The sequence below is a fragment of the Streptococcus mobilis genome (assembly GCF_059727625.1).
The window spans coordinates 2,017,882-2,075,552 of the sequence record NZ_AP041823.1 but is presented as its reverse complement, the minus strand read 5'-3'; the positions used below and the strand labels follow the sequence as shown (position 1 = coordinate 2,075,552).

Sequence of the window (57,671 nt, the reverse complement as noted above, 5' to 3'; positions counted from 1 at the left end):
CTTCATGGCTCCAGATGGTATCGAGAAAACACCGCATGACTACCTCTACTTCCAAGCTATGGCAGAAGCAAAAGAGGCCATGTATGATTACTTGATCAAGCGAGACAATGTCACCAAGCAAGACTTGAAAAATAATGAAACCGTCAAGGCTTACCAAGAATTAGCGGAGAGCGAGTTGCGCGAAGGTGGCTACACCATTCAAACCACGATTAACAAACCGGTTCACAATGCGATGCAGGCCGCGGTATCGAATTTTGGAAGTGTCTTGGATGATGGGACGGGTCTTGTAGAAGTTGGGAATGTCCTTATGGACAACCGAACGGGTGCCGTTTTAGGATTTATCGGTGGACGGAATTTTGACGGCAACCAAAACAACCATGCTTTTGATACAGAGCGTTCCCCAGGGTCTACTATCAAACCGCTGTTGGCATATGGGATTGCCATCGACCAAGGCTTGATGGGAAGCAATAGCATCCTTTCTAACTACCCGACTAATTTCTCAAGTGGGGAGCCGATCATGCACGTGGATAGCCGAGGGACAGCCATGATGGATCTTCGTGAGGCCCTCAATACCTCATGGAATATTCCAGCTTACTGGACTTACCGGACCCTTCGTGAAAAGGGTGTGGATGTTCCATCCTACATGAAGAAAATGGGCTATGATATCCCTGAATATGGTATTGAGAGTCTGCCGATGGGGGGAGGAATTGAGGTCACTGTTGCCCAACATACCAATGGTTTCCAAACCATTGCTAACAATGGGAACTACCTCAAACGCTACATGGTAGAGCAAATCATTGATCGAGATGGGGATGTAGTCTACAAGCACGAGGCAGATCCTGTTCGTGTTTACTCTCCAGCAACGGCAACGATTATGCAGGATCTCTTGCGCGGGGTTATTACGTCTGGTGCAACAACGACCTTTAAGTCACGGATTAGCCAAGTCAACCCAACGCTGGCAGGTGCTGACTGGATTGGAAAAACCGGTACCACTAACTCAAATGGGGATATGTGGCTCATGCTGTCCACCCCAAATGTTTCTTTAGGAGGTTGGATCGGCCATGACAACAATGCTTCCATGCAGACCTTGACCGGATACAACAACAATGCCCAATACATGGCGCAGTTGGCGAATGCGATCTACCAAGCAGATCCAAGTCTCTTCGGAATTCAGGATAAATTCACTCTCGATAAGAGTGTGATCCGCTCTGAAGTGCTCAAATCGACTGGTGAAAGACCGGGCCGCGTCAATGTCAATGGTAGGGATATCGATGTGAGCGGTCAAATGGTGACGAGCCTTTGGGCCAAAAACGGAGCGCCAACCACTCAATACCGCTTTGCCATCGGGGGATCGGATAGCGATTATCAAAGTGCTTGGGCAGCGATTCTCGGTAATTCCAGTGGAAATCAGTCGAATAATAAGAACAATTCGACAACCAATAGTTCATCCAGCAATAGTTCAAATCGAAACAGCTCAAATCGTGGCAATCGACGCTAGTCTGATCCAGTAGAAAACCTGGAGAAAGCCTTGATTTTTGTAGCAAAAAACGGTATAATAGTGATAACTAATTTGTCGTGTGCTTTATTTGAAATATTGTCCAAATAAGAGCTTACAGCAGTTAAATCTTACTTGAATAAGTCGATTTAGCTGCTCTTTTTGTGCCTATTTTTCAGAAAAATCCTAGTTTGTTACACAAATTTAATTTTTCTAAAAATTACAAAAAGCGGCGAATGAGGTGAAGAGACAGCTCTTCACGTGATGCAAATCACACAATTGTAGTTAAAACCGGATAGGTGGTGAAAGTCATTTTACCAAGCTATCCTAGTATGGAAAAAGGAGCTAAAAACTTTGGCAGGACATGACGTTCAATACGGGAAACATCGGACCCGTCGTAGTTTTTCAAGAATCAAAGAGGTTCTTGATTTACCAAACTTGATTGAAATCCAGACAGACTCATTCAAAGATTTCTTGGATCATGGCTTGAAGGAAGTATTTGAAGATGTGCTTCCCATCTCAAACTTCACGGATACAATGGAATTGGAATTTGTGGGTTATGAAATCCGCGAACCTAAGTATTCGCTTGAAGAAGCGCGCATCCACGATGCCAGCTACTCAGCACCAATCTTTGTGACCTTCCGTTTGGTCAACAAAGAAACAGGTGAAATCAAGACCCAAGAAGTTTTCTTTGGTGATTTCCCAATCATGACTGAAATGGGAACTTTCATCATCAATGGTGGAGAACGGATTATCGTATCTCAGTTGGTCCGCTCACCAGGTGTCTACTTCAATGATAAGGTGGACAAGAATGGTAAGGTTGGTTATGGATCAACTGTTATCCCTAACCGTGGGGCTTGGTTAGAGCTTGAAACAGACTCAAAAGACATTGCTTACACACGTATCGACCGCACACGTAAAATTCCATTTACAACTCTTGTGCGTGCTCTTGGATTCTCTGGAGATGATGAAATCATCGATATCTTTGGGGACAGCGAATTGGTTCGCAATACCATTGAAAAAGATATCCACAAAAATCCAATGGATTCACGGACAGATGAAGCCCTCAAAGAAATCTACGAGCGTCTTCGTCCAGGTGAACCAAAAACAGCGGAAAGCTCACGTAGCTTGTTGGTAGCTCGTTTCTTTGATCCACGTCGTTATGACTTGGCACCAGTTGGTCGCTACAAGATCAACAAGAAACTCAATATCAAGAACCGCTTGTTGAACCAAACAATCGCAGAACCATTGGTAGATGCTGAAACAGGGGAAATCCTTGTAGAAGCTGGTACTGTCATGACGCGCGATGTGATCGACAGCATCTCTGAACAATTGGATAACGGTTTGAACAAAATTACCTACATTCCAAATGATGCTGCTGTTTTGACAGAACCAGTAGAATTGCAAAAATTCAAAGTTGTCGCTCCAACAGATCCAGACCGCGTTGTTACCATCATCGGGAATGCCAACCCATCTGACAAAGTGCGCATCGTAACTCCAGCTGATATCTTGACAGAAATGAGCTATTTCTTGAACCTTGCAGAAGGTATTGGTCGCGTGGATGATATCGACCACCTTGGAAACCGTCGGATTCGTGCCGTTGGTGAATTGCTTGCCAACCAAGTGCGTCTTGGACTTTCACGGATGGAACGAAACGTTCGCGAACGGATGTCTGTACAAGATAACGATGTCTTGACACCACAACAAATCATCAACATCCGCCCAGTAACTGCAGCAATTAAAGAATTCTTTGGTTCTTCACAGTTGTCACAGTTCATGGACCAACACAACCCACTTTCTGAGTTGTCTCACAAACGTCGTTTATCTGCCTTAGGGCCTGGTGGTTTGACACGTGACCGTGCCGGATATGAAGTGCGTGACGTGCACTATACCCACTATGGTCGTATGTGTCCAATCGAAACACCTGAAGGACCAAACATCGGTTTGATCAACAACTTGTCATCTTATGGACACTTGAACAAATATGGTTTCATCCAAACACCATACCGTAAAGTGGACCGTGAAAAAGGTGTAGTGACCAACGAAATCGTTTGGTTGACAGCCGATGAAGAAGATGAGTACATCGTCGCTCAGGCCAACTCTAAGTTGAACGAAAAAGGTGGCTTTGCTGAGCCAATCGTTATGGGACGTCACCGTGGTAACAACCAAGAATTCCCATCTGATCAAGTCGACTACATGGACGTATCTCCAAAACAAGTAGTTGCCGTTGCGACAGCATGTATTCCTTTCTTGGAAAACGATGACTCCAACCGTGCCCTCATGGGTGCCAACATGCAACGTCAGGCTGTGCCATTGATCGATCCAAAAGCCCCTTACGTGGGTACTGGTATGGAATACCAAGCAGCCCATGACTCAGGAGCTGCAGTCATTGCTCAACACGATGGTAAAGTTACTTATGCAGATGCAGACAAGGTAGAAGTTCGTCGGGAAGATGGATCTCTTGATGTTTACCATATCCAAAAATTCCGTCGTTCAAACTCAGGTACGGCTTACAACCAACGTACTCTTGTAAAAGTTGGCGATGTTGTTGAAAAAGGTGACTTTATCGCTGACGGCCCATCGATGGAAAAAGGGGAAATGGCCCTTGGTCAAAACCCAATCGTCGCTTACATGACTTGGGAAGGGTATAACTTCGAGGATGCCGTTATCATGAGCGAACGCTTGGTGAAAGAAGATGTCTACACATCTGTTCACTTGGAAGAATTTGAATCAGAAACACGCGATACCAAGTTAGGCCCTGAAGAAATTACCCGTGAAATTCCAAACGTTGGGGAAGATGCTCTTCGTGACTTGGATGAAACAGGTATTATCCGTATTGGTGCAGAAGTAAAAGAAGGCGATATCCTTGTCGGTAAGGTAACACCGAAGGGTGAAAAAGACCTTTCTGCTGAAGAACGTCTCCTTCACGCGATCTTTGGAGATAAATCTCGTGAAGTGCGGGATACTTCTCTTCGTGTACCTCACGGTGGAGATGGAGTCGTTCGCGATGTTAAGATCTTTACGCGTGCAAACGGAGATGAATTGCAATCTGGTGTTAACATGTTGGTTCGTGTTTACATCGCACAAAAACGCAAGATCCGCGTCGGAGATAAGATGGCCGGTCGTCACGGAAACAAAGGGGTTGTGTCTCGTATTGTTCCAGTTGAAGATATGCCTTACCTTCCAGACGGTACACCAGTTGATATCATGTTGAACCCTCTTGGGGTGCCATCACGTATGAATATCGGTCAGGTTATGGAACTTCACCTTGGTATGGCGGCGCGTAACTTGGGTATCCACATCGCAACACCAGTCTTTGATGGAGCAAGCTCAGAAGACCTCTGGGATACTGTGAAAGAAGCTGGTATGGATAGCGATGCCAAGACGATTCTTTACGATGGACGTACAGGTGAGCCGTTTGACAACCGTGTTTCTGTCGGTGTCATGTACATGATCAAGCTTCACCACATGGTTGATGATAAACTCCATGCCCGTTCAGTCGGACCTTACTCAATGGTTACCCAACAACCACTCGGAGGAAAAGCTCAGTTTGGTGGACAACGTTTCGGGGAAATGGAAGTGTGGGCCCTTGAGGCTTATGGTGCATCAAATGTCCTTCAAGAAATCTTGACTTACAAGTCAGATGATGTCAACGGACGTTTGAAAGCTTATGAAGCGATTACCAAAGGTAAACCAATTCCAAAACCAGGTGTACCAGAATCCTTCCGCGTTCTTGTCAAAGAATTGCAATCTCTTGGTCTTGACATGCGTGTCTTGGACGAAGATGATCAAGAAGTGGAACTTCGTGACCTCGATGAAGGGGAAGACGATGATGTGATTCATGTGGATGACCTTGAAAAAGCACGTGAAAAAGCAGCCAAGGAAGCAAAAGCAGCCTTTGATGCTGAAGAATCAGAAAAATAATCAGTAAAAATGATTGTCTTGTAAGAAACCAATGCTTCTGACAGGATGATTCGATAACAAGATACAGACACAAGGAGGTGGCAAGAAAGTTTTCTTTCTTTCCCCACCTAAGCTGTATCCAAATGAAACAAGTATGAAAACAAGGAAAGGTAAGAAATAGTGGTTGATGTAAATCGTTTTAAAAGTATGCAAATCACCCTAGCTTCTCCAAGCAAGGTCCGTTCATGGTCTTATGGAGAGGTCAAGAAACCTGAAACAATCAACTACCGTACATTGAAACCAGAACGTGAAGGTCTCTTTGATGAAGTCATCTTTGGACCTACAAAAGACTGGGAATGTGCGTGTGGGAAATACAAACGGATCCGTTACAAAGGGATCGTTTGTGACCGCTGTGGGGTTGAAGTAACACGTGCCAAGGTTCGTCGTGAACGTATGGGACACATCGAGTTGAAAGCGCCTGTATCACACATCTGGTACTTCAAAGGCATCCCTTCTCGTATGGGATTGACCTTGGATATGAGCCCTCGTGCCCTTGAAGAAGTCATTTACTTCGCAGCTTACGTGGTGATCGATCCAAAAGATACACCACTTGAGCACAAATCCATCATGACAGAACGTGAATACCGTGAACGCTTGCGTGAATACGGACCAGGTTCCTTTGTAGCTAAGATGGGTGCAGAAGCGATCCAAGACCTCTTGAAACAAGTAGATTTGGAAGCTGAAATTGCTCTCTTGAAAGAAGAATTGAAGACTGCAACTGGTCAAAAACGTGTGAAGGCTGTTCGTCGTTTGGATGTCTTGGATGCCTTCTACAAATCTGGCAACAAGCCAGAATGGATGGTTCTCAACATCCTTCCAGTTATTCCACCAGATCTTCGTCCGATGGTCCAATTGGATGGTGGCCGTTTTGCTGCCTCTGACTTGAACGACCTCTATCGTCGTGTGATTAACCGGAACAACCGTTTGGCACGTTTGCTTGAGTTGAATGCCCCTGGTATCATCGTGCAAAACGAAAAACGGATGCTCCAGGAAGCCGTTGATGCTTTGATCGATAACGGTCGTCGTGGTCGTCCGATCACAGGACCAGGTAGCCGTCCACTCAAATCATTGAGCCACATGCTCAAAGGGAAACAAGGACGCTTCCGTCAAAACTTGCTCGGTAAACGGGTGGACTTCTCAGGACGTTCCGTTATCGCCGTTGGTCCAACTCTTAAGATGTACCAATGTGGTGTGCCACGTGAAATGGCCATCGAGCTCTTCAAACCATTTGTCATGCGTGAAATCGTTGCGCGTGATATCGTACAAAACGTTAAAGCTGCAAAACGCTTGGTCGAACGTGGAGATGAACGCATCTGGGATATCCTAGAAGAAGTGATCAAAGAACACCCAGTTCTCTTGAACCGCGCACCGACCCTTCACCGTTTGGGAATCCAAGCCTTTGAACCTGTCTTGATTGACGGGAAAGCTCTTCGCTTGCACCCACTTGTCTGTGAAGCCTACAATGCCGACTTTGACGGTGACCAAATGGCCATCCACGTACCGCTTTCAGAAGAAGCTCAAGCAGAAGCTCGTATTTTGATGCTGGCTGCTGAGCACATCTTGAATCCGAAAGACGGGAAACCAGTCGTTACCCCATCTCAGGACATGGTTTTGGGGAACTACTACCTCACTATGGAAGAAGCTGGTCGTGAAGGCGAAGGCATGGTCTTCAAAGACCGTGATGAAGCGGTCATGGCCCTTCGCAATGGCTATGTTCACTTGCATACCCGTGTCGGAATTGCGACAGATAGCTTGAACAAACCATGGACAGAAGCGCAACAACACAAGATTCTCTTGACAACTGTTGGTAAGATCCTCTTTAACGATATCATGCCTGCAGAACTTCCATACCTTCAAGAGCCAAATAATGCTAACTTGACAGAAGGCGTTCCAGCTAAGTACTTCTTGGAACCTGGTCAAGATGTCAAAGCAGCGATTGAGAAATTGGAATTAAACGTTCCATTCAAGAAGAAAAATCTTGGAAATATCATCGCAGAAATCTTCAAACGCTTCCGTACAACTGAAACATCTGCATTCTTGGACCGTTTGAAAGACTTGGGTTACCATCATTCAACCCTTGCTGGTTTGACAGTGGGGATTGCCGATATTCCGGTCGTTGAAGACAAGGCAGAAATCATTGAAGAATCTCACAAACGTGTGGAACAAATCACCAAACAATTCCGTCGTGGTTTGATCACAGATGACGAACGCTACAATGCCGTTACAGCTGAATGGCGTGCAGCCCGTGAAAAATTGGAAAAACGCTTGGTGGATAACCAAGATCCGAAGAACCCAATCGTTATGATGATGGACTCTGGAGCCCGTGGTAACATTTCAAACTTCTCGCAACTTGCCGGTATGCGTGGTTTGATGGCCGCTCCAAACGGACGGATCATGGAATTGCCAATCCTGTCAAACTTCCGCGAAGGTTTGTCAGTACTCGAAATGTTCTTCTCAACTCACGGTGCCCGTAAAGGGATGACCGATACGGCCTTGAAGACAGCCGACTCAGGTTACTTGACTCGTCGTTTGGTTGACGTGGCCCAAGACGTCATTATCCGTGAAGACGACTGTGGAACAGATCGTGGACTTGTGATCCGTGCCATTACTGATGGTAAGGAAATGATCGAGCCACTCGAAGAACGCTTGACTGGTCGTTATACCAAGAAATCTGTTAAACACCCTGAAACAGGTGAAGTCATCGTTGGTCCAGATACTTTGATTTCAGAAGACCTAGCACGTGAAATTGTCAAAGCTGGTGTTGAAGAAGTCACTATCCGCTCTGTCTTTACATGTAACACCCGCCATGGTGTCTGCCGTCACTGTTATGGTATCAACTTGGCGACTGGTGATGCGGTTGAAGTGGGTGAAGCAGTCGGAACTATCGCTGCCCAATCTATCGGGGAACCTGGTACACAGTTGACCATGCGTACCTTCCACACGGGTGGGGTTGCCTCAAATACCGATATCACGCAAGGTCTTCCTCGTGTCCAAGAAATCTTTGAAGCCCGCAATCCAAAAGGGGAAGCGGTCATCACTGAGGTCAAAGGGGAAGTCACAGCGATCGAAGAAGATGCTTCTACACGCACCAAGAAAGTCTTTGTTAGCGGAGCAACTGGTGAGGGCGAATACGTTGTCCCTTACACTGCCCGCATGAAAGTCGAAGTGGGAGATCAAGTCTCTCGTGGTGATGCTCTGACAGAAGGGTCTATCCAACCAAAACGTCTCCTTGCCGTTCGTGATGTCTTGTCTGTTGAAACTTACCTTCTTGCGGAAGTACAAAAAGTATACCGTAGCCAAGGGGTAGAAATCGGCGACAAACACATCGAGGTAATGGTGCGTCAAATGATCCGTAAAGTACGTGTCATGGATCCAGGAGATACAGACCTTCTCATGGGTACTCTGATGGACATTACAGACTTTACAGATGCTAATAAGGATGTCCTTATTTCTGGTGGAGTTCCTGCGACTGCTCGTCCAGTCCTTATGGGAATCACCAAAGCCTCTCTTGAAACCAACAGTTTCTTGTCAGCGGCTTCCTTCCAGGAAACAACTCGTGTCCTTACTGACGCAGCGATCCGTGGTAAGAAAGACCATCTCCTTGGACTTAAGGAAAATGTTATCATTGGTAAGATTATTCCTGCAGGTACAGGTATGGCTCGTTACCGTAACTTGGAACCACAAGCGATTAATGAAGTTGAAATTATCGAAGAAGTGCCATTAACAGATGGAACAGTCGATGAAGTTCAAACAGCTGAAGTCGTAGAAGAATAAGAAAATTAGTCGGAACTACAAGTTCCGGCTTTTTTTTGAAAAAAGGAACCAATAGCAATTAGGCAGTCTATTTTTGAAAAATAATGGTGAAAATCACCTGAAAACTACCTGAAAAATCATGCTCTGAGCAGAAAACTTTTATTCTCAAAGGATTTTCTATATAATAGAGGATACAAAGGATGGAAGAGTTTATGTATCGAGTGATTGAAATGTACGGGGACTGTGAACCCTGGTGGTTTTTAGAAGGTTGGGAAGAAGATATCGTGAGTAGTCGGAAGTTTGAAGACTATTACCAGGCTTTGAAATACTACAAGCAGAAGTGGTTGGAGTTAAATGAGCACTTTCCAAGTTATAAGAGTCGGAGTGACCTCATGACGATCTTTTGGGATACCAAGGAGCAAGAGTGGTGTGAGGACTGCAGTGAAGATGTGCAGTTTTTCCATTCGATTGTCCTCCTAGAAGACGAGCATAAGATCCCTAAAAGCAAGCTCCGCCCAGGCTACGAAAAGGAAAGAGGCAGTCGCAAACACCGTTCTTGTCAATATACACTCGATTCAAAAAAGGGGACGACCCTGTTATAAGAGACATTCGGAAGATTTTCTAGAGCGATCTAGAAAGTCTTCTTTTTTTGTCTTCTTTTTCGAATAGTATAAGTGAGAGGAGGAACTATGGTTCAAGAAATTGCAAAAAAACTGATCCGTATGGGGAAAAAGGAAGAAGCTCAGGATCTTTACTTCATTCCTCGGAAGGAGGAGTACCAAGTTTTTATGAGGGTGGGAGACGAGAGGCGCTTTGTGCAGTCCTTTCCTTTTGAGGAGATGACAGCTATTATCAGCCACTTTAAGTTCGTAGCAGGGATGAATGTGGGAGAAAAAAGGCGCAGCCAGCTAGGATCGTGTGATTACCCTTTGGAGAATGGAGTGGTTTCGATTCGCTTGTCGACTGTGGGAGATTATCGTGGCTATGAAAGCTTGGTTATTCGGCTCTTGCATGATGAGGAACGCGAATTACGGTTTTGGTTTGATCAACTACCTGAGTTGAAGAAGAAATTGGCTGGTCGTGGGCTTTATCTTTTTGCGGGTCCTGTTGGTTCGGGAAAGACCACTCTCATGCATGCTTTAGCGCAAGAGCGCTTTGCAGATCAGCAAGTCATGTCTATTGAAGATCCTGTCGAGATCAAGCAGGATAATATGCTTCAGCTTCAGCTGAATGACCAGATTGGCATGACCTATGACAACCTGATCAAACTCTCCTTGCGCCATCGGCCGGACCTTCTCATTATTGGAGAGATCCGAGATAAGGAAACAGCTCGTGCAGTCGTACGAGCTAGTTTGACAGGAGTCACCGTCTTCTCTACGATTCATGCCAAGAGCGTTCGAGGTGTTTATGAGCGCCTTTTAGAGCTTGGAGTGAGTGAGGAAGAGCTCAAGATTGTTTTACAAGGTATTTGCTACCAACGATTAATTGCAGGAGGAGGTGTGGTCGATTTTGCGACGGAAAACTACCAAGAGCACTCAGCCAGCCACTGGAACCAACAAATGGATCTCTTGGCTCAATCGGGATATATCCAGCTGGCTCAGGCCCAAGCCGAAAAAATTATCTACCGCTAAACAAAAGCAAATCATTGAATTGTTTTTGAATCTTTATTCGAGTGGTTTTCATCTGTCTGAGATTGTCGATTTTCTGGATCGCTCTCACCTAGTGGAGAGTCGTTTGGTTTCCCAGATGCGAGAGGACCTTTCTCGGGGGCGGAGTTTTTCAGAGATGATGGCAGGGATCGGTTTTTCAGATGCGGTGACGACACAGCTGTCTCTCGCTGAGCTTCATGGTAATCTTGCATTGAGCTTGGAGAAAATCAGTGCTTACTTAGAAAACATGCGCAAGGTCAAGAAAAAGCTGATTGAGGTGAGCACCTATCCTCTTATCTTACTTGGATTTTTAGTTTTGATTATGCTTGGCTTGCGTAATTATTTGCTCCCTCAAATGGATGCTCAAAATATTGGGACGCAATTGATCAGTTCCTTCCCCCAACTCTTTTTGGCCTTAGGAGCGGGACTGGTGACCTTCTTCTTACTCGGCTTTCTCTATTATCGAAAGTCAGGCAAGATCAAGGTTTTTAGAAGTTTGTCTCATTTGCCTTTCGGAAAAGGCATGATTCAAGCTTATTTGACAGCCTATTATGCTAGAGAATGGGGCAATCTGATTGGGCAAGGATTGGAATTGACTCAGATTTTTTCCATGATGCAGGAGCAAAAATCCCAGCTTTTTCAAGAAATTGGAAGGGACTTAGCTCTTTCTTTAGATCGTGGCCAGTCCTTCTCAGAGACGGTCAGGGGGTATCCTTTTTTCAAAAAAGAATTGCCCCTTATGATTGAATATGGTGAAGTCAAATCAAAGCTCGGAAGTGAGCTAGAGATCTATGCTGAAAAAACATGGGAAGATTTCTTTCGTCGGGTTCACAAGGCCATGAATGTGATACAACCCTTGGTGTTTGTCTTTGTGGCTCTTGTGATTGTGTTACTCTATGCAGCCATGTTGCTGCCGATTTATCAAAATATGGAGGTTCATTTATGAAAAAATTAAAAACCTATCAGGTTAAGGCCTTTACACTTATTGAAATGTTAGTCGTCTTATTGATCATCAGTGTGCTCTTATTGCTCTTTGTGCCGAATTTGACCAAGCAAAAAGACTCCGTGAAAGAGACAGGAAATGCAGCGGTTGTGAAGGTGGTCGAAAGCCAGGCTGAATTGTATGAGCTCAATCATACCAATGACCAAGCCACTCTATCAAAGCTAATTGCTGATGGAAATATTACCAACAAACAAGCAGAGTCCTACCGTGCCTATTATGCGAAAAATAGTGGAGAAACTCGTGCGGTTGCAGATTAAGGCCTTCACCTTGGTGGAGACCCTTCTGACCTTGATGATCGTTAGTTTTATTTATCTGGGCTTATCGGGATCGATCAAGACGAGCTTTCAGCAGGTGGAAGAAAAAGTATTTTTTGCAGAGTTTGAACACCTCTATCAAGAAAGCCAAAAGATAGCCTTGGCAAGGCAAACGGAATTGGATGTTGAAGTGACTGCAAGGAAGATTCAAACGCCCTACCAGACGGTGGAGATTCCTGATTCTGTCATTTTGCAAGATCCTAAAACTATTCGTTTAGACCGTGCAGGTGGCAATTCATCCCTGGCCAATGTTCACTTTCAGACACAGAGAGGAGTGGTGACCTATCAACTGTCGCTTGGAAATGGGAAAATTAAAAAAAGCATCCGTTCCCGCTAGTATTCTTATAGAATCTTTAGTAGCCTTGGGTTTATTTGCCATGATTACGACCTTATTGTTAGGGGAGATCCGGCGTTCGCGCAAGGAGCGACTAGCGGATTTCAAAGAGGTAGAGGTCTTATCTGTCGCTCAAATGGCGCTTCAGACAGGGCAAAATCATCTAGAGGCCAATGGTATTCAGGTTCAAGTCGAAAAAGATGCCGATCAACTCACGGTCTATCATCAAGGAAAGGTGGTGCTGCATGTGGAATAAAAGGAGGATCAAAGCCTTTACCTTGCTCGAAGCCTTAGTTGCTCTCTTAGTGCTCAGTGGGGGTGTGTTGGTCTTTCAAGGCTTGACCAAGCTCCTGCATGCTGAATTGGACTACCAGGCGCATCAAAAGCAGGAAGAATGGATACTTTTTCAGCAACAATTGCAGGTGGAATTGGACCGGAGTCATTTTGAAAAAGTAGCGGACAATCATATCTACTTGGTTCAGGATCAAAAACCAATTGCCATTGGTCAATCTAAAGGAGATGATATCCGAAAAACAGATGATAAGGGCAGGGGTTATCAGCCTATGATTTCAGGGGTTCGCTCTAGCCAAATTTGGCAGGAGGGAGAGTTGCTTCATCTGCGATTGAATTTCGAAGAAGGTCTAGAAAGGGAGTATGTCTACCATGTGGTACCAGCGATGCAAAATGAAAAAAGTTAAGGCTGGCGTCTTGCTTTACGCTCTCTTGATGGCAGCGATTTTTAGTCTCTTACTTCAGTTTTACCTGCACCGTCAGGTTGCGGAGAGACGGATCTTAAAGACGAGTCAAGAGCGTCTTCGGGCCTATGCGTTGGTGCAATTGGCTCTTGAAAAGAGAAAGAGTGATGAGAAGACATCAGAGATTCATTTAAAGTCTGGAACTGTTCAGCTAAGGCAGGATATTGGTTTTCTTCATGCCCAAGCTGAGATGAATGGCGAAAGCTATGAGTTTGTCCTTCCAGTAAGGGAAGAAAAAGAAAGTAGCAAGAGCCAAAAAGAAAAGAAGAAACAGAAAGATAAGGAGAAGGCAAGGACCGAAACGTCTTCTGAAGAGACGCCAAACGAGGCTAAGGAACCATCGGAAAATAGCGAAAAAGACTAATTTTTGGTATGATAGGGTGCGGAGGAAATCATGAATTTCGAAAAAATTGAACAAGCTTATACCTATCTATTAGAAAACACTCAAAGTATTCAAAATGAATTGTCGACCAACTTTTATGACGCCTTGATTGAACAGAATGCCATGTATTTGGATGGCAAGACAGATCTAGACATTGTTAAAAACAATAGCCAAAAATTAAAAGAACTAGGTTTAAGTAAGGAAGAATGGCGCAGAGCCTACCAATTCCTTTTTATGAAAGCTACTCAGACAGAGCCTTTACAAGCGAATCACCAGTTCACACCAGATGCGATTGGTTTTATCATTACATTTTTGATCGATCAGTTGGCCAAAGGCGACCAACTGGATGTCTTAGAAGTGGGAAGTGGAACCGGAAATCTCGCTGAGACTATTGTCAACAATAGCCGTCTCACGATTGATTACTTAGGATTGGAGGTAGATGATCTCTTGATTGATCTATCTGCTAGTATCGCAGATGTGATGGAGTCCAGTGTTGTCTTTGCACAAGGCGATGCGGTTCGCCCACAAGTTTTGAAAGAAAGTGACTTGATCGTTAGCGACTTACCAATTGGTTATTATCCAGATGATGCGATTGCACAGCGCTATCAGGTGGCGAGCTCCGAAGGCCATACCTATGCCCATCACCTCATGATGGAACAGGCTCTGAAATATCTGAAACCTCAAGGAGTTGCCATCTTTTTAGCTCCAAATAACCTCTTGACAAGCCCTCAGAGTGATCTGTTGAAAGCTTGGCTAACAGACAAGGCCCAAATCCTTGCCATGCTGACCTTGCCAGAATCTCTTTTTTCAAATCCAGCCTATGCTAAGACGATTTTCGTCCTACGAAAACAAGAAGAAGAGTCTGTTCAGCCCTTTGTTTATCCTTTTACCGATCTCCAGGATCAAGACCAGGTGGTTCACTTCACGGAAAGTTTCCAAAACTGGTTAAAGGATAGTGAAATTTGATCAAAGATCTGATATAATAGAGGAAGTGAAAACGCTTAATGAGGTGAATATATGTCGAAAACAATTTCTATTAATGCAGGAAGCTCTAGTTTGAAATGGCAATTGTACCAAATGCCAGAGGAAACTGTTCTTGCAAAAGGGTTGATTGAACGGATCGGTTTGAAAGATTCTATTTCAACTGTTAAATTTGATGGACGCTCTGAAAAACAAGTATTAGATATCCAGGACCATACACAAGCTGTAAAAATTTTGTTGGATGATTTGATTCGCTTTGATATTATCAAATCCTACGATGAGATTACAGGCGTGGGCCACCGCGTCGTTGCTGGTGGAGAATACTTCAAGGATTCTGCCTTGGTAGATGACGAAGTCCTTCGAAAAGTAGAAGAATTGTCTTTGTTAGCACCTCTTCATAATCCTGCAAATGCAGCTGGAATTCGTGCCTTTAGAGAGATTTGTCCAAATATTACTAGTGTTGTGGTATTTGATACTTCTTTCCATACAACCATGCCGGAAAAAGCTTATCGTTACCCTCTTCCAACTAAATATTACACAGAAAATAAGGTCCGTAAATACGGCGCTCATGGAACCAGTCATCAGTATGTAGCGGGTGAAGCTGCTAAACTTCTTGGAAAACCATTAGAAGAATTGAAATTGATCACCTGCCACGTTGGAAATGGTGTATCTGTTACAGCGGTTGACAAGGGAATCTCTGTGGATACCTCAATGGGCTTCACCCCTCTAGGTGGTGTCATGATGGGAACCCGTACAGGGGATCTCGATCCAGCGATTATTCCTTACTTGATGGAACATACAGAGGATTTCAATAAGCCTGAAGATATCAGCCGTATCCTCAATCGTGAATCAGGTCTTCTGGGTGTTTCTGAATCTTCTAGCGACATGCGGGATATTCATACAGCGATGCACAATGGAGACGAAAAAGCCAAATTGGCTTACGATATCTTTATCGATCGTTTGCAAAAATACATCGGTCAATACTTAGCTGTCTTGAATGGTGCAGATGCCATCATCTTTACAGCAGGAATCGGTGAAAATGCAGTAAACGTTCGTTCTTCTATTATCAATGGAATCAGCTGGTTTGGCTGCAAGGTCGACCCTGAAAAGAATGTCTTTGGAGTTGTTGGAGATATTTCCACAGATGATTCCCGTGTGAAGGTATTGGTTATTCCAACGGATGAAGAGTTGGTAATTGCGCGTGACGTTGAACGTTTCAAAAATCAGTAAACTGAAATAAAGTGAGAAGGCTGGAGGCGAAAGCCCCAGTCTTCTTATTTTATACAAGAAAGAGGTTGTCCATTGAAAAATATACAGTCTTTTATTCGAGAGCACCCATTATGTCAGAATACCCTCTGGCTCCTTCTTTTTGTGCCCTTATTCTTTCTCTCACAATTCCCCCTCATCACCATGGTTTATTCCCTTCAAGAAGGAGTAGATGCAAGGTGGGTCACTATCCTCACTCTCTTGGGAACAGTGGCGGTGCTCTTTGTTTTTTATAAGGTCATCAAGATGAGCCCTCTGGAGAACTTAGATGTTCGGGTCATAACCTGGCCGGCTCTGGGGAGAAATTTTCTTTTTCTTCTCTTGTTGATGGCTAATAATCTGCTCGCCTATCCCTTGTTGAAACAAGAGGCAGGTGGTACAACAGCAAACCAAGCGGCTCTGAATGAGCTGCAATCTCATGCTCCTTTTCTTGCTATGGGAATGGTCGTGATCCTTGTCGCTCCGATTCTAGAAGAGCTGCTCTGTCGGGCCATCATCCCTCGTTTGATCTTTCGAGGGGCAGAACCGATCGGTTACCTAGCCGGTGCTCTCTTTTTTACCTACTTGCATGGACCGAGTACCCTAGGGGAGTGGGTAGCTACGGAGGCATGTCCTTGATCTTAACTTGGGTGGCTTATCGCTATAAGCGGATCGAGTATAGCATTTGCCTTCATATGACCTTGAATGCGCTGGCTTATTATTATCCGGTGGTCATACTCCTTTGTTTATTGCCAGTATGGAGAGTTTTCTTCCATGATAAATTATGATAAAATGGTAGGTACCAATGAGTTTTGATGCAGAACCTTCGTACAGAAGGTCAGAAAAATAAGCAATCCGTATGGAGAATGAACTCAGAGGTTTAGAACATTTGTTCTAGCCTCTTTTGTTCGCAATCATGCTGTAGGAAGGGAATCAAAGGAGGACGAAAATGATTGATAATAAATGGCTGAGTGGCCAAGGGACCCTTCTTTGTGGGATCTTAAATGTCACTCCGGATTCATTTTCTGATGGCGGTAAGTATACGAGTGTGGATGCAGCCTTGCAGCAGGCGAGAAAACTGATCCAAGAAGGAGCTCAACTCCTCGATATCGGAGGAGAATCAACCAGACCAGGTAGTCATTATGTGGAGATCCAAGAAGAGATTGACCGCGTGGTTCCGGTGATCGAAGCCATTCGGAAAGAAAGTGATGTCTGGATCTCAGTGGATACCTGGAAGTCACAGGTGGCAGCCGCAGCGCTCGAAGCTGGAGCTGATATTGTCAACGATATTACTGGTTTTCTTGGAGATCCTAAGATGGCTGCTGTGGTTGCGGAGCATGAAGCGAGCGCGGTTCTCATGTTTAATCCAGTGATGGCAAGACCGCATCATCCAAGTTCCACTATCTTTCCACGTTTTGGTTTTGAACCAGTCTTTTCAGAGCAAGAGCTTCAACAGATGGCTCAAGAACCGATTCAAGACTTGATGTGGACCTTCTTTAACCGCTCGCTTGCGGTAGCGAAAGCAGCTGGTGTCCAGACGGATCGTATTATGCTGGATCCTGGGATCGGATTTGGTTTGACCAAGCGAGAGAACTTACTCTTATTACAAGAACTTGGGACGATTCACCAAAAGGGGTATCCGATCTTTCTAGGGGTCTCCCGCAAACGCTTTGTGGTCAATATTATTGAGGAAGCTGGATTTGAGACAGATCCTGCAACGGAGACTGGTTTTTGGAATCGGGACCTGGCTTCGAGCCATTTGACGAGTATTGCAGCCAGTCAAGGAGTCGAAGTGGTGCGGGTGCATGATATTCCCCTTCACAAGATGGCAGCCAGTCTGGGGCAAGCCATTTTCCAAGCCCAAGAGGCAGCAGATACCAATTTAAAACAATACAAGTAAATGAAGACAAAAGAACATCAGTTGGATCTTCGTTGGCTAGAAGCCTATCGTTTCCAAGATCCACATTTCGGTTTGGAGCGCATGGAAGCTCTCTTGGCTTTGAGAGGAAATCCTCACCTAGACTGTCGGGTTATTCATGTTGCGGGGACCAATGGCAAAGGCTCTACCATTGCTACCTTGTCCCAACTTTTGAGGCAGGCAGGTTTACGCGTTGGAGTCTTTATCTCTCCTTATTTGATCCATTACAATGACCAAATCACCATTAATGGCGAAGCCATTTCAGATCAAGACCTGCAAACCTACCTGGATAGTTACCAGCAGCTCCTGGAAGCTGAAGAATCAAGGGCTGTTTTTCAAGGGTTGACTGAATTTGAAGTGATGACGGCGATCGCCTATGATTATTTTGCTCACGAGGAGCTGGATTATGTGATCATGGAAGTCGGTATGGGGGGACGACTAGACAGTACCAATGTCTGCCAGCCCGTTTTGACGGCGATCACTTCGATTGGCTTGGATCATGTCGCCCTTCTTGGGCCAGATCTGGCTTCCATCGCCCGTGAAAAGGCTGGTATCATTAAGCCAGGAATTCCTCTGGTTCTAGGGAAATTAGAAGCAGAAGCCAGCCAAGTCATTGAAGGCATTGCGATTCAGAAGCAGGCACCGATAACAGCCTATGACAGAGATTACCAAGTCGAGCTAGAAGCCTCTTGTATATCGGGTCAATCCTTTTCTTATCACAGTTCCAAAAGAGAAACAGCCTCTTATCAAGTAGCGCTCTTAGGTCATCACCAGGCCAGAAATGCAGCTCTTGCGATTAGTATCTGTGATGTACTTTTTGAAAGAGAAGGGCGTGAACTCTTGTCAAGAGAGCTAGTGGATGAGACCTTGCATCAAGTCGTCTGGCCTGGCCGGATGGAAGTGGTCTCGAAAAATCCCATGATCTTGCTAGATGGGGCCCATAACCCCCACGCCGTTGTGCCTTTAATCGCAAGTCTTCGGGAACTTTTCTCAAGTCAAAAAAAGACCATTCTTTTTACCTGCATCCGGACCAAAGCCTTAGAAGAGATGCTCATTCAGTGGCAGGAACTAGAAAATAGTCGCTTGATCCTTACGACCTTTGAAGATCCAAGAGCTTATTCTCAAGAAGAGATAAGAGCTGCTGCGACAAAGCATCAGCTTGAGGAAGTCAACTGGCAAGAGTTTCTACAAAACTGGCAAGCTGAAGGCGATGAGCTCCTCATTGTAACGGGGTCGCTCTACTTCCTTAGCCAAGTACGACCTTATTTATTAAAAACAGAAAAATCCAACTAGGAGATGATATGGATACAAAGAAAATTGAAGAAGCAGTGAAAATGATCATCGAGGCAGTCGGTGAAGATGAGAACCGTGAGGGACTTCAGGAAACACCTACCCGCATTGCCAAGATGTACCAAGAAATCTTTGCAGGACTGGGGCAGACAGCAGAAGAGCACCTGTCTAAATCATTTGAAATCATTGATAACAATATGGTGGTCGAGAAGGATATCTTCTTCCATTCCATGTGTGAGCATCACTTTTTACCATTTTATGGAAAAGTGCACATTGCCTACATTCCAAATGGCCGTGTGGCTGGGCTTTCAAAACTGGCTCGTACGGTCGAAGTATACGCTAAAAAACCACAGATTCAGGAACGTTTGACGGTAGAAATCGCAGATGCCTTGATGGAATATCTTGGAGCACAAGGAGCACTTGTCTGGGTAGAAGCAGAGCATATGTGTATGAACATGCGTGGTGTCCGTAAACCTGGGACCGCTACAGTAACAACTGCTGCGCGTGGACTGCTTGCGACAGATAAAGACTTAAAAAATGAAGCCTATAAACTCATGGGCCACTAATGGCTGGCTATAAGAGGTGAACAGAGTGGATCAATTACGGATCAAGGACTTAGAGGTATACGCCTATCACGGTGTTTTTCCAGCAGAAAAAGAATTAGGACAACGTTTTGTCCTAGACCTATGGGTAGATTATGAGATGACCCGTGCTGCCCGCACAGGTGATTTGGAAGCTTCGATCCATTACGGGATCTTGGCGGAACAGTTGACCGAGTGGATGCAGGCAGAAAAGATCGATCTGATTGAAACAGTGGCATTTCAGTTGGTACAAAAGATTTTCGAAAGCTATTCCTTTGTAGAAAAAGTTCGTCTGGAGTTGAAAAAACCTTGGGCTCCTGTTCCCTTGCCATTAGAGACTTGTTCGGTGACAATCGAACGAGAGAAAAAACGGGCCTTTATTGGGCTTGGCACCAATATGGGAGATAAACAACTGCAACTAGAGACGGCGCTAGAAAAAATCAAGGATCGAGGCATTCGCCTTCTTCAGACATCCACAAGGATTGAAACAGAACCTTGGGGAGGAGTGGAGCAGGACACCTTTTTGAATCAAGTGGCAGAAGTTGAAACCTGGATGACCCCAGAGGATTTACTAGAGACCTTACTGACCATTGAGCAGGAAATGGGACGTGTTCGTGAGGTTAAGTGGGGGCCACGTGTGATCGATCTAGATCTGCTCTATATGGAGGACACCATTTGTTACAGTCAGAGCTTGATCTTGCCACATCCTTATGTGGCAGAACGTGCCTTTGTCCTAGAGTCTTTGAATGAAATTGCTCCTCATTTTGTGGACCCTGTTCAAAGAAAGCCCATTCGCCAATTATGGGAGGCTGTCAAATAGTCTCTCTTCTTTGCATCATAATAAAAAACAATCCCTGTTCGAGGGATTGTTGAGAGCGTAGAGAAACGAATCTTTAATAAAATTTAATCAATTCTTTAAAAATTATACTCGTTATAGTTATTCAATCATATTCTGAAACTTTCCGCCGTGAGAAAAGTGCCTGAAACGACTCAGTTTCAGGCACTCGGAATTATTGAGACCTTAGGCTCAATAATTAGTCATGGAACTTCATAGAAGTTCGCTGACGTCCGTACTCACCTAAGGAAAGTTTTTTAAGAAGACTTTGTCTTCAATCTGAACAATTCCTAGAGCAGGGATTGTTTTTGTTTGTCTGAGTTTATTTACGATATAAGCGATCGTATTGGTAGACAGGATCCATGGTGACGTTGATACCGAGCTTGCGAAGGACGTTCTTGTCTTCGTCTGTCAGCATCACGGTTGAATGGGCTTCGCTGCCTTTCAACTTGCCTAATTCTTGCATAGCAAGCTTAGCATCTTCGTTGCTCATGGCTGTAATGGCAAGGGCAATGAGGATCTCGTTCGAGTGAAGACGAGGGTTACGGCTACCCAAATGATTGATCTTCAAGCCTTGGATAGGTTGGACGTATTCTGGCTCGATTAATTTGGTTTCTTTATCAATATGCGCCAATTTCTTGATCGCATTGATCAAGAGGGCTGCCGTTGGACCAAAGAGATCAGAGGTTTTTCCGGTTACCATCTCGCCGTTTGGCAATTCAAGGGCCAAGGCTGGCTCACCTGTTTCTTCTTCTTTTTGGCGGGCAAGCACGGTCACTTTCCGATCATTTGGAGTAATGCCCAAATCATTCATCAAGAGCTCAATCTTCTTGACGGCTCCTTCACCGACACGTTCAGCTTTGACATCCAAGATGGTTTGGTAATAGCGATGGATGATTTCTTGTTGGGAAGCTTCAATCGCAGCGTCATTGTCCACAATGGCAAAGCCAACCATGTTGACGCCCATGTCTGTTGGAGAAGCGTAAGGGGAGGTTCCTAAGATGCGTTCCAACATGCGCTTCAAGACAGGGAAGATTTCGATATCGCGGTTGTAGTTGACCGTTGTTTCTCCATAGGTTTGGAGGTGGAAGGGATCGATCATATTGACATCGTCTAGATCTGCAGTCGCTGCTTCATAAGCCAAGTTAACTGGGTGGTGCAAAGGAAGATTCCATACTGGGAAGGTTTCAAACTTGGCATAACCTGATTTGATCCCATTTAATTGGTCATGGTACATATTGGACATACACGTTGCCAGCTTACCAGAACCAGGTCCAGGAGCTGTCACAACGACCAAATTGCGGCTAGTTTTGATGTAGTCATTTTTCCCCATCCCTTCAGGAGAGATGATGTGGTCCATATCGGTCGGATAGCCCTTGATCGGATAGTGGAGATAAGAGGCGATCCCGCTCTTGTCTAGTTGTTTGCGAAAGGCATCTGCTGCAGCTTGTCCAGCATATTGGGTGATGACGACAGAGCCTACAAAGATCCCCAATTCATTGAATTTGTCGATCAAGCGTAGCACTTCTTGGTCATAAGAAATTCCTAGATCCCCACGGGCTTTTGAGTGCTCAATGTTGTTGGCGTTGATGGCAATGACAATTTCCACCTGGTCGCGCAATTCTTGGAGCAGCTTGATCTTATTGTCTGGTTCGTATCCAGGGAGGACACGAGCAGCGTGGAAGTCTTCTAACATCTTACCACCAAATTCAAGGTAGAGCTTGCCATCGAATTGATTGATCCGCTCAATAATGTGGTCACGTTGCAAGTTCAAATACTTTTCAGAACTAAAAGCTTGTTTTTTCATGTAAAACTCCTGTATATAAGGGAAGGGTCTGTCACACAAATCCAAGGATGAGTGTTCCGTTCCCTACCATTTCATTCTTTCATATTATATCAGAAAACAGATGGAAGATAAAATATTCTAAGATACTTTCCTAAGGGGAGGTTAGACATCATAGAATTTGATTGTTCAGGCATATTTTTTACATAAAATGACCTAAGTGATGCTAAACAAATAAAATGAGGTAGTCTATTAAGGTCATAGCAGGGTGCACTTAAACTTTCCGCTGTGAGAAAAGTGCCTGAAACGACTCAGTTTCAGGCACTCGGAATTATTGAGACCTCAGGCTCAATAATTAGTCTTGGAACTTCGGAGAAGTTCGCAGACGTCCGTACTCACCTAAGGAAAGTTTTTAAGTGGATTTTATCCTCGATCTGAAAGACCCTTACGGGGCTTTCAGATCGATGTTGTTTAATAGTGTTTGATCAAATCAACTGTAGAGCGATCCAATTTCTTAACCAATGCTTGTAAGAAGGCTTGCGCTTGCAAGAAATCATCCATGGCATAGAGGGTTTGGTGAGAGTGGATGTAACGTGCACAGACCCCAATGGTTGTTGATGGGACTCCACCATTCTTCAAGTGTGCTGCACCTGCATCGGTACCACCTTTGGCACAATAGTATTGGAATTTGATGCCCGCTTCTTCAGCCGTAGTGAGCAAGAAATCCTTCATATTTGGCAGCATGATGTGACCTGGATCATAGAAACGAAGCAGTGTTCCTTCCCCAATCGCACCTTGGTCTCCAAAGACATCAGCTGCTGGCGAACAGTCTACAGCAAGGAAGATTTCAGGATCAAATTTAGTGGTTGAGGTGTGGGCTCCACGAAGTCCCACTTCTTCTTGAACGTTGGCCCCTACATAGAGTTCGTTGTTTAAGGCTTGTCCAGAAAGGCTCTTGGCCAATTCGCTGACCATCAAGACACCGTAGCGGTTATCCCATGCTTTTGAGATGACGTTTTTACCATTAGCAGTAAGAATCGCAGAGCTATCTGGGACCAAGGTATCTCCAGGACGGACCCCATAGCTTTCAGCTTCGGCTTTAGAGCTAAAGCCTGCATCAAAGACGATGTCGCTAATGGCAGGTACGGTTGGTCCACCTGTTCCACGTGTCAAATGAGGAGGAACAGATCCTGAAATAGCAGGGTATTCACGTCCGTCACGTGTAAAGAGTTTGAAGCGTTGGCTGCTGACGACCATCGGATTCCAACCTCCGATTGGGACAACACGGAAAGTCCCATCAGCTTTGATTTCGCTGATCATGAACCCAACTTCATCCATGTGGGCAGCTACTAAGATACGAGGAGCATCGGCTGCTGTTGAGTGTTTGACCCCAAAGATCCCACCGAGACCATCTGTCACGATTTCGTCCACATGAGGGGTCAATTGTTGGCGCAAATAATCCCGTACAGGGGCTTCATGACCTGAGATAGCAGGGATTTCAGTTACTTCTTTGATTTTAGAAAATAAATCAGTCATAGGTTACCTTCTTTCTGATGTTATTTTATCACTTTTTCTACAAGGATGGTAGCGTTATTATGGAAATCAGTCTCTAAAAGCGGAGGGAGAGATCTAGCCTAGACCGTTGTCCCTCTGCTTATTTTGTGTTACAATAGGCACTATGAAAGCTAAAAAAATTATTTTGTCTAGTCTGGCTGTAGCAAGTGCAGGAGCCCTTGCGGCCGGTGTTTATAAAATTGCCAAAGATCAAAAGCGTCTTCGTACCCAAGAAGAATTGGTAGCAGAAGTACGGGAGCAAATGGAAGCCATGGGAAGGATTGCGACCCTGTATGTGGAACTCTACGAGTCTAGTGAAGAGCGCTTAGTAGGTGGTGTCATTTTTGAAGATGAGCGCCATTACCGCTTTGTCTATGAGGATGGTCTCTTGCATTACGAAGAGGAAAAATTATGATTACACCAAATTCTCTAGAAGAAATTGCTTCATACGTAGAGCAAGATGGCAAGAAAGTGTTTGTCTTTTCAGCAGATTGGTGTGGGGATTGCCGTTACCTCAAACCTTTTTTGCCGGAGATTGAGGCTGAAAATCCCGAATTTACCTTTATCTTGATTGACCGCGATGCCTATATGGATCTGGCGAAAGTCTGGGATGTTTATGGGATCCCAAGTTTGGTGGTTCTGGAAAAGGATAAGGAAATCGGTCGGTTTGTCAATCGGGATCGGAAAACCAAAGCGCAGATTACAGCATTCTTAGCAGGATTAAAATAGGAGAAAAACATGATTGTAACATACAACAAAGAACAAGTCGGCGATGTCTTGATGCTGACCTTGAAAAATAGTGGAGAAGCAAAGCTCGCGGTGGAGAGAAAAGGAAAAGTGGCTCGCGTTTACCGTGAGGACAAGCAAGAAACCGTTGCCTGGAATATCTTTGATGCCTCATCTTTCTTCGCCATCGAAGGCAAGGGCCAAGTCTTTTTGACAGATGAGCAAGTAGCTCGTTTGAACCAAGAATTGGAAAGAGAAGGCTTCGCAGAACGTTTGGTCAACGATCGGGAACCAAAATTTGTGGTTGGAGAAATCCTTGAAATGGTGGCCCATCCAGATAGTGACCACTTGAATATCTGCCAGGTAGCAGTTGGACCAGATAAGACGGTTCAGATCGTAGCTGGAGCTCCAAATGCGCGGGTGGGTCTAAAGACCATTGTCGCTCTTCCAGGTGCCATGATGCCGGATGGTAGCTTGATTTTCCCAGGTGCCCTTCGTGGAGAAAAAAGCTATGGCATGATGTGCAGTCCGCGTGAATTGCACTTGCCAAATGCTCCTCAAAAACGAGGCATTATTGAATTGGATGACGCAGAAGTAGCAGGGACACCTTTTGATCCTGCTCGTCACTGGCATGAATAAAGAGAAGAATCTAGGATGTTTTGAATCCTAGATTTTTTTGATTTTGGTTTGTCACCCCCATTTTTTGAAATTTTTTCGAATAAATAGATAGGAGGTAAATGATGTATAATAAAGTTATTTTAATCGGTCGCCTGGTGGCGGCCCCAGAATTGCATAAAACCAGCACAGACAAATCCGTTGCCCGAGTGACCGTTGCGGTCAATCGTCGCTACAAGGATCAAAACGGGGAGCGAGAGACTGATTTTGTCAATGTCGTTGTCTGGGGGAAATTGGCTGAAACCATGGCTAGTTATGCCAGCAAAGGGAGTTTGATCTCTTTGGATGGAGAGATTCGGACGCGCCGCTACGAGAAAAATGGCATCATGCAGTATGTGACAGAGGTCCTCTGCCAAAGTTTTCAGTTATTAGAGAGCCGCGCTCAGCGAGCGATGCGTGAAAATGGTGGAACGGGAGATTTAGCCGACATCATTTTAGAGGAGGAAGATCTTCCTTTTTAGAAACAAAAAAAGAAAGCTGGTTCGTTTATAGACCAGCTTTTTTTGATACTTGGTAGGGATTTCATTCGGGAACAAGTCTTTTAAAAATAAATCAAAAATATGCATCTGTACAATAAAAGCCAGCACTTTTCTTGAAAAAGTAGTAAAATAAAGTAATATATATTCAAAATTTTAAGAAAAGGAATGGAGTTTGAAGGGGAAAGAAGAAAGAAAAGAACGGTTGAAATGGCTGATAAAACGGGTTTTACTGGTGATTCCAGTGGCTTGCATCCTCTTGTGGATCTATGCCGTTTGTCAAACCAGTAGCATCAAGGATCAGACCAAGATCGGTGTCACCTATATGACCATGAACAATGAGTTCTATAAAAGTATTCATTCGGAAATTAGTCGAATTGCCGATGAGAGAGGTGCTCTTGTATCTGTTCGAGATCCGGAATTGGATGAAAAAAGGCAGAGCCAGCAGATCGATGATTTTTGCGCCCAAAAAGTAAATGTGATTGTGATTAATCCGGTCAAAGGGGATAGTCAGCCCATTTTAAGGGCTCTTAAAAAAGCTAGAAAACAAGGAATTAAGATCATTGCAGTTGATACCCAGCTCAAGCATTTTAAGCCGGATGCCAGCATTGTCTCCGACAACTACCAAGCAGGAGTCTTGATTGCGAAAGAGCTGATGAAACGCTCTTCAAATGCTCAGATCCTTCTCTTGGAGCACAAAGGGACTGTTTCAGCAGATACGCGGATTCAGGGATTTAAGGATACCATCAAAGGACATGGGTCATATGAGATTATCTCGGAACTAGAAACCAAGGGTCAGACGGAGATCGCCATGCCAGCTGTCCGTAAGTTCTTGCAGTCAGGGGGGAATGTCGATACACTAGTTGCCCTAAATGACCGCTCGGCTATAGGAGCTTTAGCAGCGATCAAGGAGCAAGGAATCACCCATCCCATTGCGATTTATGGGATCGATGGCTCACCAGATATGAAAGCCTTGCTGCACTCGACAGATGATGTTGTAGGAACCGTTGCCCAGTCTCCGTTGAAGATGGGAGACCGCGTGATGGAGGTCATCCAAGATATGACGGCTGGGAAAAGCTACCAAAAAGAGATAACCATTCCGGTGCAAATGATGACAAAGGAAAACATCGATCACTTTGATGTGAATGGGTGGCAGTAATGAGAAAATTTAGAGGTGTGAGATACAGTTTGGCCATCCTGATGGTCGTGAATTTTATCGCTGTGATGCTCAACAGTATCATCTATCTTCAAGCAACCAACTATATCATTGCCCAACGGCAAGCTTCTCTATTAGTAGAACGCTTAGAGCGTATTCCTTTTGCGCCCTCTACAACTTTTTGGTTGTCTGCGCTCTTATTTGCTGGAATTGCCTTGATCTCCATGAGTCGTTACCGGTCTCAAACGAGTCGATGGTCCATTTTTGATAAGTGGAACATTCTGGAGATCCTCCTGATGTTGCTCTTGATGTGGGTCCAAAATGTAGCTTATAACGGGCTTATTCTATTGGTTTTTGCGGATATCTTCTATGGTTCCAAAGAGTTGAATACCAAGCGAGACCGCAAGTATTGGTTTGCCTTTATCCTAGTAAGTTTCTTGATGCTCCTTGTGACCAATTCAGACGTCTTTTCGCTTTTCTTTCCGATACCTTCTCTTGATGTCTATATTCATTTTTATCCTGCCTCCATTCGGATTCTGGCCTTTTTCTTGAAGAATTCCCTCTATGCCTTGAATATGGTGCTCTTCATTATTTCGCTTTTGTTCTATATTATGAATGTCCTTGCGGAAAACCACGAAGTGGAAGAAGAGTTGGCCATGGTTTCGAAGGTCAATACGGAGTTGAACAACTATATGGCCTTGTCTGAGAAAATTGCAGAAGATCGGGAACGTAAGCGGATTGCTCGGGAGATTCACGATACCTTGGGGCATGCTCTAACAGGGATCTCGGCAGGGCTGGATGCTGTCGGAGTCTTGATTGATATCGATCCCAATCGGGCAAAAGAGCAGGTAAAAAGCGTATCAGAAGTTGTCCGGGAAGGGATTCAAGATGTGAGAGGTTCTCTTAACCGCCTCCGTCCAGGTGCCCTTGAGGGACGAACCCTCAAAGATGCTTTGGAAAAGATGATCCGCGAGTACCAGACGCTTTCTAACTTGCAGGTTGATTTACACTATGAATGGGTCGATGTCGATATGGACGTCATGATTGAAGATACGATCTTTCGTGTGATCCAAGAGTCTATGACCAATGCGGTTCGCCACGGTCATGCCAGTCAGATGAGCCTTCATTTTTTTGAGAATGAAGAAGATTACCTGATCGAGTTGCAGGACAATGGGGTTGGGTTTGAAACCTTGACCTATGGCTATGGGCTCAAGCAGATGATGGAGCGCATTTCCATCCTAGGAGGACAGCTTCAATTTGAAAGTCGCGATGGATTTTTCACGCGCGTCAGTTTACCGAAATATAAAGAAGGGAGATAGAGATGGTGATAAAAGTAATGGTGGCAGATGACCAGGCCTTGATTCGAGAATCTCTGAAAATTATTTTGTCAGCCCACCCCGATATCGAAGTGGTGGCCACAGTGGAAGATGGGAATCATGTCTTGTCGAGCATTCCACAGACACATCCTGACCTGATCTTAATGGATATTCGGATGCCAGGCATGGATGGGGTTTTGGCGACAAAAGAAGTCAAAGAGCACTATCCGGATATCAAAATTATTATTTTAACGACCTTTGATGATGATGAATTTATCTATAGTGCGCTCAAGTATGGTGCTTCAGGTTATCTTTTAAAGGGAGCCTCGACAGAGGAACTCTATGAAGCGATTAAGGTGGTGCATCAAGGCGGAGCCATGATCAACCCGAATATCGCTAGTAAAGTCTTTCAAATTTTCTCACAAATGGCCAAAACCAACTTCTCTATTGCTGTAGATGAGGACAATGTCAAGGATTTGAGCACGACGGAATGGCGCATTATTCAAGAAGTCGGCTATGGGGAGTCCAATAAAGAAATTGCGGCCAAACTTTTCTTGTCAGAAGGAACCGTGCGCAATTACTTATCAACGATTTTGGCGAAATTAAACCTACGAGATCGAACGCAATTAGCGATCTGGTCAGTCCAAACAGGAGTGACGAGACGTGATTTTTCTAAAGGAAATACAGAATGAAATTGAAGCGAAAGCATCTTTGTTGGGGGATCGGTCTCCTTGTTGTGCTCTGTGCGAGCGCGGGTTTCTATTGGTGGAAACAGCAACCGACCGTCCTCCATATCGGCGTTTATGCAGGTTCTAGCTGGGATGTGCCGACCAGTCAACGTTCCCATGCCTTGGATCGTGCGATTCAAAAATTTGAAAAATCCCATCCTCATGTCCGTGTAGAGTATGAAAACGGGATTCCGCAGTCGGATTATTCAGACTGGCTCTCTGAAAAGATTGTCTCAGGAAAGACGCCGGATGTGTTTATGGTCTCTGAGCAAGATCTTTCTTTATTAGCAGCGCGAGGCGTATTAGAAAAGTTAAACGGCTATATGGATCGAAAAGATCAAGCAACATTTTATCCCGTTGCCTTTGAATCGGGTGTCTATCAGGGGCAAACCTATGCCTTACCTTATGAAAGCAATCCGATTTTGATGTGTGTCAATAAAGATCTCTTGGATAAAGAAGGCATCGCGGTTCCCAAAGAAGGTTGGACCCTTGAAGAGTTCTATACGATTTGCAAGAAACTAACCAAAGATACCAATGGGGATGGGCAATTGGACCAATTTGGGAGTACAGAATACACCTGGAAAGAAGCCTTGGCGGCAAATGGAGGTCATCTCTTCCAAGGAGGCATGCTCAAGCTGACAGCTCCAGAAGTCAAAGAATCTTTGACTTTTCTGCAAAAATTGGAAGATCTAAATAAAAATTACAAGGTGAGCTCTAAAGATTTTGACCAGGGGAAAGTCGCCTTCTATCCCATGACCTTGGCCCAATATCGGACCTATAAACCTTATCCCTACCACGTTTCAAAATATTCAAACTTCACCTGGACCTGTATCCCGATGCCTGCTAAGTCAAAAACGACCAAGGCAACCTTAGTCACGACGACTTCTTTTGCTATGTCAGCTCGGAGTTCTCATTCCAAGTTGGCTTGGGAATTGATGCAACTCTTAACAGAGGATCCCGAAATTCAACAAACCCTCTTTGCCCAATCCCAGGGGATCTCTGTCATGCCACAGGTAGTCAAGAGTCGCTCTAGTAAAGACCTTTTGCAGGTAGATGATTTTGGGACGGATTCCTTGACCAATCAGACCTTGAACCGCATCATGGAACAAGCTGTTGAAAGTAGTCCTAAAAATGTCTCAAAAGAGGTGTTAGAAAAGTTAGATTACTTGATTGGCAATGCCTTGCGCGATCAAGATGTTGAGAACCGCTTGCCTCAAATTCAGAGGGAGATTGAAAGTAGTCTACAGGTAGGAGTTTAGAGTAAAATAAGATGGCATTTTGTCAAGTGACAGATGTCATTTTTTTATTGCTAAATGTCATATTGGGAATGTGACATTTGACAATATAAAAACGCTTTCAAATAGTCTACAATAGAGTCAAATAAAGGAGGCGTAGAAAAATGAAATACCTCGTTTTGGTCAGTCATGGCGGACTGGCAGAAGGTCTAAAAACATCACTAGCCATGTTTGCTGGTGACAAGTTGGATCAGGTCATCGCAGTTGGACTCAAAGAAGGAAAATCAGTTGATGACTTCGCAGTTGATTTCAGAGAGAGCATTTCAGGATTGACAGCTGATGATTCTGTTTTGGTCTTGGCAGATATCGTAGGTGGTAGTCCATTAACCACTGCAGCCACGGTTCTAGAAGAAGCTGGAAAGCTCGATGGAGCCTTGATCCTTGGTGGGATGAACCTCACCATGGCCTTGACAGCAGTTGTGATGAAAGATGTGCTCGATGGAGACGATTTGTCAGCCACCATCTTATCAGAAGCACGATCTGCACTACAGCCTTTTGAAGTTTCAGCCACTAGTGCTGAAGAAGATGATGACGATATTTAATGGGGAGGTACCTTATGGTAGTAACATTTGTACGGATTGATGACCGCATGATTCACGGTCAAACAGTCACACGCTGGGCAAAGGAAAAACCATGTGATGGTTTGATTGCCGTAAATGATGCAGCAGCATCAAACAAGGTTTTGATCCAAGCTTACAAAGGCGCATCAGACAAGAAAACCTTTGTATGGACAAAGGAAGCCTTTAAAGAAAAATCAGCAAAAGTAACAGAATCAGATAGTCGTTACTTCTTGATCACCAAAAATCCAATCGATATGAAGGAAATTTTGGTCGACCAAGGGTTTGTCCCAGGTGATGTCAAAGAAATCATTGTTGGCCCTGCAAATGATCGTCCTGGAGCTGTGAAATTGGGAAATAACCAATCCATCACTCAGGAAGAAGCAGAAGCCTTCCAAGCCATTCAAGCAGCAGGCTACAAGGTGAAATTCCAATTGTTGCCAGATGTTTCCATCGGTTATTGGGATGATTTCAAATCAAAATTTGGTTTTTAAAACTAACAGTCCTATCTGTTAGGTAAATAAATTTACAAACAAAAGGAGCGTTTGTTATGACAATTTCATGGATTCAAGCAATCTTGCTTGGTATTTTCGCCAGCTTGTCTTCAATGCCTGGTATGGGGGGTTCCAGTATCGGGAACTATACACTCGGTCGTCCTTTGATCGGTGGGTTGATTTCAGGTTTAATTCTTGGAGATGTGACAACCGGTATTATGGTCGGGGTTGCCCTTCAAGTCGTTTATATCGCCTTGGTAACACCTGGTGGTACCGTATCTGCCGATGTGCGTGCCATCTCTTACATCGGTGTTCCTCTTGCTATCTTGTTTGTGCATGCCAATAACATCACAGATGAAGCAGGAATCGCCGCAGCTGCAGCTCCAATCGGTGCAGCCGTTGGGACAATCGGTACAGTTCTTTTCTACGGTACCGCTACTATGAACTTGGTATGGCAACACATTGGTTGGAAAGCCGTTGAAGAAGGAAACTTCAAAAAACTCTACGCAGTTGACTGGGTTTACCCTTGGATCTCTCATTTCCTCTTCTCTTTCCTTCCAACAATGATTATCACCAAATACGGTGAAAACATGGTTGATTTGATGAAACAATACCTTCCTATGGATGGTTACTGGATGAAAGCCCTCTTTACAGTCGGTGCTCTTCTCCCATGTGTCGGTATTGCCATCTTGTTGAAACAAATTGTTACAGAAGCAACTGACTTCATTCCATTCTTTGTTGGATTTACCTTGGCGAAATCTCTCGGATTGAACTTGGTATCCAGTGCCGTTGTTTCATTAATCTTTGCAGTAATCTACTATGAACTTGAAGTGATCAAATCGATGAAAGCTGCTCCAGCCGGAGTGGTGGACCAAGACGATGATGAGGAGGATATTTAAAATGGCTGATAGAAAGAAAATTTCAAAGAAAACATTAGCAAAAGCATTCCATCATTGGTATTATGGTCATTTGACTTGTTTCTCTCAAGAACATATGCAAACCTTCGGGTACTTGACTTCTATGCTTCCAATCGTAGAAGAAATGTATGACACAAAAGAAGAACAAAAGGATGCTATGCAAACCTATACGGCCTTCTTCAACACTGAACCACAACTTGGATCTCTTGTTGTAGGGATCACAGCTGGTTTGGAAGAAGCGCGTGCAAACGGAGATGCAGTGGATGGCGAAACCATCAACGGTATGCGTGCCGGTTTGATGGGACCAATCGCTGGTATTGGTGACTCATTGGTCGTTGGTACCTTGATTCCAGTTCTCTTGGGGATTGCCCTTGGCCTTTCTAAAGGTGGTAACGTCGCTGGTGCCCTCTTCTACATCGTCGTATGGAACCTCTTAGTCTACTTTGGTATGCGCTTTGCCTTCTTCAAAGGTTACCAATTAGGGGATAAAGCCGTTGAATTCCTTGTAGGACCAAAAGGACAAGCTCTTCGTAAAGCGATCAGCGTTGTCGGTGGTATGGTTATCGGTGCCGTAGCAGCTACTTGGGTATCTGTTACAACAGCCCTTCAATTCAAGAATTCTGAAGGAAAAGTCTTCTTGAACATCCAAGAAAAGATCGATGGTGTTTATCCAGGTCTCTTGACAGCAGCCTTCATCACCCTTTGCTGGTGGTTGATGTCTAAGAAAAAAATTTCACCAAACAAAGTTATGTTACTTCTCGTTGTAGTTGCTTTGATCGGTGTTGCCCTTGGTATCTTCGACCCACATCTTAAATACTAAGGAAAAGAAAAAACGAATTTGCTAGTAGGAGTTTTTGAGAATGAAGTGAATTGACCTCCTTTACTTGCACTTCATTCTCAATTTTTATCAGGAGGAATCCCATGGTTACAAAACAAGAACTTGTCAATGGATATGAAACAGAAATCAAGTACCAACGCCACATGCTTGAAAACCTTGGTCGTTGGTTCAGCTTACTCTTTATCATTGCCAGTATTGGTGTGGTATTGATCTATCTCTTTCACAAAAGTTTCCTCCCACTCTTGATCCTCGGGATTTTACTAGCCTTGGTTGGAATTTTAGGCATGATTGTTTTTGGATATGGCATCTACCGCGGGCGGATCAATCTTCAAAAAGTGATCGACGATTTCAATCAAAAATTGACAATTTTAAATTGATATTTTAGAAACATCTCATCTATTTTTGAGGTGTTTTTTTCTTGACTATTTCTGACCAAGTGATACAATAGAAACATAAGTTAGCACTTACGTATAGAGAGTGCTAAAAACACGTATGGAGGAATGAACATGTTAAAACCATTAGGAGACCGTGTGGTCTTAAAAGTAGAAGAAAAAGAACAGACTGTTGGAGGTTTTGTCCTCGCCGGTGCGAGCAAGGCTGATACAAAAACAGCTGAAGTAGTGGCCGTTGGTGAAGGTGTGCGTACCCTAAGTGGCGAACTCATCGCCCCAGCTGTAAAAGCAGGAGATCACGTTTTGGTTGAAAGCCATGCAGGAATTGAAGTGAAAGATGGGGAAGAAACCTACACCATCGTTGGAACAGCGAACATTCTTGCAATTGTAGAGTAAGAGAAGAAAGAGGTAAGAGAAATGGCAAAAGATATTAAATTTTCATCTGATGCACGTTCTGCAATGGTCCGTGGTGTCGATGTCTTAGCAGATACAGTGAAAGTTACGTTGGGCCCTAAAGGTCGCAATGTGGTTCTTGAAAAATCATTTGGTTCACCCTTGATCACAAATGATGGGGTGACCATCGCAAAAGAAATCGAATTGGAAGACCATTTTGAAAATATGGGTGCTAAATTGGTGTCAGAAGTGGCTTCTAAGACCAATGATATCGCAGGTGACGGTACAACAACTGCAACGGTTTTGACTCAAGCCATCGTCCGTGAAGGAATCAAAAACGTCACTGCAGGTGCTAATCCAATTGGCATCCGTCGTGGGATTGAGACTGCTGTTGCAACAGCAGTAGAAGCTTTGAAAAACAATGCGATCCCAGTATCGAGCAAGGAAGCGATTGCTCAAGTAGCTGCTGTGTCTTCTCGTTCTGAAAAAGTCGGTGAGTACATCTCTGAGGCCATGGAAAAAGTTGGCAAAGATGGAGTTATCACGATTGAAGAGTCTCGTGGAATGGAGACAGAACTGGAAGTCGTTGAAGGAATGCAGTTTGACCGTGGTTACCTTTCACAATACATGGTCACTGATAATGAAAAAATGGTGGCAGACCTTGAAAATCCATACATTTTGATCACTGACAAGAAGATTTCAAATATCCAAGAAATCTTGCCATTGTTGGAAAGCATTCTTCAAAGCAACCGTCCACTCTTGATCATCGCTGATGATGTCGATGGCGAAGCTCTTCCAACACTTGTCTTGAACAAGATCCGCGGTACCTTTAATGTCGTAGCTGTCAAGGCACCAGGATTTGGAGATCGCCGCAAAGCCATGCTAGAAGACATTGCCATCTTGACAGGTGGTACAGTCATTACAGACGATCTTGGTTTGGAATTGAAAGATGCAACCATTGAAGCACTTGGTCAAGCAGCTAAAGTTTCAGTCGATAAAGACAGTACTGTCATTGTCGAAGGTTCTGGTAACCCAGAAGCGATCGCTAACCGTGTGGCTGTTATCAAGTCACAAATCGAAACCACAACCTCTGAGTTTGACCGTGAAAAATTACAAGAACGTTTGGCTAAATTGTCTGGTGGTGTTGCCGTAATCAAGGTCGGTGCTGCAACAGAAACAGAATTGAAAGAAATGAAACTTCGTATCGAAGATGCCCTTAATGCGACTCGCGCAGCCGTTGAAGAAGGGATCGTTGCCGGAGGTGGTACAGCCCTTGTCAATGTCATCTCTGCAGTCGCAGCCCTTGAATTAGAAGGAGATGAAGCGACCGGACGCAATATCGTGCTTCGTGCTTTGGAAGAACCGGTGCGCCAAATTGCCCACAATGCCGGTTACGAAGGATCTATTGTGATTGATCGCTTGAAAAATGCCGAAGTCGGAACAGGTTTCAATGCCGCAACAGGTGAATGGGTGAATATGATTGATACAGGAATCATCGACCCAGTTAAAGTGAGCCGTTCAGCCCTTCAAAACGCCGCTTCCGTAGCGAGTCTGATCTTGACAACCGAAGCAGTCGTAGCCAACAAACCAGAACCAGCAGCCCCAGCAGGACCAGGAATGGATCCAAGCATGATGGGTGGGATGATGTAACCTGATACCAATGATTGGTGCTAAAGCACCGAATCATTGGACGGTAGCCGCTATGTTGCGGCCTACCTAATCATCTTACTAGCTCAAAGGGAGGAAAATATCGTTCCTCCCTTTTCACGTCGTAACCCCTTGGTTAATTTATCAGGTGCATTTATTGTTATGGCAAGCACCATGGTGCCTTGCCGAAGTGTCTTACTAGCTCAAAGGGAGGAAAGTATCGTTCCTCCCTTTTTCGCGTCGTAACCGCTACAAATGATTGAGGCTATGACTCTCATCATTTGACGCCAGCCGCTATTGTACGGCCTGGCTAATCGTCTTACTAGTTCAAAGAGAGTGGGACAGAAATCGGTAATTCGTTAGAATTCGATTTCGTTGTCCCACCTCCGCACAGTTGAGTAGGGCTGTAAAAGCTGATGAAATCAGCGTAGTAGAGCCCACTCAACCACTGCGTCTTGATCGACAGTCCAAAAATAATTGAGAGGCTAGGACTTTTGTCCCAGCCTCTTTTTATCGTGCTTTGGAATTTTCATGTGTTATGGAATAATATTTTTATTTTAAATTTTGTAACAGAAATGATAAATACTAATTAAAGAGGACTTGCGTAGATGCTTGGGAATCAAGCGTTTGTGGTGTTTTCAGGCGGAGGAATATTTGCCAACAAATTGCAATACAAATTAACTGATTTTGTAATAATTCTAGTGTATACTATTAAGAGTAGATCACAGGTCTACATTGTTGCAAGGGGAGAACTTCCCACATACATGTCTATTGACAATAAAACTTGATCGTAATATCGCTGTTAGTAAAATGAGAGTTTGAATATGGCGTAGATTTTATCGACCTTTTTCATATTAAAAAATATTTTTCAAATTCCCCTTGCGCAAGCTCTTCCGGATTCCTCCGGGAGAGTTTTTTGTTTAGGAGAAAAGGTAGAAGGCCTATCAAGTCTCCTTTGAAAGAGTGGCTCAGCAGGCGTCATTTATGGTAAAATAGAACATATTCGTAGAGGGGAAGGAGTGAGGACTTTGTTGAAGATTTTTGTGTTAGAAGATGAATGGATCCAACAATCGCGTATCGAAACGGTCTTGCAGGATCTCATCCGTCAAAAATCCTTGCAATGCAAAGCGCCAGAAGTGTTTGGAAAGTCAAGCCAGTTGCTGGATGCTATCACAGAGAGAGGCGCTCATCACCTATTCTTTTTAGATATCGAGATTAAAGGTGAGGAGAAAAAGGGGCTAGAGATCGCAAAAGAGATTCGTAAGAAAGACCCCCATGCGACCATTGTCTTTGTCACTACTCACTCTGAATTCATGCCCATTACCTTTCAGTACAAAGTGGCTGCCTTGGATTTTATTGATAAAACACTGGGTGAGGAAGAGTTCAAAGAGAGAATCAGCTCAGCCATCGACTATACCTTGGAGCAAGCTGGGACCACGATTGCGCAAGATGCCTTTACGTTTGAGAGTGCGATGGCGCGTGTACAAGTTCCTTTTAATAAGATTTTGTATGTTGAAACGTCTCCAACCATTCACAAGGTCATTTTACACACCCAGGAAGAGCGCTTGGAATTTTACGCTAGTATTGCCGATATCGAAAAAGCAGATCCCCGCTTGTATCGGTGCCACCGCTCCTTTGTGGTGAATCCGCAAAATATTACGAAGATTGATAAAGAAGCCAAGAAAGCTTTTTTTGAAAATGGGGACAATTGCTTGATCTCACGGACCAAGTACAGAGGCTTACTGGAAGCTTTGAAAAAATAGAAGGGAGAAAGAATTGCTGTTAGATATTCTAATGTCTTACCTAAAGTTCTTCGTCAGCATGCTGATCTATCGTCATATCAGTAGACAAGAGTTCACCTTGCGCTGGCTCTTTTTGTGCCCCTTCTTCTTTGCAATTATCTTTACCCTTATGCCACCGGTAGGCTTTTTTGGCTATTTCTTAGTATTTATTGCCTATAGTTTCTATCGAAATCGTAACATACGACACCTTTTGAATATTTTTTACGGGCTCTACCCGGTTGTCATGGAGAGTCTCATTGGACGCCTCCTAGCCTTTTATGTCTTTCCAATGCTAGGGATCGTACTTGTTCATGAGGCATCTGTCAGCTGGTATGATGCTCTACTTGAATTGCTGGTCTTTCCTGTTTATATAGGAATCACTAAATTGTTAAAACTAGATTTTACAGATCTAAAAGTAGGATTTCAACGGCAGTATTTTAATCGTTTCTTACTCCCAATGGATCTTTCCATGTTTGTGTATTTGCTCAGTGTTGTAGGTCTGGTGGTTTTTGAGGATATTATTCCGCATGCAGATGCTTTGCGGAAACAGTTAAATAGTATTTATTTGATTTTGTTTTTTGTGATGCTCTTGTATTTCAATGCAGTGTCCAAAGAACGATTGAAACAAGAGATTCTGGAACAAAAAGATAGGCAACTGCAGGAGTTAGCCACCTATAGCCAACACGTCGAAATGCTCTACGGGGAGATTCGTGCCTTTCGTCATGATTACCTGAATATTTTAACCAGTCTCAAATTAAGTATTGAGCACGAAGACCTCAATGCGATCAGGGAAGTCTATGAGAATGTTCTTCGAGAGAGTGGCCAGCAATTTTACAATAGTAAGTTTGATATTGCCAAACTCAGTCACATAGAAAATCCAGCTGTAAAAAGTGTTCTGTCCGCAAAATTATTGGAAGCTCAAAATAAAGGGATTGGGATCTCTGTCGAGATCGATGAACCTGTTCGTGATTTATTCATCGAGGTTTTAGATTTCATCACCTTCTTATCCATCCTTTGTGACAATGCTATTGAAGCGAGTCTTGAATCAGAGGACCCCCAGTTGACTCTTGCCATGCTTCAGGAGACAAACTCCCTCATCTTAATAGTTGAAAATAGTACAAAAGCTGAAAAAATAGATCTGGCGAGAATTTTTGAAAAAGACTACTCGAGTAAAGGAGAGGGCCGCGGTCTTGGCTTGTACAAGATCCAACAATTACTGGAAAAGTATCCCAAAACGACAGTGTCTACCAAGAGTTCAAACTACCGATTTACTCAGAGCCTGACCTTTTGGAAGGAATAATGGAAGAGAGAGTGGGACAGAAATCGGTAATTCGTTAGAATTCGATTTCGTCGTCCCACCTCCTCACAGTTGAGTAGGGCTGTAAAAGCTGATGAAATCAGCGTAGTAGAGCCCGCTCAACCACTGCGTCTTGCTCGACAATCCAAAATAATTGAGAGGCTAGGACTTTTGTCCCAGCCTCTTTTTTGACCATTCGCGACGATTTTTTGACCGATTCTGACAGAGAGCTTCCAAGGTTTTCCCCTTGAAGTATAATGGACACAAGATCAATAAGAAAAGAGGGATCGTATGTTTCAGGTAGCATCTATTACAAAATCATTTAAGGAAAAAGCTGTATTAAAGGGAGTGTCTTTTTCGATAGAAGAAGGAGATAAAATTGCCTTGCTGGGAAATAATGGGGCAGGTAAAAGCACCCTGTTCAATATTATCGCTGGACAGCTCCAGGCCGATTCGGGGACGATAAAGACTTCGCTTGATTTTCAAAGAGAAATTGGGATGATGCCTCAGGGGGATCTGCTCATCGAGGATCTAACCGTCGCTGAATTCGTCGAATTAAAAAGCCGGATGAATCAGCTGAAGCAGGCTGATATCAATGGACTCTTAGAGATGATCGAATTAAGAGAATCAAGAGAGCAGATGGTGGGAAGTCTTTCTGGTGGTCAAAAGAGACGCTTGTCCTTGTTGGTAACCATTTTGAATCATCCAAAGTTGATTTTTTTAGATGAGCCAACGACTGGCATGGACTTGGAAGCAGTGGATAATTTTTGGAAATTGCTGGAGCAGCAAGAGTTTACATCTGTTGTGGTGACCCATGATTTTAACCAAATTGATGCCTTTTTTACAAAAGTCTTGATTTTAAAAGATGGTCGAATTGCTGCCACAAAGGCTGTTGAGGACATTCACCAGGCTGGTCAAACCATTGAGCAGTATTTCCGAGAAGAGATGAATAAAGGAAGGGAACAAGCATGAGAAAGATTCAATTAAAACAAGTTTTACGAAATAAGCGCTTCGTATTATTCACCATTATTTTACCCATAGGCTGGTATATCTTCTTTTATCAGCTTCAAAAAGGGGTTTCACCAAGTATTTTATTAGGCATTGCCGTATTTATCGGGGTCATTGGCAATAGTCTCGCAACTTTTAGTAAGCGTATCGCCTCAGACATCGGCTTTTATTCTTTTGAATCCCACTTTACAAGCTATAGTGTCAAGAACTATTTATGGGATCAAAGCATCGTACAACTGATTCTGAACAGCTTGATCTTTTTAGCGGTGCTAGTAGTTGCTGTTCTAGGTTTTCACTTTCCAGTGACGACTAGCCTGTTGGTACAATTTTTCCTCTTATCCTTGATGGGAATCTACTTTAGTGTGATTGGCTTTGTACTTGGGGTGAGGGTAGATGCCAAGACGATTGATACCATTGGCTTTCCAGTTATTATTTTAGCAGCCATGACCATTATTCCCTTTGATACGCTTGGCGCAAGTGGAGGATTTATGGACTTAGTTGGCAAGCTACAACGGGCTTTCCCAGGCTATTATTATACAAAGCTGATCCAAGATTTGACCGAGAAACAAACGATCGATGCCACCCAATTAGGACTCTTTGTTGCCGTATTTGGATTGAATTTGCTATTTTTCTATCTGCTCGTACCCAAAGGAAAAATGGGGAACTAAGAGCAGTTAAAAAGAGGCTGGGACAAAAGTCCTAGCCTCTCAATTGTTTTTGATTGTCGAGCAAGACGCAGTGGTTGAGTGGGCTCTACTACGCTGATTTCATCAGCTTTTACAGCCCTACTCAACTGTGCGGAGGTGGGACGACGAAATCGAATTCTAACGAATGACCGATTTCTGTCCCACTCTCTTTTCTTTGCTATAAAACGGTTATTCGGTATTCGTTCGTCAAATACTTGGAAAGATCTTGCTATTCTAAAATTCTAATGGAGGGCTTTTTTATTACATGCTAATAGAAAAAATCAATGCCGTAGTTTTCTTTTAGATAGGTCGCTAACTCGGCTTTTTCTTCCTCTCTAAATCGACAGAGGCTAAGGGCGAGACGCAATTTCAAGGTGCTTGTATTGATGATGATGTTTGATTTAGAAATATTTTCTAACTGGGTGACTTCTCTGAGGTTAAAATCTAAATAGCAAGCCTTGCTGTTGACATGATCAGGGTCGCTAACATCCACTTCGACATAAGATGCTCGCAACAATTCTTCTTTTGGAATGAAGATTTCTTTTGAGAAGAAAAGCCCAGGGTAGACATAAATACCTTCAAAGGTGAATTCAAAGGAGACTCTGTGGCTAGTTAGTCTTTTGATGCCTGCAATTGTTGCGTAGATAGCAGCGAAAAAGAGAATGGTTGTAATCACAGTGAGAAGATTTAGTCGAGAAAAGTCGATCAATCCATGTAAGAGAAGAAAGAAAATTTGAATGAATATAGCCGATGCAAAGAGTAGATAGCCACCACCGACATATTTTGAATAATAGATTTTCATTTTGGACTCCTTACATTTAAAATGCTACGAAAACTTGGAATTTCAAGTACCCTTATCATAGCGGATTCAGGCAAGAACTGTCAATTGTTTGGTAGGGTTCAAAGGTGGTTTTTATTTTAAATGGAGTAACAATGGTGCAGAATGATTTAACTTCGTACGCTACATTATAGTATCTAAAAAAGTGAGCTAAATGCTCTTAAGACAAGCAAAAAAGCCTTGGTTTTCAAGGCTTTTTGTGCATAAAAAATGCCCCCTACAGGGCTCGAACCTGTGACCCATAGATTAAGAGTCTACTGCTCTACCAACTGAGCTAAGGAGGCAAATATAAAAAGCTGTATTGGTGCCGAAACTTCACGATTTGTATTGAACCCGCGCAATTAAGCAGGTGGGCAACTCGCTCTGACTTAGCTGCTTCCGCGTGAAACGGCCTGCATACTGCCAGAAGTCTTTTGTTTCCCTAATAATACAAAAAATAGTCGGTCAACACTTAAGTGTGAAGTCGTACACCACAGCGTTTCTATATGTATATGATACCACATTTTGGAAATATTTCAAGAAAAAATCTCATTTTTTTGAAACCGATGTCACTTTTTCTTGAATTGATCAATCTTCTCCTTGGTAGCTCCGAGAGCACGCTCGTACTTGCCGTTTTCATTGGGAATAAAGTAGGACGCGTGTTTGAGCTTGTCTGGCAGGTAGTTCTGCTTGACCCAGTTGCCAGGGTAGTTGTGGGGATATTTATAGTTTTGCGCATTCCCCAGTTCCTTGCTTCCAGCATAATGACCATCGCGGAGGTGGCGAGGAATGGGAAGGTTGCCAGATGTCCTCAGATCAGACAGGGCCTTGTCCATGGCAACGTAAGCTGAGTTAGATTTAGGCGAAAGGGCTAGATCGATGACGATGTTGGCGATGAGAATGCGGGCCTCAGGAAAGCCGATACGCTCCGCTGCCTGAAGGGCTGTTACGGTATGGATCTGCGCATCTGGATTGGCCAGGCCGATATCCTCATAAGCGATGACGGTCAAGCGACGAGCTAGGCTGGGTAGATCTCCAGCTTCGATCAAACGAGCGGCGTAGTGAAGACTAGCATCGACATCCGAACCACGGATAGACTTTTGTAGGGCAGAGAGCACATCGTAGTGGCCGTCTCCATCCTTGTCCATGGTGATGTAGCTGCGCTGGAGGCTATTTTCCATGATCTCTAGCGTAATGTGACGGATGCCTTCTGCATTTTCAGAGGTCGACAGCACCGCCAGATCGAGAGAATTAAAGGCGGAACGAAGATCTCCATTGGTCGAGGTAGCGATGAAATCCAAAGCGTCCTCATCGAGCACAACTGGAAAATCAAAGCCACGCTCGGGATCATCTAGCGCCGTTTTTAGAGCTTGCTTGACCTCCTCCGTCGTCAACGGTTCCAGCTCAAAGATTTGTACGCGGCTACGAATAGCGGGTGTGACAGAGAAAAAGGGATTTTCAGTCGTTGCACCGATCATGATGACCAGACCACTTTCGAGCAAAGGCAAGAGAAAATCTTGCTTGGTTTTATCAAGGCGATGGATCTCGTCTAAAAGCAGGACCAAGCCACCTGAAAACTTGGCTTCCTCTGCGATTTCTTGGAGGCGCTTTTTACTGTCAACCGTTGCATTAAAGGTCCGAAAGGCATACTTGGTCGTTCCTGCGATGGCAGAAGCAATACTGGTCTTTCCGATCCCCGGAGGTCCATAGAGAATCATGGAAGACAGACGATTGGCCTCGACCATGCGGCGGATGATTTTGCCTTCTCCGACCAGGTGTTGTTGACCGATGACTTGATCGATCGTCCGTGGGCGCATACGGAGTGCGAGATTGTCGGGCATTTCCTTCTCCTTTCTAGCTTTGTCTCCTTTCAAAGAGGCGTTTTTTATGGTAAGATTGTAGTAACTATTGTATCATATTCCGCTCTAAGAGTGGGAAATTAGAAAGAGGACGCTATGTCTAAATATGGATTTTTGGATATTTTAGAAGAGGAGATGGACAAGGTTTTTCCCTTTGACTTTGAGATCAATTGGGATAAAAAAAACCATGCGGTAGAAGTGGCTTTCTTGTTGGAAGCACAGAATACGGGAGGGGTTGCCTTGGTTGATGAAGCGGGTGAAGAGTCTGACGAGGATATCTTCTTTGAAGAAGCCGTGCTCTTCTACAATCCAGCCAAGTCTCATGTGGAAGAAGATGCCTATTTAACAGCGATTCCTTATGAGCCTAAAAAAGGATTGTCTCGTGAATTTCTAGCCTATTTTGCGACTTTCCTTCGGGATACAGCTGAGTTGGCCTTGGATGAGCTCATGGATTTTTTAGCAGACGAAGAGGCAGAGAGCTTTGAGATCGTCTGGAACCAAGAAGTTTTTGAAGAAGGCAAGGTTGGCCTAGAAGAAAGTACTTTTTACCCTTACCCGAGGTATTAGAAAAGATTCTAAGTGGACATTTTTAAATAATGAATTCAAGGAGAAGGGGGAGACTATGCTAGAAAAAGTCAAACAGTTTTTCAGGAGAAGGTCAGCTAAAACTGAGCCGTCAGTTGATATTCTTCCCCGCAATCGCTTTGCGGATCTAGATTTCGAGCGAATATTGAAGTCTGGAACTCGTCGCCTTGTCGATGAGGAGGGGCGCTATGCAGAAGATGGTACAGTCACAGAACTTGAATTTCCTGAAGACTTTGCGGAATTTGAATTTCTAGTTGGTTTTAATACGGAAGAGGAAGACCAGTTTAAGCAACTATTAGCTCGTTTAAATAGTATTGACAATGCTATTCAGTCCTATTTGGAAAGTGAGATGCAACAACCCATCCCTCAGTATGCCAAGAATCTCGGCTATACTCAGAAGAGGTGGGAGAAAACCTTTTACTTCCATCCTTGGATATTAAGCGGTGAGGAAAAAACGCCTAATCTTCGCTATGTTGCAGATTATGTAAATGATGAGTTTACGATTTATTTTGCTAAAAAACATGGCAGATGGCAAGCATACTGGGATGCAGAGTGCCAAAAAGTAATCGAAGAACGCTAGCTTGTATTTTCCTAGAGAGTAATTGTTATCATAGAAAAGAGTAAATATCATGGAATTATTGGATAGCAGAATGGATTTCCAAGGTTGCAAGATTGCCTTGATTTGTGGGGATAAGGTCTTGACTATCTTACGTGATGACAAGGACGATATCCCTTGTCCCAACATGTGGGAGTTGCCAGGTGGTGGTCGTGAAGGAAACGAAAGCCCTTTCGAGTGCGCAGCGCGTGAAGTTTATGAGGAATTGGGAATTCATTTAGATGAAGACTGTCTGCTTTGGAGCAAGATTTATCCTAGCGTAATCTTTAAAGACAAGCAATCGGTCTTTATGGTTGGTCAGCTAAGACAAGAACAATTTGACAATATTACCTTTGGGAATGAAGGACAGGCCTATAAACTGATGCCTATTGAGGAATTTTTGAAGTCTAAACAGGCAGTGCCTCAGCTACAGGGGAGATTGAGGGATTATTTGGAGGAAGGTTTATGATAAGACTTGAACGAGCAGGAGAAGAGGATTTAGAGGACGTCATTGCGATTCAAAGAGCTAGCTTTAAGGCTGTTTATGAAAAATACCATGATGAATATGACCCTTATCTCGAGGACCGCGAACGAATCAAGTGGAAATTAGTCGAGCGTCCCAATAGCTATTACTACTTTGTGAAAGAAAACGAAGAGAAGATTGGTTTTTTACGAATTCATACCAATGAAGAGTTAACGGAAGCTTGGTTGGGAACAGCAGCGATTTTGCCTCCGTATCAGGAAAAAGGGTATGGTTCTGAAGGATTGCGCTTGCTAGAAGAGGAATTTCCAACCATCACACAGTGGGATTTGTGTACGGTGTTACAGGATGCAGGCATGGTCGCCTTCTACGAGAAGAATGGCTACCATCAAACCCATATCGAGCCTGAAAAAGAAGGTATGGATATGGTCTACATGAAAAAATTGATTGACAAATAGAAAGGACGGTTCGGTTAAATTTCTAAACTGAACCCGCCCTAAACACTATGCCAAAAAGATAAACTTCTCTTAGACACAAACGTCTTCAGAGAGTTTCCTATTTTGGCTTTGTGTTTTACGGGCTTGGTATCTTAATGATGGAAACATGGCAAGAGTTAAAAGTTACAGTGAAACGTGAGGGAGAGGAGCTGGTCTCCAATCTCTTGATTGAGTTAGGTGCCCAAGGGGTAGCAATTGAAGATAGCATGGACTATGTGGGCAATGTGGACCGCTTTGGTGAGATTTTTCCTGATGTCGAGCAGCAAGAAGAGATCGTGGTGACCGCCTACTACCCGGAAACGGTTGATGTAGCAGCGGTTGAAGCGGATTTGCAGGCTCGCTTAGCAGAATTGACCGATTTTATGGATCTAGGAGAGGTCAAGATGGGGACGACTGCCTTGGCTGAGGAAGACTGGGCAGATAATTGGAAGAAATACTATGAACCAGCTCGTATTACCCATGACTTGACCATCGTTCCGTCATGGACGGACTATGAGGCAACTGCTGGCGAGAAGATTATCAAGCTGGATCCAGGGATGGCCTTTGGGACAGGAACTCACCCAACAACCAAGATGAGTCTCTTTGCCTTGGAGCAGGTTCTTCGCGGTGGGGAGACAGTGCTAGATGTGGGGACAGGTTCCGGTGTCCTTTCCATTGCTAGCTCGCTTCTTGGCGCTAAGGAAATCTTCGCCTATGACCTGGATGATGTAGCGGTTCGCGTCGCTCAGGAAAATATTGAGCTCAATCCGGGTATGGAAAACATTCATGTAGCCCCAGGCGATTTGCTTAAAGGCGTGGAGATTGAGGCAGATGTCATCGTGGCCAATATCTTGGCGGATATCCTGATCCATCTGACAGAGGATGCTTATCGTTTGGTCAAGGACGAAGGTTACCTGATCATGAGTGGCATTATCAAGGACAAGTGGGACATGGTCCGTGAGTCAGCTGAGTCAGCTGGATTTTTCCTTGAAACCCACATGATCCAAGGGGAATGGAATGCCTGTGTCTTCAAGAAGACCAAGGATGTCTCCGGTGTGATTGGAGGCTAGCATGCAGCAGTATTTTGTAAAAGGTTTGGCTAGCTCACCTGTCACCATTGAGGACAAGGAGACCAGCAAGCACATGTTTCAGGTCATGCGCTTAAAAGAAGATGATGAGGTGACTTTGGTATTTGATGATGGGATCAAGCGCTTGGCGCGCGTGGTCAATGTGGAATCCCGTCAATTGGAGCTGGTTGAAGAATTGGCTGACAATGTGGAACTGCCGGTCCAAGTGACCATCGCATCAGGCTTTCCCAAGGGAGACAAGCTGGAGTTCATCACTCAGAAAGTAACAGAACTGGGTGCTAGCCAAATATGGGCCTTCCCTGCGGACTGGTCCGTTGCCAAGTGGGACGGCAAGAAGTTGGGTAAAAAGGTCGAAAAACTAGAAAAAATTGCCCTTGGAGCAGCCGAGCAAAGCAAGCGGAATTTGGTCCCAAGCATTACCCTTTTTGAGAAAAAGGCAGACTTTCTGGATCAGTTCGACCAGTTTGACCGGATCGTGGTGGCCTATGAAGAGTCAGCCAAAGAAGGCGAGGTGGCCGCTCTGATTCAGTCGCTGACAGGATTGGAAGCTGGATGTAAACTGCTCTTTATCTTTGGACCAGAGGGAGGCCTCTCCCCTGCAGAAATTGAAAGTTTTACAGCTAAAGGAGCAGTGTTAGTAGGGCTTGGGCCTCGCATCCTACGAGCGGAAACGGCCCCACTCTACGCTCTCAGTGCCGTGAGTGTTGTTACAGAATTAATGAACTAACGAAGTGAAGGAATCGCTTCGTTAGTTTTTTTACAAGAATGATGAAAGCAAGGTGGATCCCAGAATGATCTTCGAGAAGTATCCGTATATGAAAGTAGCTTCATTGGTTCCCATCTGCTTCTAAAAGTGTTAAAATAGTATCCAAGAAACTGGAGAAAATACATGCCGAAAGAAGAGAATTTAACAGGGGACCAAGTCGTTGCCCTTACAAAAAAATATTTATCACCTGAAGATGTTGCTTTTGTGCAAAAGGCTTTGGTCTATGCGGTTGATTGCCATAATGGGCAATTCCGTCAGTCTGGCGAGCCTTATATCATCCACCCAATTCAAGTGGCAGGAATCCTTGCCAAGCTGAAACTGGATGCTGTGACGGTCGCCTGTGGCTTTTTGCATGATGTCGTGGAAGATACGGATGCGACTTTAGATGATTTAGAGCGCGAATTTGGTCATGATGTGCGCGTGATTGTCGATGGGGTGACCAAGCTCGGGAAGGTCAAGTACAAGTCCCATGAAGAGCAGTTGGCGGAAAACCATCGCAAGATGCTCATGGCCATGTCTCAAGATATCCGTGTCATTTTGGTCAAATTGGCAGACCGCTTGCATAATATGCGTACCCTCAAGCATTTGCGCAAGGATAAGCAAGAGCGCATTTCGCGTGAGACCATGGAGATCTATGCGCCACTCGCCCACCGTCTCGGGATTTCCAGCGTCAAATGGGAACTGGAGGATTTGTCTTTCCGTTATTTGAATGAGACAGAATTCTACAAGATTTCTCATATGATGAAGGAAAAACGTCGCGAGCGAGAAGAGTTGGTCGAAGAGGTTGTCCGCAAGATCGAGACCTATGCTGGGGAACGCCATTTGCATGGGAAAATTTATGGTCGCCCAAAGCACATCTACTCGATCTATCGCAAGATGCAGGATAAAAAGAAACGCTTCGATGAAATCTATGACTTGATTGCCATCCGCTGTATCCTGGATACCCCAAGCGATGTCTATGCCATGCTAGGCTACATCCATGAGCTCTGGAAGCCAATGCCAGGGCGTTTTAAGGACTATATTGCCAACCGGAAGGCCAATGGCTACCAGTCCATCCATACGACTGTCTACGGCCCTAAAGGACCGATTGAATTCCAGATCCGAACCAAGGAAATGCATGAAGTCGCTGAGTACGGGGTTGCGGCTCACTGGGCCTATAAAAAAGGCATCAAAGGTCAGGTTAACAGTAAGGAATCTGCTATTGGGATGAACTGGATCAAGGAGATGATGGATCTCCAAGACCAGTCAGGCGACGCCAAAGAATTTGTTGAAAATGTAAAAGAAGATATTCTAGCGGAAGAAATTTATGTCTTCACACCAGACGGAACCGTGCGCTCGCTTCCCAAAGATTCCGGACCGATCGATTTTGCCTATGAAATCCACACCAAGGTTGGGGAAAAAGCGATTGGTGCCAAGGTCAACGGCCGGATGGTGCCCCTCAATACCAAACTTCGGACGGGAGATCAGGTGGAGATTATCACCAATGCCAATTCCTTTGGTCCGAGTCGTGACTGGTTGACCCTTGTTAAAACTAGCAAGGCGCGCAACAAGATCCGTCAATTCTTTAAAAATCAAGACAAGGAATTGTCGATTAACCGTGGCCGTGACCTCTTGATGGCCCAATTCCACGAGCATGACTTGGTAGCCAATAAGTTCATGGATAAAAAGCACATGGACAAAGTGCTACAAAAATCAAGCTATAAGACAGAAGAAGCCTTGTTTGCGGCGATTGGTTTTGGAGAAGTGGGAGCTATTTCTATCTTTAACCGTTTGACGGAGGATGAACGCCGAGAAGAAGAGCGGGCTAAGGCACGCGCAGAAGCAGAAGAGCTAGTCAAAGGTGGCGAGGTCAAGGTTGAAAATAAAAAAGATACCTTGAAGGTCCGTCATGAAGGTGGCGTGGTTATCCAAGGAGCTTCTGGCCTCTTGATTCGGATTGCTAAGTGCTGTAACCCAGTTCCAGGCGATGAAATTGTCGGCTACATCACCAAAGGACGTGGGGTCGCCATTCACCGTCGAGACTGTATGAATCTTCGCGCTCAAGACAACTACGAGCAACGCTTGATTGATGTAGAATGGGAAGATAACAACACGACCAAAGACTATATCGCCCACATTGATATTTACGGACTCAACCGTGCCGGACTTCTTAACGATGTACTCCAAGTCCTCTCCAATACAGCTAAGATGATCTCAACTGTCAATGCCCAACCAACCAAAGACATGAAATTTGCCAATATCCACATTTCCTTTGGGATTCCGAACCTATCGATGTTGACAACGGTTGTGGATAAGATTAAGAGTGTGCCGGAGGTATACTCTGTTAAGCGTACTAACGGCTAGTCTTCTGCTCAGTTATCTTTTATGGCTTCGTTAGCTCGTCTCGCCGTACTTCAGTACTGTCTGCATCTCACTGCCTTGTCTGAAGTTGATGTTCTTTGAAGGTTAGTAGTGAATGCCAAATAGATTTATAAAATAGGATAATCAAATGAAATTAGTGATTCAACGGGTTAAGAGTGCCTCAGTTTCCATTGATGGTCAAGTCTACAATGCAATCCAGCAAGGTTTGCTGCTCCTAGTAGGTGTCGGTCCAGATGACGATCAGAAAGATTTAGATTATGCGGTTCGAAAGGTATCGCAGATGCGTATTTTCTCAGATGAGGAAGATAAGATGAATCTTTCGGTCAAAGATATCCAAGGGGAAATTTTGTCGATCTCTCAATTTACCCTCTTTGCGGACACCAAAAAAGGCAACCGTCCTGCTTTTACAGGGGCTGCCAAGCCAGATATGGCCAGTCAGTTATATGATGCCTTTAATGATCAATTAGAAAAAGAAGTCCCTGTCAAACGAGGGATCTTTGGGGCCGATATGGCGATTGAATTGATCAATGATGGTCCAGTGACGATTTTGTTAGATACAAAAAATCCATAAGTAAGAAAACATGCAGTCGGTTTAGACTGCATGTTTTTCGATATAGAGTTGTTGGGCGATCACTTGGTTGATAGAAATTTCTTGTCCATGGATGATTAAGTGATAGAGGCCTGTGTAGTCATCATACCGTTGAAACGCGATAGTATTCCCAATCTGGAGATGGATCTGGTCTAAGAATTTTAGCAATTCATAGGTGTCATGGACCCTTTGCAGAATATACAGACCAGGTTGGGTCGCTTCGCTGAGACGGTCTTGGTAGGCTTCGACAAGCCTTTCGCCTTTCTTTGGAATTGTCCCACCGTGAGGGCAGGTCTTAGGAGTTCCAAGCATGTGATCCAGCTGGTCAATGAAATGTTCAGAAACGGTATGCTCGAGAACTTCTGCCTCTTCATGGACTTCTTCAGTTGTATAGTCAAGTTTTTCCAGAAGAAATACTTCGATCAAGCGGTGCTTGCGGTAGAGATCAGAGACCAACTGTGATCCTAGATCCGTTAGTAGATACCCATGGGCCTTGTCTTTTACCAAGAGGCCCTCAGAGACCATACGCTTAATCATCTCGGTCACAGCGGGTGGAGAGACCTGCATGCGACTGGCGATTTCCTTGTTGCTGATTTTTTCTACTTCTGTGCCAATTTCATAAATGCACTTGAGGTAATCTTCTTTGTTTGGTGTCATGCTTTCCTCTTTTCTTCGCTCACTTCTAGTATATCAAAAATCTCCTCAAAAACGCTAGTGGAGTAATGAGAATTGTCTCAAGCTCCAAAAGATGGTAGTATAGAAGCATAGAAAGGACGGCACTATGAACAGACGGGAATTAGTGAGATTAGGCTGGAGAGAGAGTAGTTTAGCCTATCTAGAGAAGCACTTGCAGGGATTGAAAGATCCACAAGCCTACCAAGAACAATACCAGTCTGTCTTTTTCTTTGCCAGTCCTCTGTTTCAAAATATGTGGTTTCAAGAGATCAAAGATCTAACGGAAACGGCTGCCCAAGACTTGCTGAGGGGAGTCATGAAAATTCTTCTTATGCCAAGTGACCTGTCCGGAACTTGTGAAGAAACAGCCTTTCTTCTGAGTAGGATGGCTCCAGATTGTCCGCCAAGTTCCGACTTTTGGAAGGCTTTTTCACACGTCGTGCAAATCGCCTTTGAAAAGGATCCCTTAGCAGATCAGTCGGGAGATCAGCTCTTGAAACGCCAGGTTCACCAGTTACGCTACCTACTTTCAAGTTACCAAGCCCAATGGGTTCGGACGCATAAGGCCAGAGCTGGACAGACTGACGAGGAGGCCTTACAAGCTTACATACAAAAGGCTAGAGCGGTCACGGTGGATGCTTATGCGGCTGCCCGCCTTCACAATAAGGTCTCCCTAGGGCCAGATGGTCACCTTCATTATCCATCAGGGGCCTCCCAACAAGTCAATTTCAAGGTCTTGTTAAATTTCCATACGGAGTATATTCTCGATCAAGCCGGGCGTTTTCTCAATGAAGTCGATCCAGTAGAAGTTTCTGAAAATGGCATTGTCAATGGGGCTAGTTTTAACTACGGGCTGGCTAGGGGACGGACCCATAAGGACTTAGATATTGACCCCGTCAAAGCTTGGGACCCAGCCTTTCGGAAGCAGGTCCTTTATCGTCAAGGTGTTCGCTATCTAGCCCCTAAAAATGATCGCAGTGTCGAAGGCTACTGGAGTCGAAAAGGGGTCTTTGCACAAGGAGGCAAGAGCTACAAGCAACAAGTGGCACAGCGCGTGCGGAGTTTCCTCAGAGGCATCCCTCGCTTACGCTGGCGCGTCCTCCTACAGAATGGACTCCATCGGATTTTATAGCAATGGAAAAGAGGTCGCAGACCTCTTTTTTCATTTATCCAAGTGCTTTGACGGCTTTGATTGCAGCGTCGTAATTTGGTTCGCTGTTGATATTTTCTAGGTATTCAACGTAAGTAACCTTGTTATCCGCATCTAAGACCAAGACAGCACGCGCAAGTAGGTGCCATTCATTAATCAAGAGGCCGTATGCTTTCCCGAAGGAATGGTCGTAGTAGTCTGAGAGCATGATGGCATTGTCGAGCCCTTCAGCAGCGCACCATTTACCTTGAGCAAAAGGAAGGTCGACAGAGACCGTCAAGACGACAGTGTCTTCCATATCCGATAAGGTTTGATTGAAGTGACGTGTTTGCATCGAACAGATGCCTGTGTCGATGGATGGGATAATGCTGAGGACTTTTTTCTTGCCAGCAAAATCAGCTAAAGATTTCTTCTCAAGAGCTGGAGTGATCAATGAAAAATCATGGGCCATTTCCCCTACTTGAAGTTGAGATCCGGTAAAGGTCACAGGGTTTCCTAAAAATATTGCCATAAAAAGACTCCTTTTTTGTTTTTATTGTACCGCAATACCGGTGGAGGGGCCACTGATTTGTTTAGAAATCTGAATGGTCTACTGACTCAATCCTTCTGCGATCTTGTCTAAGTTCCACTTCATCATGCTGTAGTAGCTATCACCCTTTTCCCCTTCTTTGGCAATCGAGTCAGTAAAGATCTTTGCAAAGATAGGGATATTGGTATCCTTAGACACAGTTTTCATAGGACGCTCATCGACACTGGATTCGACAAAGAGAGCCGGTACCTTGGTTTGCCGGAGCTTTTCTACCAGCGTTTTGATTTGGTCAGGTGTGCCTTCTTCTTCCGTATTGATTTCCCAGATATAGGCAGATGGGACGCCGTAGGCTTTGGAGAAGTACTTGAAGCAGCCTTCGCTGGTTACAATCATCTTCTTCTCCTCTGGGATATTGTTGAATTTTTGTTTGGCTTCTTGGTCGAGCTTGCTGAGTTTTTCAGTATAGGCAGCTAGATTTTTTTCGTAGAAGTCCTTGTTTTTTGGATCTTTTGCGATCAATTGTTTGGCAATGTTTTTAGCGTAGAGGATCCCGTTTTCGAGATTGAGCCAAGCGTGAGGGTCTTCTTTTCCAGCTTGGTTTTGGCCTTCCAAGTAGATGACGTCGACTCCGTCGCTTGCTGCGAAATAGTCTTTGTTTTCAACTTTATTGGCATTTTTGACCAATTTAGTAAACCAAGCATTGCCACCGGTTTCGAGGTTGATCCCGTTGTAGAAGATGAGGTCTGCTTGCGAAGTCTTTTTGACATCTTCTGGAAGCGGTTCGTATTCGTGAGGATCTTTGCCGACAGGAACGATACTGTGCAGATCGATCTTATCCTCAGCAATATTTTTAGTTATATCTGCAAGGATTGAATTGGTGGTGACCACTTTCAATTTACCAGAAGCTCCAGAAGAAGAGCCTTTGCTGCAGGCCAACAGGCCGAATAAGAGTGCCACAAAGAGGGCGAGGACAGAAGCGATTTTTTTCATGTGTTTCCCCTTTAATGAGATGAAAGAGCGTGCCTGTTCTTTCTTTGCTTAGGAGCTATAAAGAAGCTGATGAGAAAGAAGATGGCAGAAGTGAGGACAATACAAGACCCGACGGCGATGTTTAAGCTATAACCAATAAAGAGTCCCAAAATGGATGCAAGAGCACCTAGGCTAGAGGACAAGAGCATCATGGACCAGAGGTTATTGGCATAGAGGTAGGCCGTCGCAGCGGGTGTAATAAGCATGGCGACGATGAGAATGGTTCCGACACTTTGCATAGCAGTAACAGAAACCAATGTCAAGAGCACCATAAGGAGGTAGTGGTAGACCTTGACCCGGACGCCCATGGATTGAGCCAAAACTGGATCAAATGAAGTGAGAAGCAAGGGGCGAAAAAGCAGGACAATCACCAGCAAGACCGCCACCCCAATACCGATGGTCATCCACATATCCTGGTCTTGCACGGCCAAGATATTCCCAAAGAGGATGTGGAAAAGGTCGGTGGAACTTTTTGCGACTCCAATCAGAATGACTCCTAAGGCGAGGAAAGAAGAAAAGGTAATCCCTATCGCTGTGTCGCTCTTGATGATGGAGTTGCTCTTGATATAGGTGATAAGAATGGAAGCTAGAAGCCCAAAGACAATGGCGCCAATAAAGAAATTGATGCCAAGGATAAAGGACAGGGCCACCCCTGGAAGGACTGCGTGCGAGATAGCATCTCCCATGAGAGACATGCCTCGCAAAATAATGAAGCATCCGACAGCTCCAGCAACAATACCGATGGCAATGGCTGTGATCAGGGCATTCTGTAAGAAGTGGAATTGCTGTAATCCATCGATAAATTCTGTAATCATCCGACGCCACCTCCTATAAAGAGTTCATGCCCATAGGCTGCATGCAGATTCTCCTTGGTAAAGGTTTCCTCTGTTTTCCCAAAAGCGATCAGCTTGCGGTGAAGGAGGAGGACCTGGTCAAAATAAGCTGGGACCTTGCTGAGGTCGTGATGGACAATCAGGATGGTCTTGCCTTCTTGTTTCAAGGTCTGGAGGGTCTGCATGATGATGTCTTCGCTGACAGAGTCAATCCCTGCGAAGGGCTCATCCAAAAAGATGACATCCGCTTCTTGGACCAGGCAACGGGCAATCAGCACCCGTTGGAATTGCCCTCCCGAAAGCTGGCCGATCTGGCGATCTGCTAGATCAAGAAGATTGACAAGTTTCAAGGCATTTTCCACTTTTTTGAGGTCCTCTTTGCTTTTTCGCTTGAAGATAGAAAGATGGGGATAGAGACCCAGTGAGACACACTCCCGCACCGTGATGGGGAAGTGGAAATCAATAGCGGATTTCTGTTCGACGTAGGCCACTCGTTGAAGAACTTGGCCGAGATCTTTTTGATCGAGCTGGACCTTTCCCGAATGGGGGAGAAGTCCTAGCATGGCCTTGATCAGGGTTGATTTCCCAGCTCCGTTGGGCCCAAGAATTCCTAGGATGGTTGGCCCCTGGATGGTGAGGGAAAGATCCTCCAAGGCCAGTGTTTGCTGGTAGGCAACACTTAGATGTTCAATTTGAATCATGATTTTGCTCCTTTAGTATTAATATACATGAATAAAAAAATTAAGTCAAGTTAATTAATAAAATAATTCAGCTTAAATCACTTGAAATCATTGAAAAAAGTTCCTATTTTTGATAAGGTTATTAGAAAAGAATGAAAGCGAGAAGATCATGGTACGTTTACAAGATGATTTTTATGATTACGTCAATGGGGAATGGGCTGAGACAGCTGTGATCCCTGATGACAAACCGTCAACTGGTGGTTTTATGGACTTGATCCAAGATATCGAAAACTTGATGTTGGATATCACTGGAAAATGGCAACGAGGAGAAGAGCTGCCTGAAGACAGTATTCTGCAAAACTTTGTCAAATACCACAAAATGGTGGCAGATTTTGATGCCCGGGAAGCAGCTGGTGTGGCACCAGTCATGCCCTTGATCAATGAAATCAAGGCCCTGTCTTCTTTTGAAGACTATACCAGCAAGTTGGGTACCTATGAACTAGCTGGCAAACCAAATCTCATGCCATTTAGCGTGTCACCAGACTTTATGAATGCCCAAATGAATGTCTTGTGGGGAGAGTCTCTTGCTCTCATCTTGCCAGATACGACCTACTATGAAGAAGGCAATGAAAAAGGCCCAGAATTACTGGCTATCTGGCGCCAAATGATGGAAAAACTCTTACCAAAATTTGATTTCTCAGAGGAAGAAATCAAAGACATTCTGGATAAAGTGATTGCGGCGGATGCAGAATTGGCCAAATATGTCTTATCAAACGAAGAAAGATCCGAGTACAACAAACTCTACCATCCTTATGAGTGGGCAGATTTCAAGGCCTTGGTTCCAGAATTGCCACTCGATACCTTCTTTACAGAAGTGATCGGACAAACACCAGATAAAATCATCGTGCCAGAAGAGCGTTTCTGGAAGGAATTCGCGCCAAAATACTACTCGGCAGTCAACTGGGAAACCATTCATGCCAAATTGAAACTCGGTGCAGCCTTAGATTGGACGTCTTTCTTGACCGAAGAAATCCGTGTCTTGTCTGGTGAATATGGACGGATCATCACGGGGATTCCAGAACCTCGTCCAAAAGAAAAAGCAGCTCTGGCCTTGGCAGAAGGACCTTATAGCCAAGCGCTAGGACTCTGGTATGCTGGAGAAAAATTCTCACCAGAAGCAAAAGCAGACGTAGAGCATAAAGTAGCGACCATGATTGACGTCTACAAGGAGCGCTTAGAAAAAGCAGACTGGCTCGCTCCTGAAACTCGCGAAAAAGCCATCGTCAAACTCAATGTCATCACACCCCATATTGGCTACCCTGAAAAATTACCAGAAACGTATGCCAAAAAGATCATCGACGAAAGCAAAACCTTGGTTGAAAATGCTCAAGCTCTTTATGAAATTTCCATTGCCCATACTTGGAGCAAGTGGAACCAACCAGTTGATCGGAGCGAATGGCACATGCCAGCCCATCTGGTCAATGCTTACTATGATCCGCAACAGAACCAAATCGTCTTCCCAGCAGCGATTTTACAAGCACCTTTCTATGACCTTCACCAATCATCATCAGCCAACTACGGAGGAATCGGTGCAGTCATTGCCCATGAAATCTCCCACGCCTTTGACACCAATGGAGCTTCCTTTGACGAGCACGGTAGCTTGAAAGACTGGTGGAAACCAGAAGATTACGAAGCCTTTACCGCTCGCACGCAAAAGGTCATCGATCAGTTTGAAGGCCAAGACTCTTACGGTGCCAAGATCAACGGGAAATTGACCGTTTCTGAAAACGTGGCAGACCTTGGCGGTATCGCTGCAGCCCTTGAAGCCGCTAAGAAAGAGGAAGATTTCTCAGCAGAAGAATTCTTCACCAACTTTGCTCGCATCTGGCGCATGAAAGCCCGGACAGAGTACATGCAACTCCTCGCAAGTGTCGATGTCCACGCACCAGGAAAACTCCGTACCAATGTCCAATTACCAAACTTTGACGAATTCTTTGAAACCTTTGATGTCAAAGAAGGCGACGGCATGTGGCGTGCACCAGAAGACCGTGTGATCATTTGGTAGTCTAAGATACTAAGCCCGTAAAAAAAGCGAGAAGAAAATAGGAGATTGACCATGTGGGCCAGGCCCACCAGTCAATCTCTCTTTTTCTCGACGCTTTTAGGGCGAGTTCAATTTCGCGATACTAGTTTTGTTGATCAAAGGAAGTAGTCTTGACTTCAGTTAGGCGATTGATTTTCTTGATCGCTCGTGAAAAAAATAAAAATCCCCAAAGCCAAGTTTCAACCTACTGAAACTAGCTTTGGGGATTTTTGATAATAAGATTCATCAAATAAAAATGAAACGTTTCCAATGACTGCGTGAACAGATAAATTTAATTGATTGGAGCCTTGTATAATTCTTTGAATTTCATAGAAATAAATGCTACTATGAGTGTGAACTAAATAAATTTTAAAGGAGCAGACTATGAGAAATTTTGCAAGTCCGTCACGTTACATTCAAGGGGAAAATGCCTTATTTGAAAATGCGCAATCTATTTCAGAATTAGGGACTCACCCTGTTTTGCTATGTGATTCAGTGGTCTATGATATCGTAGGGAAGCGTTTTGAAGAATACCTTGGTCAAAATGGGCTCACGGTTTTACCAGTCTTCTTTAATGGAGAAGCTTCAGACAATGAAATCAATCGTGTTGTTTCTTTAGGGAAAGAGCAAGGTTGTAACTTGATTATTGGTTTAGGTGGAGGAAAGACTATCGATAGTGCTAAAGCTATTGCCGATCTTTTAAAATCACCAGTTGTGATTGCTCCTACCATCGCTTCTACAGATGCCCCAGTTTCAGCCTTGTCTGTTATTTATACAGATGAGGGTGCCTTTGAGCGCTATATCTTCTACTCAAAAAACCCAGAATTGGTCTTGGTGGATAGCAAGGTGATCTCTCAA

General features: G+C 44.3%; 56 protein-coding genes, 1 tRNA gene, 1 other RNA gene and 1 pseudogene (2 of these 59 only partly in view). 48 read left to right on the top strand and 11 right to left on the bottom strand.

Translation table 11 applies throughout. The features are described 5' to 3' along the window. From pbp1b to folK, 18 genes and pseudogenes are all read left to right on the top strand, one after another. Positions 1-1,498 carry the 3' portion of a penicillin-binding protein PBP1B gene (pbp1b, locus tag AC6IZR_RS09975; RefSeq protein ID WP_462128705.1) on the top strand. The gene continues 959 nt to the left of window position 1, outside the view, so only the last 1,498 of its 2,457 coding nucleotides appear in the window; the start codon falls outside the window, past its left edge; the stop codon is at positions 1,496-1,498. Positions 1,499-1,849: 351 nt separating this feature from the next. Further along, entirely contained in the window at positions 1,850-5,419 is a 3,570-nt protein-coding gene (rpoB, locus tag AC6IZR_RS09970; protein WP_497848540.1) for a DNA-directed RNA polymerase subunit beta, read from the top strand. Between the two features lie 159 nt (positions 5,420-5,578). Continuing rightward, complete coding sequence (rpoC, locus tag AC6IZR_RS09965; RefSeq protein ID WP_003009742.1) at positions 5,579-9,232, top strand: DNA-directed RNA polymerase subunit beta'; 3,654 nt, start codon at positions 5,579-5,581, stop codon at positions 9,230-9,232. A gap of 191 nt (positions 9,233-9,423) precedes the next feature. After that, the gene (locus tag AC6IZR_RS09960) at positions 9,424-9,813 is read left to right on the top strand and encodes a DUF1033 family protein (RefSeq protein ID WP_214259679.1); all 390 of its coding nucleotides are present in this window, start codon (positions 9,424-9,426) and stop codon (positions 9,811-9,813) included. A gap of 87 nt (positions 9,814-9,900) precedes the next feature. Then, positions 9,901-10,842 carry a competence type IV pilus ATPase ComGA gene (comGA, locus tag AC6IZR_RS09955; protein ID WP_497848539.1) on the top strand — a complete coding sequence of 314 codons (942 nt, stop codon included), beginning with the start codon at positions 9,901-9,903 and terminating at the stop codon, positions 10,840-10,842. After that, the gene (gene comGB, locus AC6IZR_RS09950) at positions 10,775-11,806 is read left to right on the top strand and encodes a competence type IV pilus assembly protein ComGB (RefSeq protein ID WP_497848949.1); all 1,032 of its coding nucleotides are present in this window, start codon (positions 10,775-10,777) and stop codon (positions 11,804-11,806) included. Before comGA ends, comGB begins: the two co-directional genes overlap by 68 nt. Further along, positions 11,803-12,120: a competence type IV pilus major pilin ComGC gene (gene comGC / locus AC6IZR_RS09945; RefSeq protein WP_195189954.1), complete on the top strand. Its 318-nt coding sequence runs from the start codon at positions 11,803-11,805 to the stop codon at positions 12,118-12,120. Before comGB ends, comGC begins: the two co-directional genes overlap by 4 nt. After that, on the top strand, positions 12,110-12,514 hold the full coding sequence (gene comGD, locus AC6IZR_RS09940; protein WP_003004513.1) for a competence type IV pilus minor pilin ComGD: 405 nt from the start codon (positions 12,110-12,112) through the stop codon (positions 12,512-12,514). The genes comGC and comGD overlap by 11 nt, the downstream gene beginning before the upstream one ends. Continuing rightward, entirely contained in the window at positions 12,480-12,767 is a 288-nt protein-coding gene (gene comGE, locus AC6IZR_RS09935) for a competence type IV pilus minor pilin ComGE (protein WP_003004353.1), read from the top strand. Before comGD ends, comGE begins: the two co-directional genes overlap by 35 nt. Continuing rightward, on the top strand, positions 12,757-13,209 hold the full coding sequence (gene comGF / locus AC6IZR_RS09930; protein WP_497848538.1) for a competence type IV pilus minor pilin ComGF: 453 nt from the start codon (positions 12,757-12,759) through the stop codon (positions 13,207-13,209). The genes comGE and comGF overlap by 11 nt, the downstream gene beginning before the upstream one ends. Further along, positions 13,175-13,630, top strand: a complete 456-nt coding sequence (gene comGG / locus AC6IZR_RS09925; RefSeq protein WP_497848948.1) for a competence type IV pilus minor pilin ComGG — start codon at positions 13,175-13,177, stop codon at positions 13,628-13,630. The genes comGF and comGG overlap by 35 nt, the downstream gene beginning before the upstream one ends. A 30-nt stretch (positions 13,631-13,660) precedes the next feature. After that, positions 13,661-14,614: a class I SAM-dependent methyltransferase gene (locus tag AC6IZR_RS09920; protein WP_497848537.1), complete on the top strand. Its 954-nt coding sequence runs from the start codon at positions 13,661-13,663 to the stop codon at positions 14,612-14,614. 51 nt (positions 14,615-14,665) lie between these two features. Further along, positions 14,666-15,859, top strand: a complete 1,194-nt coding sequence (locus AC6IZR_RS09915) for an acetate kinase (protein ID WP_070594726.1) — start codon at positions 14,666-14,668, stop codon at positions 15,857-15,859. 180 nt (positions 15,860-16,039) lie between these two features. After that, positions 16,040-16,662, top strand: a pseudogene (locus tag AC6IZR_RS09910) (CPBP family intramembrane glutamic endopeptidase). Positions 16,663-16,823: 161 nt separating this feature from the next. Beyond that, a complete protein-coding gene (gene folP / locus AC6IZR_RS09905; RefSeq protein WP_497848536.1) occupies positions 16,824-17,774 on the top strand; it encodes a dihydropteroate synthase in 951 nt (316 codons plus the stop codon). Then, positions 17,775-19,085: a bifunctional folylpolyglutamate synthase/dihydrofolate synthase gene (locus tag AC6IZR_RS09900; RefSeq protein WP_497848535.1), complete on the top strand. Its 1,311-nt coding sequence runs from the start codon at positions 17,775-17,777 to the stop codon at positions 19,083-19,085. An 8-nt stretch (positions 19,086-19,093) separates the two neighbouring features. After that, a complete protein-coding gene (folE, locus tag AC6IZR_RS09895) occupies positions 19,094-19,648 on the top strand; it encodes a GTP cyclohydrolase I FolE (protein WP_003019101.1) in 555 nt (184 codons plus the stop codon). 25 nt (positions 19,649-19,673) lie between these two features. After that, complete coding sequence (gene folK / locus AC6IZR_RS09890; protein WP_070586319.1) at positions 19,674-20,483, top strand: 2-amino-4-hydroxy-6-hydroxymethyldihydropteridine diphosphokinase; 810 nt, start codon at positions 19,674-19,676, stop codon at positions 20,481-20,483. 337 nt (positions 20,484-20,820) lie between these two features. On the opposite strand, the gene AC6IZR_RS09885 is transcribed toward folK, so the two are convergent. After that, positions 20,821-22,305: a DUF1846 domain-containing protein gene (locus AC6IZR_RS09885; protein WP_497848534.1), complete on the bottom strand. Its 1,485-nt coding sequence runs from the start codon at positions 22,303-22,305 to the stop codon at positions 20,821-20,823. 447 nt (positions 22,306-22,752) lie between these two features. Next, positions 22,753-23,817: a glutamyl aminopeptidase gene (gene pepA / locus AC6IZR_RS09880; protein WP_014712788.1), complete on the bottom strand. Its 1,065-nt coding sequence runs from the start codon at positions 23,815-23,817 to the stop codon at positions 22,753-22,755. A gap of 142 nt (positions 23,818-23,959) precedes the next feature. Between pepA and AC6IZR_RS09875 the strand changes: the two genes are divergently transcribed. The 19 genes from AC6IZR_RS09875 to AC6IZR_RS09785 all read left to right on the top strand — a co-directional run bounded on the left by AC6IZR_RS09875 (position 23,960) and on the right by AC6IZR_RS09785 (position 40,199). Continuing rightward, complete coding sequence (locus tag AC6IZR_RS09875; protein ID WP_049472862.1) at positions 23,960-24,250, top strand: DUF4651 domain-containing protein; 291 nt, start codon at positions 23,960-23,962, stop codon at positions 24,248-24,250. Then, a complete protein-coding gene (locus AC6IZR_RS09870; RefSeq protein WP_021154296.1) occupies positions 24,247-24,564 on the top strand; it encodes a thioredoxin family protein in 318 nt (105 codons plus the stop codon). The genes AC6IZR_RS09875 and AC6IZR_RS09870 overlap by 4 nt, the downstream gene beginning before the upstream one ends. 9 nt (positions 24,565-24,573) lie before the next feature. Continuing rightward, the gene (ytpR, locus tag AC6IZR_RS09865) at positions 24,574-25,200 is read left to right on the top strand and encodes a YtpR family tRNA-binding protein (protein ID WP_003009800.1); all 627 of its coding nucleotides are present in this window, start codon (positions 24,574-24,576) and stop codon (positions 25,198-25,200) included. Positions 25,201-25,301: 101 nt separating this feature from the next. Further along, on the top strand, positions 25,302-25,697 hold the full coding sequence (locus AC6IZR_RS09860; protein ID WP_021154298.1) for a single-stranded DNA-binding protein: 396 nt from the start codon (positions 25,302-25,304) through the stop codon (positions 25,695-25,697). A 190-nt stretch (positions 25,698-25,887) separates the two neighbouring features. Further along, positions 25,888-26,871, top strand: coding sequence for a substrate-binding domain-containing protein (locus AC6IZR_RS09855; RefSeq protein WP_023919635.1), 984 nt, complete (start codon positions 25,888-25,890; stop codon positions 26,869-26,871). Beyond that, a complete protein-coding gene (locus AC6IZR_RS09850; protein ID WP_314652441.1) occupies positions 26,871-28,187 on the top strand; it encodes a sensor histidine kinase in 1,317 nt (438 codons plus the stop codon). Before AC6IZR_RS09855 ends, AC6IZR_RS09850 begins: the two co-directional genes overlap by 1 nt. 5 nt (positions 28,188-28,192) lie before the next feature. Beyond that, entirely contained in the window at positions 28,193-28,876 is a 684-nt protein-coding gene (locus AC6IZR_RS09845) for a response regulator transcription factor (protein ID WP_070664840.1), read from the top strand. Next, positions 28,873-30,171, top strand: coding sequence for an ABC transporter substrate-binding protein (locus AC6IZR_RS09840; protein WP_269795788.1), 1,299 nt, complete (start codon positions 28,873-28,875; stop codon positions 30,169-30,171). The genes AC6IZR_RS09845 and AC6IZR_RS09840 overlap by 4 nt, the downstream gene beginning before the upstream one ends. Before the next feature lie 140 nt (positions 30,172-30,311). Further along, complete coding sequence (locus tag AC6IZR_RS09835) at positions 30,312-30,749, top strand: PTS sugar transporter subunit IIA (RefSeq protein ID WP_003019069.1); 438 nt, start codon at positions 30,312-30,314, stop codon at positions 30,747-30,749. A 14-nt stretch (positions 30,750-30,763) separates the two neighbouring features. Continuing rightward, on the top strand, positions 30,764-31,258 hold the full coding sequence (locus AC6IZR_RS09830) for a PTS sugar transporter subunit IIB (RefSeq protein ID WP_000261775.1): 495 nt from the start codon (positions 30,764-30,766) through the stop codon (positions 31,256-31,258). Between the two features lie 56 nt (positions 31,259-31,314). After that, positions 31,315-32,157 carry a PTS mannose/fructose/sorbose/N-acetylgalactosamine transporter subunit IIC gene (locus AC6IZR_RS09825; RefSeq protein ID WP_003004789.1) on the top strand — a complete coding sequence of 281 codons (843 nt, stop codon included), beginning with the start codon at positions 31,315-31,317 and terminating at the stop codon, positions 32,155-32,157. Next, on the top strand, positions 32,141-32,995 hold the full coding sequence (locus AC6IZR_RS09820; RefSeq protein ID WP_037585172.1) for a PTS system mannose/fructose/sorbose family transporter subunit IID: 855 nt from the start codon (positions 32,141-32,143) through the stop codon (positions 32,993-32,995). The genes AC6IZR_RS09825 and AC6IZR_RS09820 overlap by 17 nt, the downstream gene beginning before the upstream one ends. Before the next feature lie 101 nt (positions 32,996-33,096). After that, positions 33,097-33,390 (top strand): hypothetical protein, encoded by a 294-nt coding sequence (locus AC6IZR_RS09815; protein ID WP_003004348.1) that lies wholly within the window; start codon positions 33,097-33,099, stop codon positions 33,388-33,390. A 129-nt stretch (positions 33,391-33,519) separates the two neighbouring features. Continuing rightward, a complete protein-coding gene (gene groES / locus AC6IZR_RS09810) occupies positions 33,520-33,801 on the top strand; it encodes a co-chaperone GroES (RefSeq protein WP_024055367.1) in 282 nt (93 codons plus the stop codon). A gap of 21 nt (positions 33,802-33,822) precedes the next feature. Further along, positions 33,823-35,448: a chaperonin GroEL gene (gene groL / locus AC6IZR_RS09805; RefSeq protein WP_497848533.1), complete on the top strand. Its 1,626-nt coding sequence runs from the start codon at positions 33,823-33,825 to the stop codon at positions 35,446-35,448. A gap of 1,025 nt (positions 35,449-36,473) precedes the next feature. Beyond that, positions 36,474-37,208, top strand: coding sequence for a response regulator transcription factor (locus AC6IZR_RS09800; RefSeq protein ID WP_497848532.1), 735 nt, complete (start codon positions 36,474-36,476; stop codon positions 37,206-37,208). A gap of 13 nt (positions 37,209-37,221) precedes the next feature. Beyond that, entirely contained in the window at positions 37,222-38,526 is a 1,305-nt protein-coding gene (locus tag AC6IZR_RS09795; protein ID WP_497848531.1) for a sensor histidine kinase, read from the top strand. 288 nt (positions 38,527-38,814) lie between these two features. Continuing rightward, positions 38,815-39,495, top strand: coding sequence for an ABC transporter ATP-binding protein (locus AC6IZR_RS09790; RefSeq protein WP_497848530.1), 681 nt, complete (start codon positions 38,815-38,817; stop codon positions 39,493-39,495). Continuing rightward, positions 39,492-40,199 (top strand): ABC transporter, encoded by a 708-nt coding sequence (locus AC6IZR_RS09785; protein ID WP_497848529.1) that lies wholly within the window; start codon positions 39,492-39,494, stop codon positions 40,197-40,199. The genes AC6IZR_RS09790 and AC6IZR_RS09785 overlap by 4 nt, the downstream gene beginning before the upstream one ends. Before the next feature lie 286 nt (positions 40,200-40,485). Here the strand turns inward: AC6IZR_RS09785 and AC6IZR_RS09780 are convergent, their stop codons facing one another. The 4 genes from AC6IZR_RS09780 to AC6IZR_RS09765 all read right to left on the bottom strand — a co-directional run bounded on the left by AC6IZR_RS09780 (position 40,486) and on the right by AC6IZR_RS09765 (position 42,875). Then, entirely contained in the window at positions 40,486-41,019 is a 534-nt protein-coding gene (locus AC6IZR_RS09780) for a hypothetical protein (protein WP_497848528.1), read from the bottom strand. 247 nt (positions 41,020-41,266) lie between these two features. Further along, positions 41,267-41,339: transfer RNA gene (locus AC6IZR_RS09775), tRNA-Lys, on the bottom strand. A gap of 5 nt (positions 41,340-41,344) precedes the next feature. Then, a non-coding RNA gene (gene ssrS / locus AC6IZR_RS09770) (6S RNA) lies at positions 41,345-41,537 on the bottom strand. A 66-nt stretch (positions 41,538-41,603) separates the two neighbouring features. Then, the gene (locus AC6IZR_RS09765; RefSeq protein WP_371495756.1) at positions 41,604-42,875 is read right to left on the bottom strand and encodes a replication-associated recombination protein A; all 1,272 of its coding nucleotides are present in this window, start codon (positions 42,873-42,875) and stop codon (positions 41,604-41,606) included. Between the two features lie 114 nt (positions 42,876-42,989). Here AC6IZR_RS09765 and AC6IZR_RS09760 point away from each other — a divergent pair, with 114 nt between their 5' ends. The 8 genes from AC6IZR_RS09760 to dtd all read left to right on the top strand — a co-directional run bounded on the left by AC6IZR_RS09760 (position 42,990) and on the right by dtd (position 49,816). Beyond that, positions 42,990-43,460: a DUF3013 family protein gene (locus AC6IZR_RS09760; protein ID WP_118095963.1), complete on the top strand. Its 471-nt coding sequence runs from the start codon at positions 42,990-42,992 to the stop codon at positions 43,458-43,460. A gap of 55 nt (positions 43,461-43,515) precedes the next feature. After that, entirely contained in the window at positions 43,516-44,058 is a 543-nt protein-coding gene (locus AC6IZR_RS09755; RefSeq protein WP_497848527.1) for a hypothetical protein, read from the top strand. 49 nt (positions 44,059-44,107) lie between these two features. Further along, positions 44,108-44,542: an NUDIX hydrolase gene (locus tag AC6IZR_RS09750; protein WP_031574864.1), complete on the top strand. Its 435-nt coding sequence runs from the start codon at positions 44,108-44,110 to the stop codon at positions 44,540-44,542. Continuing rightward, the gene (locus AC6IZR_RS09745) at positions 44,539-45,012 is read left to right on the top strand and encodes a GNAT family N-acetyltransferase (RefSeq protein ID WP_340281282.1); all 474 of its coding nucleotides are present in this window, start codon (positions 44,539-44,541) and stop codon (positions 45,010-45,012) included. The genes AC6IZR_RS09750 and AC6IZR_RS09745 overlap by 4 nt, the downstream gene beginning before the upstream one ends. 137 nt (positions 45,013-45,149) lie before the next feature. After that, a complete protein-coding gene (gene prmA, locus AC6IZR_RS09740; RefSeq protein WP_148130441.1) occupies positions 45,150-46,100 on the top strand; it encodes a 50S ribosomal protein L11 methyltransferase in 951 nt (316 codons plus the stop codon). A gap of 1 nt (position 46,101) precedes the next feature. Then, entirely contained in the window at positions 46,102-46,845 is a 744-nt protein-coding gene (locus AC6IZR_RS09735) for a 16S rRNA (uracil(1498)-N(3))-methyltransferase (protein ID WP_497848526.1), read from the top strand. Positions 46,846-47,007: 162 nt separating this feature from the next. Beyond that, positions 47,008-49,227, top strand: a complete 2,220-nt coding sequence (locus AC6IZR_RS09730) for a RelA/SpoT family protein (RefSeq protein ID WP_497848525.1) — start codon at positions 47,008-47,010, stop codon at positions 49,225-49,227. 145 nt (positions 49,228-49,372) lie between these two features. Then, the gene (gene dtd, locus AC6IZR_RS09725) at positions 49,373-49,816 is read left to right on the top strand and encodes a D-aminoacyl-tRNA deacylase (protein WP_024054704.1); all 444 of its coding nucleotides are present in this window, start codon (positions 49,373-49,375) and stop codon (positions 49,814-49,816) included. A gap of 21 nt (positions 49,817-49,837) precedes the next feature. Here dtd and AC6IZR_RS09720 read toward each other — a convergent pair whose 3' ends face one another. Continuing rightward, complete coding sequence (locus AC6IZR_RS09720; protein WP_497848524.1) at positions 49,838-50,491, bottom strand: metal-dependent transcriptional regulator; 654 nt, start codon at positions 50,489-50,491, stop codon at positions 49,838-49,840. 124 nt (positions 50,492-50,615) lie between these two features. Here AC6IZR_RS09720 and AC6IZR_RS09715 point away from each other — a divergent pair, with 124 nt between their 5' ends. Further along, a complete protein-coding gene (locus tag AC6IZR_RS09715) occupies positions 50,616-51,641 on the top strand; it encodes a DUF3114 domain-containing protein (protein WP_497848523.1) in 1,026 nt (341 codons plus the stop codon). 34 nt (positions 51,642-51,675) lie between these two features. Here the strand turns inward: AC6IZR_RS09715 and tpx are convergent, their stop codons facing one another. From tpx to AC6IZR_RS09695, 4 genes are all read right to left on the bottom strand, one after another. Continuing rightward, positions 51,676-52,170 carry a thiol peroxidase gene (gene tpx / locus AC6IZR_RS09710; RefSeq protein ID WP_497848522.1) on the bottom strand — a complete coding sequence of 165 codons (495 nt, stop codon included), beginning with the start codon at positions 52,168-52,170 and terminating at the stop codon, positions 51,676-51,678. A 78-nt stretch (positions 52,171-52,248) separates the two neighbouring features. Then, on the bottom strand, positions 52,249-53,178 hold the full coding sequence (gene fimA / locus AC6IZR_RS09705) for a metal ABC transporter substrate-binding lipoprotein/fibrin-binding adhesin FimA (protein WP_497848521.1): 930 nt from the start codon (positions 53,176-53,178) through the stop codon (positions 52,249-52,251). 11 nt (positions 53,179-53,189) lie between these two features. Continuing rightward, positions 53,190-54,032 carry a metal ABC transporter permease gene (locus AC6IZR_RS09700; protein ID WP_101770885.1) on the bottom strand — a complete coding sequence of 281 codons (843 nt, stop codon included), beginning with the start codon at positions 54,030-54,032 and terminating at the stop codon, positions 53,190-53,192. Next, entirely contained in the window at positions 54,029-54,751 is a 723-nt protein-coding gene (locus AC6IZR_RS09695) for a metal ABC transporter ATP-binding protein (RefSeq protein ID WP_414257250.1), read from the bottom strand. Before AC6IZR_RS09695 ends, AC6IZR_RS09700 begins: the two co-directional genes overlap by 4 nt. A 148-nt stretch (positions 54,752-54,899) precedes the next feature. On the opposite strand from AC6IZR_RS09695, the gene AC6IZR_RS09690 reads away from it, so the two are divergent. Then, positions 54,900-56,795 (top strand): M13 family metallopeptidase, encoded by a 1,896-nt coding sequence (locus AC6IZR_RS09690; protein ID WP_497848520.1) that lies wholly within the window; start codon positions 54,900-54,902, stop codon positions 56,793-56,795. Between the two features lie 402 nt (positions 56,796-57,197). Further along, on the top strand, positions 57,198-57,671 hold the beginning of the coding sequence (locus tag AC6IZR_RS09685) for a glycerol dehydrogenase (protein ID WP_497848519.1). The gene runs 618 nt beyond the window's last position; 474 of the gene's 1,092 nt are visible here — the first part of the coding sequence; it begins with the start codon at positions 57,198-57,200; its stop codon lies beyond the right edge, outside the window.

Bases quoted from the DNA above. Each gene is read 5' to 3' on its own strand.
- dtd (WP_024054704.1), top strand. From the start codon at position 49,373: ATGAAATTAGTGATTCAACGGGTTAAGAGTGCCTCAGTTTCCATTGAT.
- AC6IZR_RS09820 (WP_037585172.1), top strand. From the start codon at position 32,141: ATGAGGAGGATATTTAAAATGGCTGATAGAAAGAAAATTTCAAAGAAA.
- AC6IZR_RS09720 (WP_497848524.1), bottom strand. From the start codon at position 50,491: ATGACACCAAACAAAGAAGATTACCTCAAGTGCATTTATGAAATTGGC.
- AC6IZR_RS09695 (WP_414257250.1), bottom strand. From the start codon at position 54,751: ATGATTCAAATTGAACATCTAAGTGTTGCCTACCAGCAAACACTGGCC.
- AC6IZR_RS09875 (WP_049472862.1), top strand. From the start codon at position 23,960: ATGAAAGCTAAAAAAATTATTTTGTCTAGTCTGGCTGTAGCAAGTGCA.
- AC6IZR_RS09760 (WP_118095963.1), top strand. From the start codon at position 42,990: ATGTCTAAATATGGATTTTTGGATATTTTAGAAGAGGAGATGGACAAG.
- folE (WP_003019101.1), top strand. From the start codon at position 19,094: ATGGATACAAAGAAAATTGAAGAAGCAGTGAAAATGATCATCGAGGCA.
- AC6IZR_RS09730 (WP_497848525.1), top strand. From the start codon at position 47,008: ATGCCGAAAGAAGAGAATTTAACAGGGGACCAAGTCGTTGCCCTTACA.
- AC6IZR_RS09765 (WP_371495756.1), bottom strand. From the start codon at position 42,875: ATGCCCGACAATCTCGCACTCCGTATGCGCCCACGGACGATCGATCAA.
- AC6IZR_RS09790 (WP_497848530.1), top strand. From the start codon at position 38,815: ATGTTTCAGGTAGCATCTATTACAAAATCATTTAAGGAAAAAGCTGTA.
- fimA (WP_497848521.1), bottom strand. From the start codon at position 53,178: ATGAAAAAAATCGCTTCTGTCCTCGCCCTCTTTGTGGCACTCTTATTC.
- comGE (WP_003004353.1), top strand. From the start codon at position 12,480: ATGGGAAAATTAAAAAAAGCATCCGTTCCCGCTAGTATTCTTATAGAA.
- tpx (WP_497848522.1), bottom strand. From the start codon at position 52,170: ATGGCAATATTTTTAGGAAACCCTGTGACCTTTACCGGATCTCAACTT.
- AC6IZR_RS09900 (WP_497848535.1), top strand. From the start codon at position 17,775: ATGAAGACAAAAGAACATCAGTTGGATCTTCGTTGGCTAGAAGCCTAT.
- ytpR (WP_003009800.1), top strand. From the start codon at position 24,574: ATGATTGTAACATACAACAAAGAACAAGTCGGCGATGTCTTGATGCTG.
- groL (WP_497848533.1), top strand. From the start codon at position 33,823: ATGGCAAAAGATATTAAATTTTCATCTGATGCACGTTCTGCAATGGTC.
- groES (WP_024055367.1), top strand. From the start codon at position 33,520: ATGTTAAAACCATTAGGAGACCGTGTGGTCTTAAAAGTAGAAGAAAAA.
- AC6IZR_RS09840 (WP_269795788.1), top strand. From the start codon at position 28,873: ATGAAATTGAAGCGAAAGCATCTTTGTTGGGGGATCGGTCTCCTTGTT.
- AC6IZR_RS09690 (WP_497848520.1), top strand. From the start codon at position 54,900: ATGGTACGTTTACAAGATGATTTTTATGATTACGTCAATGGGGAATGG.
- prmA (WP_148130441.1), top strand. From the start codon at position 45,150: ATGGAAACATGGCAAGAGTTAAAAGTTACAGTGAAACGTGAGGGAGAG.
- comGG (WP_497848948.1), top strand. From the start codon at position 13,175: ATGTGGTACCAGCGATGCAAAATGAAAAAAGTTAAGGCTGGCGTCTTG.
- AC6IZR_RS09745 (WP_340281282.1), top strand. From the start codon at position 44,539: ATGATAAGACTTGAACGAGCAGGAGAAGAGGATTTAGAGGACGTCATT.
- comGF (WP_497848538.1), top strand. From the start codon at position 12,757: ATGTGGAATAAAAGGAGGATCAAAGCCTTTACCTTGCTCGAAGCCTTA.
- comGC (WP_195189954.1), top strand. From the start codon at position 11,803: ATGAAAAAATTAAAAACCTATCAGGTTAAGGCCTTTACACTTATTGAA.
- AC6IZR_RS09830 (WP_000261775.1), top strand. From the start codon at position 30,764: ATGGTAGTAACATTTGTACGGATTGATGACCGCATGATTCACGGTCAA.
- AC6IZR_RS09920 (WP_497848537.1), top strand. From the start codon at position 13,661: ATGAATTTCGAAAAAATTGAACAAGCTTATACCTATCTATTAGAAAAC.
- AC6IZR_RS09825 (WP_003004789.1), top strand. From the start codon at position 31,315: ATGACAATTTCATGGATTCAAGCAATCTTGCTTGGTATTTTCGCCAGC.
- pepA (WP_014712788.1), bottom strand. From the start codon at position 23,817: ATGACTGATTTATTTTCTAAAATCAAAGAAGTAACTGAAATCCCTGCT.
- AC6IZR_RS09785 (WP_497848529.1), top strand. From the start codon at position 39,492: ATGAGAAAGATTCAATTAAAACAAGTTTTACGAAATAAGCGCTTCGTA.
- AC6IZR_RS09735 (WP_497848526.1), top strand. From the start codon at position 46,102: ATGCAGCAGTATTTTGTAAAAGGTTTGGCTAGCTCACCTGTCACCATT.
- AC6IZR_RS09715 (WP_497848523.1), top strand. From the start codon at position 50,616: ATGAACAGACGGGAATTAGTGAGATTAGGCTGGAGAGAGAGTAGTTTA.
- AC6IZR_RS09885 (WP_497848534.1), bottom strand. From the start codon at position 22,305: ATGAAAAAACAAGCTTTTAGTTCTGAAAAGTATTTGAACTTGCAACGT.
- AC6IZR_RS09850 (WP_314652441.1), top strand. From the start codon at position 26,871: ATGAGAAAATTTAGAGGTGTGAGATACAGTTTGGCCATCCTGATGGTC.
- AC6IZR_RS09870 (WP_021154296.1), top strand. From the start codon at position 24,247: ATGATTACACCAAATTCTCTAGAAGAAATTGCTTCATACGTAGAGCAA.
- AC6IZR_RS09915 (WP_070594726.1), top strand. From the start codon at position 14,666: ATGTCGAAAACAATTTCTATTAATGCAGGAAGCTCTAGTTTGAAATGG.
- AC6IZR_RS09780 (WP_497848528.1), bottom strand. From the start codon at position 41,019: ATGAAAATCTATTATTCAAAATATGTCGGTGGTGGCTATCTACTCTTT.
- AC6IZR_RS09755 (WP_497848527.1), top strand. From the start codon at position 43,516: ATGCTAGAAAAAGTCAAACAGTTTTTCAGGAGAAGGTCAGCTAAAACT.
- AC6IZR_RS09815 (WP_003004348.1), top strand. From the start codon at position 33,097: ATGGTTACAAAACAAGAACTTGTCAATGGATATGAAACAGAAATCAAG.
- AC6IZR_RS09835 (WP_003019069.1), top strand. From the start codon at position 30,312: ATGAAATACCTCGTTTTGGTCAGTCATGGCGGACTGGCAGAAGGTCTA.
- folP (WP_497848536.1), top strand. From the start codon at position 16,824: ATGATTGATAATAAATGGCTGAGTGGCCAAGGGACCCTTCTTTGTGGG.
- AC6IZR_RS09750 (WP_031574864.1), top strand. From the start codon at position 44,108: ATGGAATTATTGGATAGCAGAATGGATTTCCAAGGTTGCAAGATTGCC.
- AC6IZR_RS09860 (WP_021154298.1), top strand. From the start codon at position 25,302: ATGTATAATAAAGTTATTTTAATCGGTCGCCTGGTGGCGGCCCCAGAA.
- AC6IZR_RS09700 (WP_101770885.1), bottom strand. From the start codon at position 54,032: ATGATTACAGAATTTATCGATGGATTACAGCAATTCCACTTCTTACAG.
- AC6IZR_RS09960 (WP_214259679.1), top strand. From the start codon at position 9,424: ATGTATCGAGTGATTGAAATGTACGGGGACTGTGAACCCTGGTGGTTT.
- comGA (WP_497848539.1), top strand. From the start codon at position 9,901: ATGGTTCAAGAAATTGCAAAAAAACTGATCCGTATGGGGAAAAAGGAA.